45 protein-coding genes and 2 pseudogenes (1 of these 47 running past the window's edge) are annotated in these 57,671 nt (G+C 55.4%); 24 read left to right on the forward strand and 23 right to left on the reverse strand.

Annotated elements, in window-relative coordinates; translation table 11 throughout:
* A partial coding sequence (locus CLV44_RS10475; protein ID WP_146139994.1) for a helix-turn-helix domain-containing protein occupies positions 1-410 on the reverse strand: 410 nt, incomplete at its 3' end.
* A gap of 402 nt (positions 411-812) precedes the next feature.
* Between CLV44_RS10475 and CLV44_RS10480 the strand changes: the two genes are divergently transcribed.
* From CLV44_RS10480 to CLV44_RS10490, 3 genes are all read left to right on the forward strand, one after another.
* Positions 813-1,736 carry a helix-turn-helix transcriptional regulator gene (locus CLV44_RS10480; protein WP_170069321.1) on the forward strand — a complete coding sequence of 308 codons (924 nt, stop codon included), beginning with the start codon at positions 813-815 and terminating at the stop codon, positions 1,734-1,736.
* A gap of 110 nt (positions 1,737-1,846) precedes the next feature.
* Positions 1,847-3,508, forward strand: coding sequence for a ShlB/FhaC/HecB family hemolysin secretion/activation protein (locus tag CLV44_RS10485; RefSeq protein WP_106592072.1), 1,662 nt, complete (start codon positions 1,847-1,849; stop codon positions 3,506-3,508).
* Between the two features lie 62 nt (positions 3,509-3,570).
* The gene (locus CLV44_RS10490; protein WP_106592073.1) at positions 3,571-8,223 is read left to right on the forward strand and encodes a beta strand repeat-containing protein; all 4,653 of its coding nucleotides are present in this window, start codon (positions 3,571-3,573) and stop codon (positions 8,221-8,223) included.
* Between the two features lie 386 nt (positions 8,224-8,609).
* Here the strand turns inward: CLV44_RS10490 and CLV44_RS10495 are convergent, their stop codons facing one another.
* Positions 8,610-9,548, reverse strand: a complete 939-nt coding sequence (locus tag CLV44_RS10495; protein WP_106592074.1) for a LysR family transcriptional regulator — start codon at positions 9,546-9,548, stop codon at positions 8,610-8,612.
* Between the two features lie 158 nt (positions 9,549-9,706).
* Between CLV44_RS10495 and ydiJ the strand changes: the two genes are divergently transcribed.
* Positions 9,707-12,763, forward strand: a complete 3,057-nt coding sequence (gene ydiJ / locus CLV44_RS10500; protein ID WP_106592075.1) for a D-2-hydroxyglutarate dehydrogenase YdiJ — start codon at positions 9,707-9,709, stop codon at positions 12,761-12,763.
* Positions 12,764-12,867: 104 nt separating this feature from the next.
* Complete coding sequence (rraA, locus tag CLV44_RS10505) at positions 12,868-13,359, forward strand: ribonuclease E activity regulator RraA (protein WP_106592076.1); 492 nt, start codon at positions 12,868-12,870, stop codon at positions 13,357-13,359.
* Positions 13,360-13,641: 282 nt separating this feature from the next.
* Here rraA and CLV44_RS10510 read toward each other — a convergent pair whose 3' ends face one another.
* The gene (locus tag CLV44_RS10510; RefSeq protein ID WP_106592077.1) at positions 13,642-14,868 is read right to left on the reverse strand and encodes an EAL and HDOD domain-containing protein; all 1,227 of its coding nucleotides are present in this window, start codon (positions 14,866-14,868) and stop codon (positions 13,642-13,644) included.
* Between the two features lie 123 nt (positions 14,869-14,991).
* On the opposite strand from CLV44_RS10510, the gene ylqF reads away from it, so the two are divergent.
* Genes ylqF through CLV44_RS10525 form a run of 3 tightly spaced genes read left to right on the forward strand, consistent with a single transcriptional unit; the run spans position 14,992 to position 17,419 of the window.
* Positions 14,992-15,924 carry a ribosome biogenesis GTPase YlqF gene (gene ylqF, locus CLV44_RS10515; RefSeq protein ID WP_106592078.1) on the forward strand — a complete coding sequence of 311 codons (933 nt, stop codon included), beginning with the start codon at positions 14,992-14,994 and terminating at the stop codon, positions 15,922-15,924.
* Positions 15,911-16,207 (forward strand): hypothetical protein, encoded by a 297-nt coding sequence (locus CLV44_RS10520; RefSeq protein ID WP_106592079.1) that lies wholly within the window; start codon positions 15,911-15,913, stop codon positions 16,205-16,207. The genes ylqF and CLV44_RS10520 overlap by 14 nt, the downstream gene beginning before the upstream one ends.
* Before the next feature lie 36 nt (positions 16,208-16,243).
* Entirely contained in the window at positions 16,244-17,419 is a 1,176-nt protein-coding gene (locus CLV44_RS10525) for a BaiN/RdsA family NAD(P)/FAD-dependent oxidoreductase (RefSeq protein ID WP_106592080.1), read from the forward strand.
* A 63-nt stretch (positions 17,420-17,482) separates the two neighbouring features.
* On the opposite strand, the gene CLV44_RS10530 is transcribed toward CLV44_RS10525, so the two are convergent.
* Complete coding sequence (locus tag CLV44_RS10530) at positions 17,483-18,313, reverse strand: enoyl-CoA hydratase-related protein (protein ID WP_425436437.1); 831 nt, start codon at positions 18,311-18,313, stop codon at positions 17,483-17,485.
* A gap of 184 nt (positions 18,314-18,497) precedes the next feature.
* On the opposite strand from CLV44_RS10530, the gene CLV44_RS10535 reads away from it, so the two are divergent.
* A complete protein-coding gene (locus tag CLV44_RS10535) occupies positions 18,498-19,232 on the forward strand; it encodes an endonuclease (RefSeq protein ID WP_106592082.1) in 735 nt (244 codons plus the stop codon).
* A 9-nt stretch (positions 19,233-19,241) separates the two neighbouring features.
* On the opposite strand, the gene CLV44_RS10540 is transcribed toward CLV44_RS10535, so the two are convergent.
* The 6 genes from CLV44_RS10540 to purB all read right to left on the reverse strand — a co-directional run bounded on the left by CLV44_RS10540 (position 19,242) and on the right by purB (position 26,008).
* A complete protein-coding gene (locus CLV44_RS10540) occupies positions 19,242-19,484 on the reverse strand; it encodes a hypothetical protein (protein WP_106592083.1) in 243 nt (80 codons plus the stop codon).
* Positions 19,485-19,648: 164 nt separating this feature from the next.
* Entirely contained in the window at positions 19,649-21,241 is a 1,593-nt protein-coding gene (locus CLV44_RS10545; protein WP_106592084.1) for an isocitrate lyase, read from the reverse strand.
* Between the two features lie 511 nt (positions 21,242-21,752).
* Positions 21,753-22,904 carry a ribosomal protein uL16 3-hydroxylase gene (locus tag CLV44_RS10550; protein ID WP_106592085.1) on the reverse strand — a complete coding sequence of 384 codons (1,152 nt, stop codon included), beginning with the start codon at positions 22,902-22,904 and terminating at the stop codon, positions 21,753-21,755.
* Positions 22,904-23,671 carry an RNA methyltransferase gene (locus CLV44_RS10555; protein ID WP_106592086.1) on the reverse strand — a complete coding sequence of 256 codons (768 nt, stop codon included), beginning with the start codon at positions 23,669-23,671 and terminating at the stop codon, positions 22,904-22,906. The genes CLV44_RS10550 and CLV44_RS10555 overlap by 1 nt, the downstream gene beginning before the upstream one ends.
* A gap of 77 nt (positions 23,672-23,748) precedes the next feature.
* Positions 23,749-24,582 (reverse strand): alpha/beta fold hydrolase, encoded by an 834-nt coding sequence (locus tag CLV44_RS10560; protein WP_106592087.1) that lies wholly within the window; start codon positions 24,580-24,582, stop codon positions 23,749-23,751.
* 61 nt (positions 24,583-24,643) lie between these two features.
* Positions 24,644-26,008, reverse strand: coding sequence for an adenylosuccinate lyase (gene purB, locus CLV44_RS10565; RefSeq protein WP_106592088.1), 1,365 nt, complete (start codon positions 26,006-26,008; stop codon positions 24,644-24,646).
* A gap of 265 nt (positions 26,009-26,273) precedes the next feature.
* Here purB and CLV44_RS10570 point away from each other — a divergent pair, with 265 nt between their 5' ends.
* Entirely contained in the window at positions 26,274-27,623 is a 1,350-nt protein-coding gene (locus tag CLV44_RS10570) for a sulfite oxidase (protein ID WP_106592089.1), read from the forward strand.
* A 9-nt stretch (positions 27,624-27,632) separates the two neighbouring features.
* The gene (locus tag CLV44_RS10575) at positions 27,633-28,013 is read left to right on the forward strand and encodes a hypothetical protein (protein ID WP_106592090.1); all 381 of its coding nucleotides are present in this window, start codon (positions 27,633-27,635) and stop codon (positions 28,011-28,013) included.
* Between the two features lie 26 nt (positions 28,014-28,039).
* Here CLV44_RS10575 and CLV44_RS10580 read toward each other — a convergent pair whose 3' ends face one another.
* From CLV44_RS10580 to CLV44_RS10590, 3 genes are read right to left on the reverse strand one after another with little or no spacing between them, the layout of a single operon-like run.
* Complete coding sequence (locus CLV44_RS10580; protein WP_106592091.1) at positions 28,040-28,714, reverse strand: lysogenization protein HflD; 675 nt, start codon at positions 28,712-28,714, stop codon at positions 28,040-28,042.
* Positions 28,714-29,847, reverse strand: coding sequence for a tRNA 2-thiouridine(34) synthase MnmA (gene mnmA / locus CLV44_RS10585; protein ID WP_106592092.1), 1,134 nt, complete (start codon positions 29,845-29,847; stop codon positions 28,714-28,716). Before mnmA ends, CLV44_RS10580 begins: the two co-directional genes overlap by 1 nt.
* Positions 29,848-29,849: 2 nt before the next feature.
* A complete protein-coding gene (locus CLV44_RS10590; protein WP_106592093.1) occupies positions 29,850-30,296 on the reverse strand; it encodes an NUDIX hydrolase in 447 nt (148 codons plus the stop codon).
* A gap of 89 nt (positions 30,297-30,385) precedes the next feature.
* Here CLV44_RS10590 and moaE point away from each other — a divergent pair, with 89 nt between their 5' ends.
* The gene (gene moaE, locus CLV44_RS10595; RefSeq protein ID WP_106592094.1) at positions 30,386-30,850 is read left to right on the forward strand and encodes a molybdopterin synthase catalytic subunit MoaE; all 465 of its coding nucleotides are present in this window, start codon (positions 30,386-30,388) and stop codon (positions 30,848-30,850) included.
* On the opposite strand, the gene CLV44_RS10600 is transcribed toward moaE, so the two are convergent.
* On the reverse strand, positions 30,847-31,458 hold the full coding sequence (locus CLV44_RS10600) for a pseudouridine synthase (RefSeq protein ID WP_106592095.1): 612 nt from the start codon (positions 31,456-31,458) through the stop codon (positions 30,847-30,849). The genes moaE and CLV44_RS10600 overlap by 4 nt on opposite strands.
* 10 nt (positions 31,459-31,468) lie before the next feature.
* Entirely contained in the window at positions 31,469-31,678 is a 210-nt protein-coding gene (gene cspD, locus CLV44_RS10605; protein ID WP_106592096.1) for a cold shock domain-containing protein CspD, read from the reverse strand.
* A gap of 300 nt (positions 31,679-31,978) precedes the next feature.
* Here cspD and clpS point away from each other — a divergent pair, with 300 nt between their 5' ends.
* Positions 31,979-32,308 (forward strand): ATP-dependent Clp protease adapter ClpS, encoded by a 330-nt coding sequence (gene clpS, locus CLV44_RS10610; protein ID WP_106592097.1) that lies wholly within the window; start codon positions 31,979-31,981, stop codon positions 32,306-32,308.
* Between the two features lie 14 nt (positions 32,309-32,322).
* Positions 32,323-34,581: an ATP-dependent Clp protease ATP-binding subunit ClpA gene (clpA, locus tag CLV44_RS10615; protein WP_106592098.1), complete on the forward strand. Its 2,259-nt coding sequence runs from the start codon at positions 32,323-32,325 to the stop codon at positions 34,579-34,581.
* A 37-nt stretch (positions 34,582-34,618) separates the two neighbouring features.
* Here clpA and infA read toward each other — a convergent pair whose 3' ends face one another.
* The 4 genes from infA to trxB form a co-directional block, all read right to left on the reverse strand.
* The gene (gene infA, locus CLV44_RS10620; RefSeq protein WP_106592099.1) at positions 34,619-34,837 is read right to left on the reverse strand and encodes a translation initiation factor IF-1; all 219 of its coding nucleotides are present in this window, start codon (positions 34,835-34,837) and stop codon (positions 34,619-34,621) included.
* Between the two features lie 89 nt (positions 34,838-34,926).
* A complete protein-coding gene (locus tag CLV44_RS10625; RefSeq protein WP_106592100.1) occupies positions 34,927-35,643 on the reverse strand; it encodes an arginyltransferase in 717 nt (238 codons plus the stop codon).
* Positions 35,636-36,355 carry a leucyl/phenylalanyl-tRNA--protein transferase gene (gene aat, locus CLV44_RS10630; protein WP_106592101.1) on the reverse strand — a complete coding sequence of 240 codons (720 nt, stop codon included), beginning with the start codon at positions 36,353-36,355 and terminating at the stop codon, positions 35,636-35,638. Before aat ends, CLV44_RS10625 begins: the two co-directional genes overlap by 8 nt.
* On the reverse strand, positions 36,355-37,311 hold the full coding sequence (trxB, locus tag CLV44_RS10635) for a thioredoxin-disulfide reductase (RefSeq protein ID WP_106592102.1): 957 nt from the start codon (positions 37,309-37,311) through the stop codon (positions 36,355-36,357). The genes aat and trxB overlap by 1 nt, the downstream gene beginning before the upstream one ends.
* Before the next feature lie 313 nt (positions 37,312-37,624).
* On the opposite strand from trxB, the pseudogene CLV44_RS17720 reads away from it, so the two are divergent.
* The 7 genes and pseudogenes from CLV44_RS17720 to CLV44_RS10665 all read left to right on the forward strand — a co-directional run.
* Positions 37,625-38,026: pseudogene (locus CLV44_RS17720) on the forward strand (DNA translocase FtsK 4TM domain-containing protein); the annotation flags it as partial.
* A 546-nt stretch (positions 38,027-38,572) separates the two neighbouring features.
* A pseudogene (locus CLV44_RS17725) lies at positions 38,573-40,063 on the forward strand (DNA translocase FtsK); the annotation flags it as partial.
* Between the two features lie 4 nt (positions 40,064-40,067).
* Positions 40,068-40,700 (forward strand): outer membrane lipoprotein periplasmic chaperone LolA, encoded by a 633-nt coding sequence (gene lolA / locus CLV44_RS10645; protein WP_106592104.1) that lies wholly within the window; start codon positions 40,068-40,070, stop codon positions 40,698-40,700.
* Complete coding sequence (locus tag CLV44_RS10650) at positions 40,700-42,052, forward strand: replication-associated recombination protein A (RefSeq protein WP_106592105.1); 1,353 nt, start codon at positions 40,700-40,702, stop codon at positions 42,050-42,052. Before lolA ends, CLV44_RS10650 begins: the two co-directional genes overlap by 1 nt.
* Entirely contained in the window at positions 42,049-42,420 is a 372-nt protein-coding gene (gene crcB / locus CLV44_RS10655) for a fluoride efflux transporter CrcB (RefSeq protein ID WP_106592106.1), read from the forward strand. The genes CLV44_RS10650 and crcB overlap by 4 nt, the downstream gene beginning before the upstream one ends.
* 21 nt (positions 42,421-42,441) lie before the next feature.
* On the forward strand, positions 42,442-43,716 hold the full coding sequence (gene serS, locus CLV44_RS10660) for a serine--tRNA ligase (RefSeq protein ID WP_106592107.1): 1,275 nt from the start codon (positions 42,442-42,444) through the stop codon (positions 43,714-43,716).
* 143 nt (positions 43,717-43,859) lie between these two features.
* Positions 43,860-45,068, forward strand: a complete 1,209-nt coding sequence (locus CLV44_RS10665) for a UbiH/UbiF/VisC/COQ6 family ubiquinone biosynthesis hydroxylase (protein WP_106592108.1) — start codon at positions 43,860-43,862, stop codon at positions 45,066-45,068.
* Positions 45,069-45,119: 51 nt separating this feature from the next.
* Here CLV44_RS10665 and CLV44_RS10670 read toward each other — a convergent pair whose 3' ends face one another.
* Positions 45,120-45,614: a phasin family protein gene (locus tag CLV44_RS10670; RefSeq protein ID WP_106592109.1), complete on the reverse strand. Its 495-nt coding sequence runs from the start codon at positions 45,612-45,614 to the stop codon at positions 45,120-45,122.
* A gap of 142 nt (positions 45,615-45,756) precedes the next feature.
* Positions 45,757-46,140, reverse strand: a complete 384-nt coding sequence (locus tag CLV44_RS10675; protein ID WP_170069322.1) for a phasin family protein — start codon at positions 46,138-46,140, stop codon at positions 45,757-45,759.
* A gap of 333 nt (positions 46,141-46,473) precedes the next feature.
* Here CLV44_RS10675 and CLV44_RS10680 point away from each other — a divergent pair, with 333 nt between their 5' ends.
* Complete coding sequence (locus CLV44_RS10680; RefSeq protein ID WP_106592111.1) at positions 46,474-49,389, forward strand: insulinase family protein; 2,916 nt, start codon at positions 46,474-46,476, stop codon at positions 49,387-49,389.
* 66 nt (positions 49,390-49,455) lie between these two features.
* The gene (locus tag CLV44_RS10685) at positions 49,456-50,310 is read left to right on the forward strand and encodes a DMT family transporter (protein ID WP_106592151.1); all 855 of its coding nucleotides are present in this window, start codon (positions 49,456-49,458) and stop codon (positions 50,308-50,310) included.
* Between the two features lie 46 nt (positions 50,311-50,356).
* On the opposite strand, the gene CLV44_RS10690 is transcribed toward CLV44_RS10685, so the two are convergent.
* Positions 50,357-52,585: an NADP-dependent isocitrate dehydrogenase gene (locus CLV44_RS10690; protein WP_106592112.1), complete on the reverse strand. Its 2,229-nt coding sequence runs from the start codon at positions 52,583-52,585 to the stop codon at positions 50,357-50,359.
* A gap of 407 nt (positions 52,586-52,992) precedes the next feature.
* Here CLV44_RS10690 and CLV44_RS10695 point away from each other — a divergent pair, with 407 nt between their 5' ends.
* A complete protein-coding gene (locus CLV44_RS10695) occupies positions 52,993-54,375 on the forward strand; it encodes a sensor domain-containing diguanylate cyclase (RefSeq protein WP_211298126.1) in 1,383 nt (460 codons plus the stop codon).
* Here CLV44_RS10695 and metH read toward each other — a convergent pair.
* On the reverse strand, positions 54,372-57,671 hold the 3' portion of the coding sequence (gene metH / locus CLV44_RS10700) for a methionine synthase (RefSeq protein ID WP_281257822.1). Its footprint extends 411 nt past the window's final position; 3,300 of the gene's 3,711 nt are visible here — the last part of the coding sequence; its start codon lies beyond the right edge, outside the window; it ends in the stop codon at positions 54,372-54,374. The two genes, CLV44_RS10695 and metH, sit on opposite strands and share 4 nt — an antisense overlap.

Raw genomic sequence — 57,671 nt, forward strand, 5'->3', positions numbered from 1 at the left:
GATCCTCGGCGCTTTTTACCCTTGCGTGGCAGACGCTGCCGCCACTGGAGCCTTGCGATATGGCGATACAAGGTGGAGCAACTGATGGCGTTATCGGGCTCCTCCAAGGTTATACGTCCTGCCACCTGCTCTGGACTAAAGCCCATTGCCAATAGATTCTTCAGCTGCTCTTGGTGCCTTGCATTAAAGCGTTCAGCTTTGTTGGCAGCACGGCGCTTATCATATGCATGTATATCAGCTTCCGAGGCATCGTATGCCTCGCAGTCGGTTAACCGTTTCAATTCCCTTGAAATGGTCTTGTTCGAACGTTTCAGCTCTCGACCAATGGCGCGGGCAGAGAAATCCAATTCATATAAGGCCTGAATCTGGTATCGTTCGTTGAGAGTCAGCTGGCCGTAAAGGGTCCCCATGTGGCACCTGGTTGCTTGTGTGAGAGCTAGTCAGCCTACAGCCAGCCTGGCTCTCCTGTCTAAGTCCAAGTGTGTCGGTTATTCTGAGAATCTAGGGATCAACGATCAGGGCTCGAATATGAGGTGTAGTTCGTGCATTCTTATAGTGGTTGCTCTGTGCTGATTGTTTGGCGATAACCAGCATCTCGAACTTAATCGGTGTGTACCCAGTCGGCGAAGTGACAAGACAAAAACCCAGCGCGGGTAAGGGGTCTGTCACGTCGGGCGAGCCCTATAATTTGACACCGTTGTCAATTCACGGAACGCTCTAAGCGGTATCTTAGGAAGAGATCTGTACTCAACATGGCTTACATCACATTTTCCACCTCGAGCTATCCAGAAGCAGAGCGACTAGAGGCCTCTATGGATATTTATGCAGCTATGGCTAATATCGACGTATCTCTCCCCCACGGCAAAGTCCCTGAAATTGAAACCTGCATTCGTCTGCTACCCGGCATTTCCATTGCACTGATCAAGTCATCGCCACTCATTGTCAACCGTCGTATTCGGCAGATTCAGGATGGTAATGACGACTTCGCACTATTACTGAACCCGGCCGGGCGTGCAGCCTGGCGATCCGAGCTGGACGGCGTTGGCGAGGTAGAGTGTCACCCAGGTGCCGGCTGTTTCAGCTTCAACGACCGGCCCGGTTCCATCGAGTTTCACGGCAACCGCACCTACATGCTCAATATTTGTTTTTCGCGTGCTTTGCTTGGCCCGCTGGTAAACGATCTTGAGAACGCCAGCAAATCGCCACATCTGTCCAGAGAAACCTTCTCCTATTTGGCCCGGTGCGCGACTGATCTGGTTCGGGAACCAGGCCCAAAGGACCCAGACCTCATTGCCGAAACTAACCAGCTGCTTGATCTCACGGCGCTGTCGGTTGGCGCACCGCGCGACATTGCAATTACCGCCCGCCATCGCGGGCTCAAGCAGGCTCGTCTGCGGGCAGTCAAAGCCGACTTGCGAATCACTGCGTTGCACGGGGATATTTCCCTTGCCTGGCTGGCAAAACGGCACGGCGTTTCGCCCGGTTATATTCGTGCCATGTTCGAACAGGAAGGCCGGAGCCTTACCGACTACGTATTGGGTTTGCGTCTGGACCGGGTTCACCAGTGTCTGAGAAGCCCGGCCTATGCCCACAAAAAAGTGGCAGACATCGTCTATGGTGCCGGCTTCAATAACCCGTCCTGGTTCTACCGGGCCTTCAAGCGCCGCTTTGGTCTGACGCCGGGCGATGTGCGCGAGCTTTCCGGTGCTCTGCAGCCTCTCGGTGCGCCTCTCTGACGGCGATCCCGATTCATTGTTGTGGCGCTGAGTGGAAGCCGCCCCAATAGCCCATTGCTATCCTCCTCCCTTTTGAATAACGCATCGCGTAACAGGGTATAGGAAGCATCGTGAAAAAACTTACCGCCGTATCCAACATGCAGGTCCTGTGTCTGCTTTCATGCGTTATAGCGGCACCGCTGCAGGCCTCAGAAACCGCCAGTAGTGTCCTCCGCGACCTTGAAACTCGACCGCTTGGTCTGCCGCCGGAGCCGCCGACTGATACACCAGCTCTGACACCACTGCCAGTCACCGAACAGATTACCGATGGCCAGACCGTTGACATACTGGGTTTTCGTTTCATCGGTAACGCGGCATTCAGCGACGAGCAGTTGGCGGCAGTACTCATCGATCTGCCTGGCCAAGCCCTTACATTGGCTCAATTACAGCAGGCTGCCGACCGTATCACGACCTGGTACCGCCAGAACGAGTGGCTGCTCGCTCGCGCGATTCTTCCACCACAGGAAATTGATGATGGCTATCTGACGATTCAAATTGTTGAAGGAAACTACGACCGTATTCAACTGAACAATCAGAGTAAACTGCCCGACCGCGTGCTACAAAACGCTACCCGAGGTCTCAATACTGGTGATGGTGTGCGAACTGGCGCACTTGAAAATGCTCTAATGGGGCTTGATTCACTTCCTGGTAGCCAAATCAACTCGCGCCTATCTCGAGGTGATGCCGTCGGCACTAGTGCGTTGGACATCGACGTCAGTGACCTGGCTGCACTCACCGGCCAGCTGACACTCGATAACTATGGCAACACTTATAACGGTGAATACCGGCTAACCGGTGGCCTCGCTATTGCCAATCCATTCGGGATGGGTGACAGCCTTCAACTACAGGCACTGGTCTCTGACGGCGACCAGCAGTATCTGAATACCCAGTATGATCTGCCTGTAGGCCCGTGGAATACCCGCATAGGCGCAAGCCTGTCATGGCTGGAATACGAATTGGGCAAAGACTTCGACAGTCTGAATGCCAAGGGCAAGGCCGCCACCGGCAGTGTGTTTGTCAGTCAGGACTGGTGGCAGCAACGCAGCTGGGGTGTATCCAGCCGGATCGAATGGCGCTACCGCGACCTTGAAGATCAGCAGCTTGGCCTGGCCAGTGAGAAGACCCTGAGCAGCGCAACCCTCGATCTGGTTAACGGCTACTGGCGTGATGCTCTGTTCGGGGGCAGCGCCAATAGCTATCGCTTGAGCTGGACTCACGGCAAGCTGTCGATGGATAGTCCCTACGCCGTTGCTTCGGACTTCTATGGCACTGAAGGCCACTACAACAAGGCCAACCTGGCTTTACTGCGCCAGCAGCGGTTGACGCCGCGGCTCACCCTTAACATGAACCTGCGCGGACAGCTGGCCGATGGCAACCTGGATGCCGTCGAAAAAATGAGTCTCGGTGGCGCCTACGGTATCCGCGCCTTCCCGCAGGGCGAAGCATCGGGTGACGAAGGCTGGCTGGCCAGCGCCGAGCTGCGTTACGCGTTGAGTAGCCAGTGGCAGCTGGGTGCGTTCCTTGAGGCGGGTGGAATCACCTACAACAAGACCCCGCTGCCGATTGGTGACCGCCAGCGCAACCTCAAGGGCGCGGGAGTCTCGGCCTACTGGCAGCCGCACCGTCAATGGCAGTTCAGCGCCACCGCAGCAACCTCGCTAGATAACGAAGAAGCCGTCAGCGACAAGCCAGAAGATGTTTACCTCTGGGGGCAAGTGCAATGGATGTTTTAAGCCCCTTGCACCTCTGAATCTCAGCATTAGCCCTTTGCGTTTACCGTCAGTCAGGAACGTCTATGAACCGAACAGACCCCAACTTCACCCCCACCGCGCTGGCCATCGCCATCAGTCTGGTCACCGCCCAATTGCACGCCGCAGACCTGCCCACCGGTGGCAATATCGTCGGCGGCTCCGGCAGCATTAACCAAAACGGTAACAGCCTGAATGTCCAGCAGAACAGCGACAAGCTGATCACCAATTGGAACAGCTTTGATATTGGCGCGGGCAATACGGTGAACTTCCACCAGCCGGGCAAGAGCTCGGTGGCGTTGAACCGCGTTATCGGGGAAGACGCTTCGGCGATCTACGGCAACCTCAATGCCAACGGCAGGGTGTTTCTGGTCAACCCCAATGGCGTGTTATTTGGTCAGGGCGCGGCGGTCAACGTCGGTGCGCTGGTGGTCTCGACCTTGAGTATCAGTGATGAAGACTTTAACAACGGCAATTACCAGTTCAACGGTGACGGCAACAATGCCGCCGTGATCAACCGCGGTAGCATCAAGGCCGACAACGGCACCGTTGTCCTGCTCGGTGGGCAGGTCAGTAACCAGGGGATCATTCAGGCCAACCAAGGTACGGTGGCGCTGGCGGCGGGTGACCAGATCACGCTGGATTTTGCGGGCGATGGCCTGCTCAACGTCACCGTGGATGAAAGCACCCTTGATGCACTGGTCGAGAACCATCAACTGATCCGCGTCAACGGCGGCCAGGTAGTGATGACCGCCAACGCCACCGATGCCCTACTGCAAACCGTGGTCAACAACACCGGCATCGTCGAGGCGCAAACGCTGGACAACCAGAGCGGCACCATTGTGCTCAAGGGCGGTTTTAACGGCGGTACCGTCAATGTCGCCGGCACGCTGGATGCTTCTGCCCTCGAATCCGGCGACGGCGGCTTTATCGACACCTCCGGCGCCCACGTAAAGATTGCCGATGGCACACGGGTCACCACCAAAGCCAACAACGGCGCCACCGGTGAATGGCTGATCGACCCCACTGATTTTTACGTTACCAACAGCAATGACCCGAAAACCGACAGCGGCATTGGTGCTGCAACCCTTAGCGCCAACCTGGAAGACAGCAACATTTCCCTGGCGACCATTGACGGCGGAACCGACGCTGGCGATATTCACGTTGATGCTGCTGTGAACTGGAATGCCGATACCACCCTTAGCCTAAAGGCCCATAACGACATCCACATTAACCAAGACATCACCGCCACCGGCACTAACGCAGGACTAGTGCTGAACACGGGGGCGGGCAAAGATTATGCCATTGCCTCCGGCGCTTCGGTCACCCTATCGGGCAGTAACGCAGCGCTTAATATCAACGGTACCGATTATACCCTGATCCATGATATGGCGGCGTTGGACGCTATTGACACCACCGGGCTTGGCGGTGCCTATGCTCTGTCCAAAGACCTAGATGCTTCAGGCACCATCTACGACCACGCCCTGGTGGGAGTAGATGGTACCAACGCCTTCGCTGGGACCTTCGCGGGGCTAGGTCATACCATCAGCGACCTAACCATTGAGAACACCGCCGCGACCACCGAATACTGGGGCCTTTTCGGGTATAACAAAGGTACAATCAGGGACCTCGGGCTCCAAGGTGGAAGTGTAACAGTAACCAGCGCTAGTGGCGTGATCCAAGCGGGAAGCCTAGCGGGATACAGCTCTAATGGAACCATCTACAACGCCTACGCAACCGGAAACGTCCAAGCGACGAGCACCTCAAGAAACGCCTACGTGGGCGGACTCATCGGAACCAACCTTTACAGCACCATCTCCAATTCCTACGCAACCGGAGAGGCAACGGCCACCGGTATAAGCAGAACTTACGCGGGCGGACTCATCGGGGACAGCATTTCGGGCACCATTTCTGACGCCTACGCAACCGGAAACGTCCAAGCGACGAGCACCTCAAGCAGCACTTACGCGGGCGGACTCGTCGGGAGCAACTCCCACAGCGCCATCTCCAACACTTACGCAACCGGAAACGCCTCGGCGACATCCACCTCTAGCGACGTTTACGCGGGTGGACTCACCGGGAGCAACAACTCAGGAACAATCATTAACGCCTATGCAACCGGAGCTGTCTCAGCAAAAAGCACTAACGGGAACGCTTACGCAGGCGGCCTCGCGGGAGAAACCCTCTTCAGCCCCATCACCAGCGCCTATGCAAACGGAACGGTAATCGCCGAATCCAGCACCGGAGGGAACACTTACGCAGGCGGCCTAGCAGGCTACAACAATAGTGGTAACATCACCAAGGCCTACGCAACTGGAAACGCCTCGGCAAAGAACACCGAAGGGCGCGCTCATGCGGGCGGCCTCGTGGGTGTAAACAGCGGCACTATCAGCAACACCTATGCCGTTGGGATGGTTATAGCGGCGGGCAATAATCCTTACGCGGGTGGTCTGTTAGGCGAAAATAGCGGTCCCGGCACCTCTACTGCCTCGTACTGGAATACAGAGACCTCTGGGCTGACAGTTAGCGTTGGTAAAGGGACTCCGCCATCGGGCGTGTCAGGCCTGACCACCGAGCAGATGAAGAATGCGGCCAGTTTTGCGGACTGGGATATGGATGCACAAGGTGGTACTGGCACGGGCTGGCGTATCTACGAGGGCCATACCGCCCCACTGCTGCGTCACTTTTTGACCGCCCTTGAAGTCACCGGTGACAGCACCAGCACCTACAACGGCACCGAACAGACCGGCACGTGGAGCGCCACTGGCGAATACGACGCCAACCACATCTTTGGCCAAGTCAGCGGCGGCGGACGCAACGCGGGCAACTACGCCATCGACATGGGCGGCCTTTACTCTAATCAGCAAGGCTATGACCTGATCACCACCAACGGCACCCTGACCATCAACAAGGCCCAGGCTACCGTCACCGCCAACAGCGACACCACCATCTATAATGGCACCGAGCAGAGCGTCAGCGGCTTTACTGTCGACGGGCTGGTTAATGGCGAGGATGCCAGTGTGCTCAGTGGCGTCAGCACCAGCGGCGGCAAGGGCACCAATGCCGGTAGCTATGTGCTCACGGTTGGCGGCGGTAGCAGTGATAACTATGAACTGAGCTTTGTCGATGGCGCCCTGACCATCAACAAGGCCCAGGCCACGGTCACCGCCAACAGCGACACCACAACCTACAACGGCACCGAGCAGAGCGGCAGCGGCTTTACCGCCACAGGGCTAGTAAACGGCGAGACTGAAAGTGTGCTCACCGGTGTCACCACCAGCGGTGGTGGACGCAACGCCGGCAGCTATGTACTGACCGCCAGCGGCAGCGACGGCAACTACGCACTGACCTTTGTCGATGGCACGCTAACCATTAACAAAGCCCAAGCTACTGTAACGGCCAACAGCGACACCAGCACCTATAACGGCATCGAGCAGAGCGTCAGCGGCTTTACTGTCGACGGGCTGGTTAATGGTGAGGATGCCAGTGTGCTCAGCGGCGTTACCACCAGCGGCGGCAAGGGTACCAATGCCGGTAGCTATGTGCTTACGGTAGGCGGCGATAGCAGCGATAACTACGAACTCACCTTTGTTGATGGCACCCTGACCATCAACAAGGCCCAGGCTACCGTCACCGCCAACAGCGACACCACCATCTATAATGGCACCGAGCAGAGCGTCAGCGGCTTTACTGTCGACGGGCTGGTTAATGGCGAGGATGCCAGTGTGCTCAGTGGCGTCAGCACCAGCGGCGGCAAGGGCACCAATGCCGGTAGCTATGTGCTCACGGTTGGCGGCGGTAGCAGTGATAACTATGAACTGAGCTTTGTCGATGGCGCCCTGACCATCAACAAGGCCCAGGCCACGGTGACAGTCAACAGCGACACCACCACCTACAACGGCACCGAGCAGAGCGGCAGCGGTTTTACCGCCACAGGGCTAGTAAACGGCGAGACTGAAAGTGTGCTCACCGGTGTCACCACCAGCGGTGGCGGGCGCAACGCCGGTACCTATAAGCTGACCGCCAGCGGCAGCGACGGCAACTACGCACTGACCTTTGTCGATGGCACGCTAACCATTAACAAAGCCCAAGCTACTGTAACGGCCAACAGCGGCACCACCACCTATAACGGTACCGAACAGAGCGGCAGCGGCTTTACCGTCGATGGGCTGGTCAACGGTGAAGACAAAAGCGTGCTGACCGGGGTGACCACCAGCGGTGGTAAGGGCACCAACGCGGGCAGCTACGTATTGACCGCCAGTGGCTCCGATGGCAATTACGAGTTGACCTTCGTCGACGGCTCTCTGACCATCGAGCGCAAAACCATCACCGCGGATGTTCAGGCCCAGGACAAGCAGTTTGACGGTATGCTGACTGCGGTGTTGGAAGGTGTGCTGAACGGCACCATCAGTGGCGACGATGTGGCGCTGCAGCTCAGTGGCCTGTTCGCCAGCCTGACGCCGGGCGAGAACCGCGTGCTGGTCGATGCTTCACTGGCCGGCGCTGACGCAGGCAACTACGACCTGGTCGCCCCGGACTCGGTTACCGCCAGCCTGCTGGGCTTTGTTCAAACCGATGATTATCAGTCAGCTATCGTCAGCCAGCCATCGGAACAACGTAGGCTGAGTGCACCGACCTACGGTGGCTACGTGCTCAAGATTGATGATGACGCCCTGGGTCTTTCGAACTCTGGACAGTAACCTGCAAGGGTATCGGCCCAAGGACGGACCGATACCCGCTGTGTACCCTTTCGGTAAAAATTGTCCAAATTCCCGCCAACTTTAAGTTTCACAGTGCCACACAGGCAAGAACCCAAGTTCAGTCATTGAACACCCAATCTTCTGCGGTCTATCATAAAGCCTGTCGCAAGGGTCAATCGTAACACCGTGCCGATCATAATGGCTTTGGCAACGCAACAGCAACGAAAACAGAAACGGCTCGCTGCGCCAATATCTACCAATGGGCACGAATTTATCTCTGGAGTCTGCCAGGGGTGTCTTGATGAAATTCACGCTTTCTGACTAATCGGCTGCGTCAGCCTTGAGGCTGGGAATTCCCCGTGAAGGCGCTTATTTCTAGCATTTCCCTAAGGCATGGCATTGACCCATGTGGGCAATGCCATCTGCACCAGGTGATGGCGCACGGTATCGAGCAGCGCTGCCGCTGCAGGGCTTAAAGCGCGGCCTTTGCGGGTGATGATGCAGATCTCGCGCTCAATGACGGGGTGACTTAGCGGGAGGAAGCTCAGGCCCGCAAAGGAATGAATATCGGCGGCCAGTGCAGGCAGCAGTGAAACTCCCAGCCCCTGGCTAATCAGCGCGGCAAGACTGGCCGGGTTGGACACTTCAATCTGTACACGGTCCAGGGTGATCGGGATGCGACCGCTGTGGCTGAAGCGGGTTAACTGGGCGCGAATACCGGTATCGCTGGACAGCAGCAGCAGATCATCCTTGGGGAGTTGGTCCCAGCGCAATACGCTCAGGCCTGCGAGTTGATGATCACTGGGCAGGATCAGGCCATAACGATCACGCAGCAGCGGGGTGTAATCCAGCTCCGGTTGCTGGGAATGGTTGCCGGCAATGGCAAAGTCCACTTCGTTGTTGAGTACGCGATGCTCCAAACTACCGGCGCTTTCATCACGGATATCGACCTGAATGGACGGATATTGCGTACGAAACTGTGACAGTGCGCTTGGAATCAAGCGGGTCACGACGGAGGGAGAGCCTGCCAGGCTAACCTTGCCTTGCTGAAGCTCTGCCCGGGCCCGCAGATCATCCAGTGCCGCCGTAAAGTCGGACAGCAGGCGCTCGGCCACTGGCAAGAAACGTTCGCCCTCGGCGCTGAGGTCGACTCGGCGCGTGGTACGGTCAAACAGTGTAAGGCCTGCATCCTGTTCCAGTTGCTTGATCGTAGCTGTCAGCGCTGACTGAGTCAGGTGAAGGTGCTTTGCGGCACGGGTGAAACTGCCGTAGCGTGCGACTTCAATAAAGCTTTGCAGGTGGCGGATGCCAATAATGCTGCTCATGATTAATCTTTTTTTATGATTAATTGATAGAATTTAATCGTTTGAATGATAAATGCAGATTCTGCATCATTAGCATCCAAAATACACCTGTACTGCCATGTTTCCTTCACGTCAGCCCGTCCGGCCGCAGGCCCAGGTCAACCAGCATCGGAGAGACTATGATCCCTCGCATTGACACCATTGACGCCACCCAGAGTTTATATCTGGAGTTTATCGAAACCCTCAAGCAGCAGGGGTTCAAGGGTGATTTGAACCCGGATTATGCCAACCGAGTGGTGCTGGCGACGGATAACAGCATCTATCAGGTGTTGCCTCAGGGCGTGATCTACCCGAAAAATACCGATGATCTGGTGCTGATCGCAAAGCTGTCTGATGAGCCCCGCTTTCGTGATGTTGTGCTCAGCGCCCGTGGCGGCGGCACCGGTACCAATGGTCAGTCGCTGACGGATGGTCTGATCGTGGACGTGTCCAAGCACATGAACCGCATTCTGGAGATCAACCCGGACGAGCGCTGGGTGCGGGTGCAGGGCGGCGTGGTCAAGGACCAGCTTAATGCTGCACTCAAGCCCTATGGCCTGTTCTTCGCGCCAGAGTTGTCTACCAGTAATCGCGCCACCGTGGGTGGCATGATCAATACTGACGCCAGCGGTCAGGGCTCTGTGCTTTATGGCAAGACCCGCGATCACGTGCTGGCGCTGACCAGTGTTTGGCTGGACGGTACTCTGTGGCAGTCAGGCCCGATCGACGAGGCCGAGCTGGAAGAGGCCAAGCAGCGTACTGACCGTGTGGGTGAAGCGCACCGTTTGCTGGACAGTATCCAAAAGGACAAGCAGACCGAGATCGACGCCTGCTTCCCGAAACTGAACCGCTGTCTGACCGGCTACGATCTGGCTCATATCCGTGACGAGCAGGGCCGTTTTAACCTGAACTCCGTGCTGTGTGGTGCTGAGGGCTCGCTCGCCTTTATCGCTGAAGCCAAGCTCAATGTGCTGCCGATCCCCAAATACGCCGCACTGGTTAACATCAAGTACGATAGTTTTGAAACCTCGCTGCGTGATGCCAAGGCGCTGGTTGAGTGGCAGCCGACATCCATCGAAACCATCGATTCCAAAGTGTTGAATCTGGCGATGGGTGACATCGTTTGGGATACGGTGCGTGATTACTTCCCCGAGAAGGAAGGCGATCCGGCGATTCAGGGTATCAACCTGGTGGAATACACCGGTGATGACGAGGCTGAACTGCGCACCAAGGTCGACAAGCTGTGTCAGCATCTACAAGCCGTCAGTGGTGAGGCGGGTAAAAGCTTTGGCTATAGCGTGGTATACGGTAGTGCCGAGATCAACAAGGTCTGGGGCATGCGCAAGAAAGCCGTAGGTCTGTTGGGTAACGCCCAGGGCCAGAAACGCCCGATCCCGTTCGTGGAAGATACCGCGGTGCCGCCGGAGAATCTGGCCGACTTCATCATAGCCTTCCGCAAGGTGCTGGATGATAAAGGTCTGGCATATGGCATGTTCGGTCATGTGGATGCGGGTGTGCTGCACGTACGTCCAGCGATCGACATGAAAGATCCGAAGCAGGAAGGCTTGATCCGAGAGATCACCGATGAGGTAGTGCGTCTGACCCAGGAATACAAGGGCTTACTCTGGGGCGAACACGGCAAGGGGGTACGCTCAGAATACGCGCCGGAGTTTTTTGGGCCGCTGTATCCGGTGTTGCAGCAAATCAAGGGGGTGTTTGACCCGCGCAATCAGCTGAATCCGGGCAAGATTGCCACACCGATGATCGACGGTGCCGAGTTGCTGAAGATTGATGCCGTCCCGACCCGTGGTCAGCAGGACCGTCAAATCAGCGCGCCGGTACGTGAACAATACGATTCGGCCATGAACTGTAACGGCAACGGTGCCTGCTACAACTATGATCCGAATGATGCCATGTGTCCGAGCTGGAAAGGCTCGCGTGAGCGTATCCACTCGCCGAAAGGGCGTGCTTCGTTGATCCGTGAATGGCTGCGTCTTATGGCCAACCGTGGCGTTGATGTGAATGCCGAAGCCGAGCAGGTGCGTAATCGTGGTTTTATTCGTTCACTGCCGAGCCGTGTGCGCAATACGCTGAGCAAGCGCAAGGGCGATTACGACTTCTCCAATGAGGTGCATGAGGCGATGATGGGCTGTCTGGCTTGCAAATCCTGCGTTGGTCAGTGCCCGATCAAGGTCAATGTGCCGGATTTCCGTGCCCGTTTCCTGGAGGTCTACTACGGCCGTTATCTGCGACCGATGAAGGACTATCTGGTCGGTAGTCTGGAATACATGATTCCGACGCTGGCCAAATTCCCGGCACCTTACAACTGGGCGATGCGCAATACGCTGACTCGCAGCTTCATGCGCCGTATTGGCGGCATGGTCGATAGTCCGGTGATCTGCACCAATAGTCTCAAACAAGGTTTGGATCAACGCGGGATTGAGCTGGCTACGCCGGATGTGATCCGCGGACTGACCGCCGCTCAGCGTGAGCGCAGTGTCGTCATCGTACAGGATGCCTTTACCAGCTATTTTGAAACCCGCCTGGTGCTGGATCTGGTTGATCTGCTTGGTAAGCTTGGCTTCTACGTGCTGGTCGCGCCGTTCCTGCCCAACGGCAAGCCGCTGCATGTCCATGGTTTCATGGGTGCGTTTGATAAGGCTGCTAAGCGCAATGCGCAGATGCTGCGGGATATTGCCGAATTCGAGGTGCCGCTGATCGGTATCGATCCGTCGATGACGCTGACCTATCGTCAGGAATACAAGGATGTGATTGAGGGTGAGCTGCCACCGGTGCAGCTGATCCAGGAGTGGCTGAGCGGCCAGCTGGACAAGGTCGAGTTGCCGGAAGTGATGCCTTCGCATGTCTACCGCTTAATGGCGCATTGCACCGAGAAAACGTCGGCAGCACCGTCGATCCGTCAGTGGCAGATGATTTTCGAAGCACTGGGCCAGAAGCTGGAAGTGATCTCGACCGGCTGTTGTGGCATGTCCGGCACATTCGGGCATGAAAGCGATAATCTTGAGCGCTCCAAGGATATTTACGAGCTGAGCTGGCGCGGGATTGTCAATCAGCCGGAAAACAAGGGAGCACTGGTCGCAACCGGCTACTCCTGCCGTTCCCAGGTGAAACGCTTTGATGACCAGCAATTGCCGCATCCGGTGCAGGTGTTGCTGGATGCGATTCAGGTGCATTGACGGGGTGGCGGGCGGCGGATTCTACTGCATAAGTTGTAGTGCAAATGCAGCAGGGATCAGCGATCATGCCCGCCATTATCCAATCAATATTGAAGGAGCGCCTGATGGAAGATCTGCTACCCGATCTGTGTGATCATTTCGAAGAACTGGTTCAGGTGGTTGAGCCGATGTTCGGCAACTACGGCGGCCGTGAAGCGTTTGGTGGCGAAATTGTCACTATCAAGGCGTTTGAGGACAACTCGCTGGTGCGTGAGCAAGTTGCGCAGCCGGGTGAAGGCAAGGTGCTGGTCGTGGATGGGGGCGGTTCTTTGCGCCGCGCCATGCTCGGCGACATGCTGGCTGAAAAGGCGCAGAAAAACGGCTGGGAAGGGATTATCATCTACGGCTGCATCCGTGATGTGAATGCCATTGGTGATCTGGAGCTGGGTGTTCAGGCGCTGGGTGTTCATCCGATGAAAACCGAAAAGCTGGGAGCGGGCCAGCTGAATGTACCTGTTACCTTTGGTGGCGTGACGTTCCGTCCCGGTGAGTATGTGTACGCTGACAACAATGGCGTGCTGGCGGCCCCGCGCAAGCTGGAGCTGCCGCAAGCGTAGTCGTTCTTAGGGGGCTGCTGTCCTGGCAGCTCCTGCGCACATCCCCATGCATTCACTCTCACGTGCTCTAGTCAGCAGCTGGTACAAGGTGTTGATTGTATTGCTGTGCTGATAAAAGTGAAAATTAATGGTTGGTCGGCGCGACATCCGCTGAACCCTGACTATACTGATATCCAGCAGCGCACGGATCAGCTCTGGCAGGCTGATATAGGATATACAGTGCGGCGCGCAGTCGGGCTTCCCTTTCACCGGCTGCGCGTTTTTTCAGATTAGTGGTGTGCGTTAGTCATACATTGCCTGCATGGATTCTTTGGTCCACTTAAGGCTGTGACGATAGGCGGCTTCATACAAAGAGATATCGAAATGGCTGGGCAACATATCCCAGTCACCGGACTCATACGCCATAACCTGCTTCAGAATTTGTCCCATATCGCCGTTGCCGTGGGCCAGAGCATCCTTGATATCATCGCCCAGTGGCAGCTGTTCCAGTAATGTGGGCTGGTCAATATCCAGCATGGCGTGCAGGCCCGACATCATGCCGACCATGAAGAATCCAGAAGGGTTGGGCAAGTGCTGGCTCTGTGCGATCATCTCGCACATGTGGCCGCGGGTCAGCAGAATACGGGTCAGTTCTTCGGGCTTGTCATTGTTGGCCGACATGGCGATCAGCGTGGTCCATTTGCGCACCTGCTCCATCCCCAGCAGTACAACCGCTTCGGCAATGGACTCCACTTGGCGCACCAGCGAATAGGTGGCCGAGTTGACGATGCGCAGCAGTTTATAAGTCAGAATAGGGTCGCGGATGATCATGTCTTCCAGCGTTTCCGGTGTGGTCGACGGTTTCTGCAGCTCCTGGATCAACTGCATCAGGGCTATTTGATTGGCACTGACCTTGCGCCCCTTGATTGCCTTGGGCTTGCTCAGGAAGCTGCCTTGAAACAGCTTGTAACCACCTTCGATGCAGCCTTCCAGTGTATCAAAGCCGGAAATGTTGCCTGCCAGTAACGTGGTCTTGAAGGGCTTCAGTAGAGCGGCCTGTTCGCGAATGGCGTCCGCGTCCATATCGCTTACATCGATCCTGACAATCTTGGCCAATTTGAGTGCGGTGTTGTAGTCGGGGCTGTAGCGGAAGTCATGTAGTGCCAAACGGTAGCCGTCCTTGACCATGGCGTGCATGGCGCGCAGCAGATCCATATTGTCTGGCTGGGTCAGGCGGATACAGATTACAACATGTTTGGCGGGGAGGGTTGGCATGCTGCCGTCCAGAATCATGTTCTGGCTGACCCGGATGAAGGCGGGCACCCGTTTGATCTCACCCTGATCGGAAATGCTGGTATAGGCGTGCAATAGTAACTCTGAACTGGATTCAGCTTCGGGGTCAACCTCCAGCATGGCGTTCAGGTGTCCGTCATCGCTGCCGATCAATTCATAGGCTATAACACGCTGCTGATGGTCGAATATAGGTTGTCGAGCCAATAAGGTCTGGCTCGTTGCAGTTGTACTATCCATGAATCTCCCCGGGTCGAGCAAAGTATAAAGGGGGATTTTATCACCACTTTTAGTGTTGCCGGTATGGTTGAGCCCTTGGCAAGGGTATAATAGGTGCCCTTCGAGCAAAGTACTGGATAAAGCATGACCCGTATCAACTGGTTTCCTGGCCATATGCACAAGGCGCGCAAAGAAATTGCGCAGGTGATGGATGAGATCGATGTCGTGATCGAAGTCCTTGATGCCCGTCTGCCGATGTCGAGCGAGAACCCGTTGGTTGATCAGCTGCGCAGCGGTACGCCGGTGTTGAAACTGTTGAACAAGCAGGATCTGGCCGACCCCACGCGAACACAGGAATGGCTGGACTATCTGAATGCCCGCGAAGGTGTTCGGGCTGTTGCGCTGGACACCTCTCAGAAAGCGCTGATCAAGCGCATTCCTGAGATGTGCAAGCAGATGGTGCCGGCGCGCGCGCGTCAGGATCGCCCTGTGCGAGCGATGATCATGGGGATTCCCAACGTAGGCAAGTCTACGCTGATCAACGCGTTGCTGGGGCGCAAAATTGCCAAGGTTGGCAATGAGCCTGCAGTGACCAAGGCGCAGAAGCGCTACAGCGTCCACAACGGCATGGCGCTGTCGGATACGCCGGGCATTCTGTGGCCCAAGATCGAGGACGAGGACTCTGGCTACCGTCTGGCAGCAAGTGGTGCCATCAAGGACACGGCGATCGAGCATGAGCAGGTTGCGGCATACGCAGCGGGTTTCATGTTGAGTGACTATCCGTTGCGCCTGCAGGAGCGCTACAAGTTGAAGTCGTTGCCGGAAGGGCAGGATGCCTTGCTGGATGAGCTGGGCCGTAAGCGCGGATGTTTGCGCCCGGGAGGTGTCGTTGATCGACACAAGGCATCAGAAATTTTATTGACCGAGTTGCGAGCCGGCAAGCTTGGTCAGATCACCTTCGAAACCGTCGAAGAGTGGGAACGTAAACGTATTGAAGCCGAATTGGCAGCAGCAGAAGCAGCTGCGGCAGAAGCCGCTGCAGCCGAAGCTGAGGAGAAAGGTTATGAGTCGAGGTAAGAAGCAGCGCACATTGGGTTCGTTGATGACGGTTCTGGAGCGTGCGCCCAGGAAGCAGGAGCGGTTGGCCGATCCGACCAGCAAGGAAAGCCGTCGCAAGAAATCACAGGAGCTGCGCAAGAAGCCGAAAGCTGTGCATGCGCGTGTGCGTGCGACGCAGTCTGCCACTGAGCGTGATACCAATGCGGGTCGCAAGGGTACTCGTCATGGTGGTCCTTTGGCCAATAAAATCCGTCAGCTTAATGCTGTCCAGCGCGAGCGGGCACGTAACGCTGGTGAGTAATGCAGTACCGGGTGGCCCCGGTGGAGTCTTATACGCGTGAAGTACGATGTTGTTGTAATCGGTGGTGGTGCGTCGGGGCTTATGTGCGCCGCCACCGCCGCCTACCGGGGCCGCAAGGTTTTGCTGCTGGAACATACCAAGAAAATTGGTCGTAAAATTTTGATGTCAGGTGGTGGGCGCTGCAATTTCACCCACTTGCACAATACACCGGCCAATTTTTTGTCGGGTAATGCGCATTTCTGCAAATCCGCTCTGAGTCGTTTCAGTCCTGCGGACTTTGTCGATCTGGTGGATCGGCATGGCGTGGAGTATCACGAGAAAACCCCTGGGCAGTTGTTCTGTAACGAATCCAGTAAGGAGATGTTGCAGGTGCTGCTGACCGAGTGCGAGTGGGCCGGTGTTGAGTTGATGACGGAGACCAGTGTGTTTGACGTCACGCCTGTGGCCGGGGGATATCAGCTGAAAACGTCGCGTGGGCAATTCAATGTCGACTCGCTGGTTGTAGCAACCGGCGGATTGTCGATTCCCAATGGTGGGGCGACCGGTTTTGCCTATGATATTGCCGAGCAGTTCGGCATGGCAGTGACGGCGCGACAGGCGGCGTTGGTCCCGTTTACTCTGCAGCCGGATCTGTTGGAGCATATCAAGCCGCTTTCCGGTGTTTCGCAATGGGTTACCGTGACCTGTAACGGCATGCATTTTACCGAAAACTTGCTGCTTACTCATCGTGGCCTCAGTGGCCCGGCTATCTTGCAGATTTCTTCCTACTGGCATGCCGGTGATGCAATAGAGATCGATCTGTTGCCGCAGTTGGCGCTTGAGGACTGGCTGAAAGATCAGCGTACACAAAGGCCCAAGGCAGAGCTACGTACTTTGCTGGCCAAGCACATGACCAAACGTCTGGCGCAGGCACTGTGTGAGCTATGGGGTTTTGAAGGTGAAGTTGGCCAATACAGTAATGCCCGTGTGCAAGAGGTGGCGCAACAGTTCAAGTGCTGGCGGATGAAGCCTTCAGGTACTGAAGGCTATCGTACGGCTGAAGTCACTCTGGGCGGCATTGAAACCGATGAGGTTTCATCAAAAACCTTCGAGGCGAAGAAAGCGCCAGGCCTTTACTTTATTGGTGAATGTCTGGATGTAACCGGTCACTTGGGTGGGCATAACTTCCAGTGGGCCTGGGCGTCGGGTTTCTGTGCCGGGCAATTTGTTTGATATAAGTACTGTATTATAAATACCACCTATGTAGGCGGTATTTATAATATCCTCTCGAATGCGTCAGCGTCCCTGATAGCGTCCTTCCCGTTTTTCTACAAACGCCGTGATGGCTTCAGCATGATCGTCGGTATTATGCAGCATGCCTTGCCATGCAGCGCATAGCTCTAAAAAGTCAGGTAATTCATGGCGTTGTGCCTGCTTCATCAAGCGTTTACTCATTCTTAGTGCGTGTGGTGGTTTTGCCGCTATTTGGCTGGCAAGCATCATGACGCGCGGCATTAGCTGCTCTGCCGATACTTGCTCCATCATTAATCCTAGCTGCACCGCTTCCTCCGCATGTACCAACCGACCGGTCAGGGTGATTTCCGCCGCACGCTGGTAGCCGATCAGTCGCTGCAGGAACCAGGCGCCACCATCTCCAGGGATAATACCCAGGTTTACGAACGTTTCGCCAAAGGTGGCGCGTTCGGAGCCAATCCTGATGTCACACATGCAGGCCAAATCGCAACCGGCACCAATGGCAGGGCCGTTGATCGCTGCAATGATGGGAATCTCGGCCTTGTGCATGGCCAGCGGAATACGCTGAATGCCGTGACGGTATTTATGCTCCAGCTCAAGTGCTGTGCCGCCAAAGGGGCCGCTGCGGTGGTCGCCGTCGCGATACTGCATTTCCTTGATATTGCCACCGGCACAGAACGCCTTGCCGCTGCCGGTGATTACCAGTACGGATACTGCGCTGCAGGCATTGGCCCACTCGACCGTATCCACAATGTCGTCGATCAGTGCGGTACCGGTGAGGGCGTTACGCAGGTCGTCACGTGCCAGTGTCAGCACCGCTACGCGATCTTCAAGGTTCAGCCAGGCATCGCGCAGTGAGGGCATATTCGCCATGATCATTCGCTCCCTGTTCATTATTGTTATGGATTCAAGCTTTTCCCCAGGTTGTCCAGAATATCAGAAGCGATAGCGGAAGGGGGCTTGTTTCTACGCAAAAATGTCGGGATGATGCGGCCTCAGCAATGGATGCTCGTGTGTACAGGGATATGTATTCATCTCTTTGCATACGGTAGTCTCTATGCGCTTTATCTTTGGTTTACTCGCCGTTCTGTCGGCGAGCTCCGCAGTGGCGGAAACGCCCTCATCCTTTTACTCGGCAAAGAAAATTCTATCCCGTGAAGTGTATCTCGCTGATGATCGGGTTTCGTTTTACTGTGGGTGTCGGTTTGAAGAGCAGGCCATTCCGGATAAACCTGGACGTACTCGCTTGGCCCCTATCCCTGAAAGCTGTGGCGTGCAGCCGCGCAAGAATGCGAACCGTTCGGCGCGGATTGAATGGGAGCATGTAGTACCGGCCTGGGAGCTTGGTCATCAGCTGCAGTGTTGGCAGCAGGGTGGACGTAAGGGATGTCGCAAAGATCCCCAGTTCAAGCGTATGGAATCCGACATGTATAACCTGGTACCCGCTGTTGGCGAGCTGAATGGCGATCGCAGCAACTTTCGCTTTGGCATGATTGAGGGGGAGGCGCGCCGTTATGGCCGATGTGACTTTGAGGTGGATTTCAAGGCGCGAGTCGCTGAGCCCGAACCTTCTGTGCGAGGTGATATCGCACGCACCTACTTTTATATGGCTGACCGATACGGGATGAAACTCAGCCGCAAACAGCAGCAGTTATTTGAGGTGTGGGCGCGGCAGGATCCGGTAAGTGCGGATGAGCTGGCACGGGCTCGCCGTATCAGTGCGATCCAGGGTCATCAGAACCCCTTTATCGAGCCGGATGTTATGCAGGCTGCTGGGAGTTCTGCTCGCTAGTGGCTTCGTTCAGATACCAGTGAAGAATCCGCGCTCGGAGTTTTCCATTGCATGTGAGCTTTTACGGCCAATACCGACTTTTATAACGAGTTTGGGGGGCGTATCGGTGTTGGTGTTGGCGGTAATGTGGGTCACATTCTTAACCTGAAAGCGTTCGCCTGCGTGTTCAATATATTCCCCCTCCATGGGGCGCGTCAGCAGGTAAACCTCTTTGCGTGTGCCATCCTGGAAGGCGATGAGCGCTTTGATCATGGTGAATTCTTCCTTGAAATGTTGCTTGACGTGCTGATTTTATCTGGTTAATGGGCATTATACATAAAAAACCGCGCCATCTCGGGGAAGAATGGCGCGGCTCGTATGATCAGGTACAAAGTCCCTGATAGATGACCCACCCAAGGGGTGGGTCGATAACCAATTTAGAACTGGTTCATGGTGTTGTCTTTACCGGAAGCCTTCAGGGCAGCGTCGCCAGAGAAGTATTCTTTATGGTCGTCACCCATGTCGGAGCCAGCCATGTTCTGGTGCTTGACACATGCGATGCTCTGACGGATTTCCTTACGCTGTACGCCTTCAACGTAGCCCAGCATGCCTGCATCACCGAAGTACTCTTTGGCCAGGTTGTCAGTCGACAGGGCCGCAGTGTGGTAAGTCGGCAGGGTGATCAGGTGGTGGAAGATACCTGCTTCACGTGCTGCGTCAGCCTGGAAGGTGCGGATGCGCTCATCAGCATCTTTGGCCAGTTCAGTTTCGTCGTAGTCGACGCTCATCAGGTCAGCGCGGTCGTATGCAGATACGTCCTTGCCAGCTTCAGCCATGGCATCGAATACCTGCTGACGGAAGTTCAGCGTCCAGTTGAAGGACGGGCTGTTGTTGTAGACCAGCTTGGCATTCGGCACGGCTTCGCGGATGCGGTTAACCATGGCAGCGATCTGACCAACGTGCGGCTTCTCGGTTTCGATCCACAGCAGGTCGGCACCGTTCTGCAGGGAGGTGATGCAGTCCAGAACAACGCGATCTTCACCAGAGCCTTTCTTGAACTGGAACAGGCCAGATGCCAGGCGCTTCGGCTTCAGCAGCTTGCCGTTTGCCTTCACAACCACGTCACCGTTAGCGATGTCGTCGGCGCTTTCAACGTAGTCGCCATCCAGGAAGGCGTTGTACTGGTCGCCCAGGTCGCCCGGTTCGTTGGTTACAGCGATCTGCTTGGTCAGGCCGGCACCCAGAGAGTCAGTACGGGCAACGATGACACCGTCTTCAACACCCAGTTCCAGGAACGCGTAGCGAACGGCGCGGATTTTGGCCAGGAAGTCGGAGTGCGGAACGGTTACCTTGCCATCCTGGTGACCACACTGCTTCTCGTCAGATACCTGGTTTTCGATCTGGATCGCACAAGCACCGGCTTCGATCATTTTCTTGGCCAGCAGGTAAGTAGCTTCTTCGTTACCGAAACCGGCATCGATGTCAGCAATAATCGGCACAACATGAGTCTGGAAGTTGTCGATCTGACCCTGCAGCTCAGCTTCTTTCGCAGCATCTCCCGCTTCACGAGCAGTATCCAGCTGACGGAACAGGCCGCCCAGTTCACGTGCGTCGGCCTGACGCAAGAAGGTGTACAGCTCTTCAATCAGGGCCGGTACAGAGGTTTTCTCGTGCATGGACTGGTCAGGCAGCGGACCAAACTCGGAACGCAGAGCGGCAATCATCCAGCCAGACAGGTACAGGTAACGTTTTTTGGTGGTACCGAAGTGTTTCTTGATAGCGATCAGCTTCTGCTGACCGATGAAACCATGCCAGCAGCCCAGAGACTGGGTGTACTGGGCGCTGTCAGCGTCATACTCAGCCATATCCTGGCGCATGATCTGTGCGGTGTAACGCGCGATATCCAGACCGGTCTTGAAACGGTTCTGCAGACGCATGCGAGCGGCGTATTCAGGGTCGATACCCCAGGTTTCACCGTTGGTAGCACGCAGGCTGGAGAGTGCATCGATTTCAGTTTTGTAATCTGACATGGTCATTCCTTCACAGTGTTTGTGTTTAGGTAATGTCGGGGCTGGTGGCGTTAAGTCGCCAGCTCCTGATCTTGCGCCTAGTCCATTTAGGGGTGTACTCGGCGTTGTTGAGCAAATGATGGTCCTCCCTGAGCAGGGAGTCAAAGCGATTTTGTGCGGGGCAGCAAGCATGTAGTCAGACTACACTTGCATGTGTGACAAGACTGTAAAAACACTACAGGTGCTTTTGTGGCGGGTAATCGCTGAAAGCGAGTAACCACGCAGTTTTGAGGTGCTAAAACTTAAGGATTAGCCACTTTGGTATAAGAATGAAAAAGGCCTTTTTACACATCCTTTAGGTTATTAGAAGTATTATTTTAATACCTAAATGTTCTATAGTGAATTCACTACATGTATTCGAAAAATTCACTATTTCAAAGGGTTATGGCGTTTATCCCTACGACGAAAGTCGATTGAGTATTAAAAAAGCCACCCGTAAGAGGGTGGCTTGTTGTGTCGAAGGTCGTGCGGTTTACTGCATATCCAGATACAGGGCGCCTTGATTCAGCAGTGCCAGAATGAGCGTTACCGATTCGTCTTCAGCCGGTACGTTCAGTGCTGTTTTAGCGCATAGCTGACGTGCGAATTCGATTGCTGCAGGTGCGTAAAGATCGAAACTGCACCCATCGGCAAACAGGGTCAGTCTTTGGTCGCCATGAGTGTGAAAAGCGAAGCGTGAGCCTTCATTGGCGCACACTTGCGCATCCTGTTCGAGGGCCTCCTGCAACTCTTCATGACTGTAGGGTTCGTCATTGCCGGCAAGGTCGGGGTATTTGGGCTCGGTCATCGAGCGGCCGAACCAGTTCAGCAGTTGTTGGGGATCGTTCAGGTGCTGTTGCAGGATCTGCTGTACGCGTTCAATGGCACGGTTGTCGATTTCACCCGGATGGCTCGGCACGGTGAGGTCTGGATCTTCATAGCGCAGATCGCTGCTGAGGCCATCGCACAGGCTGCTGGTCAGGCCCTGCAGGATTTCACTGTGCGCGGGTGCGCGAAAACCGACTGACCAGGTCATGCAGCCATCACCTACGCCAATGCCGTTGTGGCCAACGCGGGGCGGAATGTACAACATGTCTCCGGGGTGCAGCTCAACGCTGTTTTCAGCCTGCCATTCGGGCAGGATCATAACCGGGGTGTTCTCGCGACGGGGCGAGTCTTCGCCATAAAGGCCGCCGAATTCCCAGCGGCGCACGCCTTCGGCCTGGAGCAGAAAGACATCATAATTGTCATAGTGTGGTCCGACACCGCCGCCATTGCTGGCGTAGCTGATCATCAGGTCATCACGACGCCACTGGGGAATAAAGTTGAACGCCTGCATCAGCGGCGCAACATCAGGTACCCAGTGGTCGACTGCTTGTACCAGTAGTGTCCATGGCTTCTGACCGAGGCTGGCGAAACGGGTCTCATCAAAGGGGCCGTGTTCCAGTGACCAGTCGCCGGTTGCGGGGTCTGCTTCGATCAGGCGGGATTCCACATCGTCTTCACATGCCAATCCGGCGAGTTCATCGGCGCTAATGCAGGGCTCGAAGTCGGGGAATGCGTTACGGATCAGCAGCGGTTTTTTCTGCCAGTAATCACGCAGAAACAATTCTGCACTCAGGTCGCCCCAATGTATTTCAGTCATCACGTTTTGTTCGCTCCGCCTTGTGGGCTTCGGTCGAGGGTGGGGTCATGCGCTTCACGTTCCAGGGCTTCTTCAACTGAGGTCAGAATGCCGCGTAACATGCCTAGTTCCGCTTTTTCCGGTCGGGTACGGTTAAAGTAGCGGCGCAGTTTATCCATTACGCGGCCTTCATGCTGGGGGATAATGAAGCCTGTGCGGTGCAGGGTCTTTTCCAGATGCTCGTGGAACAGTGTCATTTCATGTTGACGCGGATAGGGAGCAGGTTCGGGCAAGGCTTCTGTTTGCTTTGATGCGCGGCGCAGCTCATAGCAGACCAGCTGAATCGCCTGGGCAATGTTCAGTACCGGGTAGTCTTCGTTGGCATCAATGAACAGGTGGCGATGGCAGAGCATCATCTCTTCATTGGTCAGTCCCATGGTTTCGCGGCCGAACAGAATGGCAACCTGGCCGCTGCGTGCTTCATCGGTGATCATGCCGGCTGCCTGCTCTGCGTCCATCAATGGCTGGTCAAAGCTGCGCTGGCGTGCGCTGGTACCGATAACCAGCTGGCAGTCGGCAATGGCTTCCTCAACGGTACTGACAACTGTTGCCTGTTCGAGCAGGTCTTTGGCGCCAGCAGCGCGGGATTCGGCTTCCTCGTGTGGAAACTCGCGCGGGTCGACCAGACACAGCTGGTTCAGACCCATATTTTTCAGTGCCCGAGCAGCAGCGCCGATGTTGCCGGGGTGAAAGGTGTTGATCATGACAATGCGGATGTTATCGAGCATGGCAGCCTCGCAAATTGGAATGGCCGCATTATAGGGGTGTATGAGGTGCAGGAAAACGCTGGAGGACAAAAGGCAGGCTAAAGCGTGCGTATCCACTGACGCAGGTGATGTGCGAACTGCTCCTTGTGCCACAGGTGTGGCGAGTGGTCGGCCTGGGTGTAAATATGCAGTTCGGAGTGCGGCAGTTGGGCTTCAATCCATTCCGGCACGTCGCGACTGTAAAACTGACTGCTGTCACCGTAGATCAGCAGGGTGGGGCGATCAATGCGTGGGAGTAGGTCACGATAATCCTGTTGGCTCAGTGATGCCCAGCAACGGGTTAGAGCAGGACCGTTCAGGCTGCGCAGGTAGTCGCGCATCTGTTGAAAGCCACGGCTGTTCTGCGCGTAGTTCTCACGGCTGCGGGTATTGAAACCATTGGCGGCCAATTCCAGTACGCCTTCGGCAAAATCGTCTTCTAGCCGTTGGATGAATGCTTCATTCCGTTTATGGTCGAAGTCACCGTAAATACCCAGTGGCCAATCGGTGTCGGTTACCAGTTTTGGGGACTGATCAACAATACAGAGACCGGCGATGCGGCCCAGACCATAATTGCGGATGTACTCCCAGCTGATCAAGGCCCCCATTGAGTGTCCAACGAGGACGGCATTATGGATATCGTGATGCGCCAGTAATTGTTCAAGGTCGTCAGCCAGCTGGCTGATCTGCATGGATTCCAGAACAGGAGGTGTGTGCAGGCCGTGGCCACGGGCATCCCAGCAGAAACAGTGATGACGATCACTGAGTTCATTGGCGAATGGCAGCCATTCACGGGCACCGGAGGTCCAGCCGTGGAGAAAAATGATCGCCTGGCCGCGACCGAGGCTGACATAACGGATCGGGTGTTGATCGGTGCTGAGCAGGGTTTCCATACGCGTGACTCCAGCAGGTTGAGATGTAAAAACGGGGCCCTCAGGCCCCGTCGTGTGAGCTTTAGATACGCTTGGCCTGGTCGGCTGCATTACCGATATACAGCGACGGTGTCAGCACCTTGAGTTCGGCTTTGGCATTCTCAGGCATGTCCAGAGTATCGATGAAATCCTGAATGGTAGCCTGATTCATGGTCTTGCCACGGGTCAGGTCTTTCAGTTTTTCATATGGCTTTTCGATACCGTAGCGACGCATCACGGTCTGGATCGGCTCGGCCAGTACTTCCCAGGCGTTATCCAGATCTTCCGCCAGACGCGCTGCGTTGATCTCCAGCTTGCTGATGCCCTTGAGGCTCGCCTGATAGGCGATCAGGCTGTGGCCAAAACCAACACCTAGATTGCGCAGAACAGTAGAGTCGGTCAGGTCACGCTGCCAGCGTGAGATCGGCAGTTTGGTCGCCAGATGCTGCATGATGGCGTTGGCGATACCCAAGTTGCCTTCGGAGTTCTCGAAGTCGATCGGGTTAACCTTGTGCGGCATGGTGGAGGATCCCACTTCACCGGCGACTGTCTTCTGCTTGAAGAAGCCCAGTGAGATGTAACCCCAGATATCGCGGTCAAAGTCGATCAGAATGGTGTTGAAGCGGCACACGGCGTCAAACAGTTCGGCGATGTAGTCGTGCGGCTCGATCTGAGTGGTGTACGGGTTCCAGCTAAGGCCCAGGCTTTCAACGAAAGACTTGGCGTTGGCTTCCCAGTCGATATCGGCATAGGCAGACAGGTGAGCGTTGTAGTTGCCTACCGCGCCATTGATCTTGCCCAACAGTTCAACCTGATCGATCTGCTTCAGCTGACGCTGCAGGCGGTAGGCGACGTTGGCCATTTCCTTGCCCATGGTGCTTGGGGAAGCGGTCTGGCCATGGGTGCGGCACAGCATCGGCTGGTCGGCGTGTTCACGACCCAGTTCGGCGATGGCATCGCTGACCTGCTGCATCTGTGCGCGTACCACTTCAAGGCCGTGACGCAGCATCAATGCGTGGGACAGGTTGTTGATGTCTTCGGAGGTACAGGCAAAGTGAACGAATTCGTTGACCGCCATCAGCTCGGCGTTGTCAGCGATCTGCTCCTTGATGAAGTACTCAACCGCTTTCACGTCGTGGTTGGTAGTACGCTCGATCTCTTTGATGCGCTCGGCGTGCTCAACACTGAAGGTATCAACCAGTCCATCCAGCAGGGCATTGGCTTCTGCGCTCAGGGCCGGGACTTCCAGGATCTGCGGGTGGGCAGCCAGCTGCTGCAACCAGCGGATTTCGACCTGTACGCGGAAACGGATCAGTCCGAATTCGCTGAATACGGCACGCAGGTCAGCGGTTTTGCTGCCATAGCGTCCATCAACCGGGGATACGGCGGTAAGGGCAGAAAGCTCCATGTTACACAGTCTCACTTTTAGCTTGTGTCATTAAAGGGGCGATTATACGGAAAATGGCCGCGACTGGGTATGCCGTTACGCTGGTTCCACTGTTGGGTGCATGATCCGGGTGTGAAAAAACCTGCTACGCTCAGGTATAAGAGACTGCCCAGACCGATGTCTTTGTGTTGGTCGGCACGGTGATATCAATAACAACAGCCTGACAGACTGACCCTCTCGACACGGGTCGAGACTCTGCAGCCGCCGGGCCTTAGGAGTGTCCGCCATGAGCAAGAAAATACCCGACCCTACGGGAAAGAATGCCAATATCCGTGGTATCCACGAGCTTTATGATGAAGATCCAACTCAGGCTGATCGGCAGCTGTGGGATCGTGAAGTAGAGCCGACGTCGCGTCGTGGTTTTCTCAAACGATCCAGTCTGCTGGCGATGGCCTCGGCTCTGGGGGCAAGCGCCATCCCGTTTGGTGACAACATGCCGGGAGGGCTTATTCCTGCGGCCCTGGCTAATACCACCGAGCCCTTTGCGCTTGCGGGCAAGGACGGGTTGACGGTGCTGAATGACCGTCCGATCAATGCTGAAACGCCGGCCCACCTGCTGGATGATGCGGTGACGCCGGGCAGTCGGATGTTTGTACGCAATAATGGCTTGCCTCCGGAAATGGCATCGATCGATCCGGCCACCTGGACGCTGGAAATTGCGGGCGAATCCTGTGAAAACCCGATGAGTTTTACCCTTGCAGAACTGAAACAGAAATTTGAGCATCATACCTACCAGTTGCAGGTTGAGTGTGGCGGTAATGGCCGTTCCGAGTTTGTACCGTCAGCCAGTGGCAACCAATGGACGTTGGGCGCGGTTGCGTGTCCCCGTTTTACCGGGGTGCGCCTGCGCGATGTGCTTGAAGCCTGTGGCGTCAAATCTGATGCGGTTTACATAGGCTACTATGGTGCCGATCAGCATCTGAGCCGTGATCCGTCCAAGGAAGCCATTTCTCGTGGCGTACCGATCGCCAAGGCGATGGAGGATGAGTCGCTGATTGCCTGGGCAATGAATGATGAAGATATGCCACTACTCAATGGCCATCCGCTGCGTTTGGTATGCGGGGGCTGGCCTGGCTCGGTATCCGGCAAGTGGTTGAAGAAAATTGTTATACGCAACAAGGTGCATGATGGCGCAAAGATGTCGCCACCATCTTATGCCGTGCCCAAATATCCTGTAGCTCCAGGTACCGAGGTACCTAAATCAGATATGGTGATTATTGGCTCCATGCCGGTGAAATCACTCGTTACTGCTCCCGTATCCGGGGTGACTCATGCGGCAGGGCAGGTGCTTGAAGTGCGTGGCCATGCATGGGCTGGAGATTTGTCTGTTGCAGAAGTGTATGTTTCGATCGATTTCGGTGCGAGCTGGCAGAAAGCAGCGTTACAAGCCCCTGCCAATCGCTTGGCCTGGCAGCACTGGTCCATCGGTGTTGAGTTCCCCGAGAAGGGCTATTACGAGGTATGGGCGCGAGCCGTGGACAGCGAGGGCCGTTCACAACCGATGGTGGTGCCGGGCTGGAACCCGCGCGGTTATCTGAATAATGCCTGCCACCGCATCGCGGTTCAGGTGGCATGAGGAGGTATCATGAAAACATTACCTCTGGCGGCTTTGGTGCTGGCTCTGCTGATGCCTCTGCTGATGCCTCTGCCGGCGATAGCGGCGGAAAAAGATCCTGACACGGGGCTGATTCTGGCAGACGGTTGGGAAGTGGTGCGTAGCAATTGCACGGCGTGCCATTCTGCAGGACTGGTGACGCAGAATAGCGGCTCGCGTAATTATTGGCTCGGTTTGATCCGTTGGATGCAGGCAACCCAGAATCTGTGGCAGTTTGATGCAGCTACAGAAAAGACAATTCTGGATTACCTGTCGACGCATTATGGCGTCAAGGAAGGAGCACGACGGCAGCCATTGCCCCGAGAACTTATGCCGGTCAATCCCTACAAGATGGATGTCGATCGTTCTTGATGCTGGCTTTGGGGCTGCCCGAGTGGTCAGCCCCGCATGATGCGATGCAGTGAAGGCTTGAGACGCGAGCGGAAGAACAGCATGTGCCAGCGTTTGCCACCGACCTGGCGCCACAGCAAGGTGGCACGAATGCCCGCCAGTAGCAGTGCGCGGATACGAGCTGCATTTTCGGTGTTCTGCAGGTGGCGCGGGTCCCCGCCAATTTGGATACGGAAACTGAATTGGCTGATTGTTTCCTGGTAGAGGTTATCCAGTGCTGCAACAACGTTCGTGTGGGTATAGGCGACAGGGGCGAGTGGCGCGTTAGAATTTTCATCGTGTTCGCTGAAATAGTGCGCCTTGCGGGCAATCGCATCAATGCCCGCGCCGACTTTGGCCATGACGTCAGGATTTTTGTTCAGCTGGCGCTCAAGCATGATCATGCCAAGTACGTACTGCACAATCTGCTTGTTTCTGGCGTCCTCTTTTTTCTCGACCATGTCCTGCAGGTGGCGTAGTCCCAGGCTCAGGCCATAGGGAATATCCTTAACACCGCCATACACATCTTCGGTTATCTTCGGATTGGTCGCGAACAGGCTGGCTATGCAGGTTTCGTAATTGTTCTGTGGCACCATGCCGCGCTGAGCGATCTGGTCAACAAGGCTGGCAGCCTGAAACATGCCAGCCAGTGCAATGGTCTGTTCATCGTGTTGGCGTGACATCAGGATTCCTTGGCTGAGCCGGCAATTGAGGGGCGTGAAGTGAACTCGATAACACCTCCGCCAAGGCAAAGGTCATCCAGATACAGTACAACTGACTGGCCGGGCGTCACCGCACGTTGAGGCTCGTCAAATACAACCCGGTAGCCGCCTTCGGGTGCCGCTTCGACGGTGCAGGGCTGATCGGCCTGGCGGTAGCGGACCTTGGCTTTGCAGTGTAGCGGCAGCTGGGGAGCTTTACCGCTGATCCAGAAAATATCACCGGCATGAAGCCAGTCAGAGTAGAGCAGAGGGTGTTTGCCCTGAACGGCGATCAGCACGTTGCGGTCCAGATCTTTGGCGGCCGCGAACCATGGCTCTTCCGGATAGTTTTTGAGGCCGCCGATTTTGAGCCCCTGGCGCTGGCCAATGGTGTAGTACATCAGGCCTTGATGATCGCCGATTACATCACCATCAGGCGTCTCGATCTTGCCGGGCTGGGCGGGTAAATACTGCTTCAGGAAGTCACTGAAGCGGCGCTCGCCGATAAAACAGATGCCGGTGCTGTCTTTTTTGTCATGGGTGACCAGTCCGTGCTCCTCGGCCAGGCGACGTACCTCGGGCTTTTCCAGCTCGCCGACAGGGAACAGAGTTTGCTGCAGTTCGCCAGTGCCAACCTGATGCAGGAAATAGCTTTGGTCCTTGTTCGGGTCCAGCCCTTTCAACAGCACCGCGTGGCCATCGCGCTCGCCACGACGGACGTAATGACCGGTAGCAATCATGTCGGCACCGAGTACCTGAGCGTATTCAAGAAACGCCTTGAACTTGATTTCTCGGTTGCACAGGATATCGGGGTTGGGCGTGCGGCCGGCCTTGTACTCTTCAAGGAAGTGCTCGAACACATTATCCCAGTACTCGGCAGCGAAGTTGGCACTGTGCAGGTGAATGCCCAGTTTGTCGCAGACTGCCTGTGCGTCCGCCATGTCATCCTTGGCCGTGCAGTACTCGGTGCCGTCATCCTCGTCCCAGTTCTTCATGAACAGGCCTTCGACCTGATAACCCTGTTGTAGCAACAGCAGGGCGGATACGGAAGAGTCCACGCCGCCGGACATGCCGACGATGACTTTGGTCTGGGCGTTGGGTTTGGGTGCTGTCATGTTCAAGCGGTTTCCTGAATAAAGTCCAGCGGGTAGCGTGTCCCGCTCAAATAGTCATCAATACAACGGCTGACCAGTTCGCTGCGTAGCTCCGGCTGTCGTGCAGCAATCTCGTCCCGTGTCAGCCAGAGAGGGCCGATAATGCCTTCGTCCAATACTGCGTCGGGAACGGATGCCAGTGCGCGTGCGATGAAGCAAAAGCGGTGGTATGTCACGCCATTGGCGGGGGCTGTGTATGTATACAAACCCAATAGTGCTTCGGGCTCTACCAGCCAACCGGTTTCTTCCAGCGTTTCACGTTTGGCGGCGTCAATGAAGCTCTCGCCCTGTTCCAGGTGCCCTGCCGGCTGATTGATAACGTGGCGACCACTGGAAATCTCTTCCACCAGCAGGAAACGGCCATCCTGTTCCACGATGCATGCGACCGTCGCATGGGGTGTCCAGCGCATTACAACTCCATCATACTCTGCTTTACTTTGGGTCAATGATAACAGTTTGATTCAGTCGTTGTCTGTCTGTAAGCGGAGGAGAAAATGTGATGGTGCATGATGTGGTCAAGGTGCATGAGGAAGACTTCGACCCCGGTCAGCTGCATGCCTGGTTGAAAGCAGGGGAGGGGGATGCCGGAGCAATCATCACGTTTACCGGTATTGTGCGTGATCTGGTGAGCGGCAATCTCGAGGGGCTCTATCTGGAACACTATCCTGGCATGACCGAGCAGGCGCTGGCGGCCATTGTGGTACAGGCGCGCAGGCGCTGGTCGTTAGGACGTGTTGTCGTCTGTCATCGGGTAGGATGGCTGCAACCCAATGACAATATCGTATTTGTGGGTGTTTCCAGTGCGCACCGGGCAGAAGGGTTTGAAGCGGCCATGTTTCTAATGGATTACCTCAAGCGTGATGCACCCTTCTGGAAGAAAGAGCGTACGGCTGACGGTGAACAGTGGGTGAAGCAAAAATGTACGGATCTTGCGGCGGCGCGACGCTGGTCCGAGAGTGGCTAGCGGCGCGGTCGGCGAGTGGGTGTTTGGCGTTTGTTGCGCGGTATGGTGGTGCGGGGGGCGGGAAGATTGATATGCTCTTCACGCCATTTACCCGGTGCCAGCGTATCCAGTGACCAGGGACCAATTGCCCAGCGAATCAAGCGCAATGTCGGGAAGCCAACTTCGGCGGTCATGCGCCTGACCTGACGGTTACGGCCTTCAGTGATGGTTAACTTCAACCAGCTGGTGGGTTGTTCTTTGCGGTAGCGCACCGGAGGTGTGCGTGACCATAGCCAGTCGGGTTCAGGTACGCGTTCTGCCTGTGCGGGTCGAGTCGCGCCGTCATTGAGTGTGACCCCGTTGCGCAAACGCGCCAACGCTTCATCCGTGATAGAACCGTCGACTTGGGCAAAGTAGGTTTTTGCCATTTTGAAGGCCGGGTTGGCCAGCTGGTGCTGCAAGCGGCCGTCATCCGTTAGAATCAGCAGACCCTCGGAGTCATAATCCAGCCGACCGGCGGCGTAGACTCCGGGAGCCTTGATGAACTCGGCAAGTGTCGAGCGATCCTCATGATCAGTAAATTGGGTCAATACCCGGAACGGCTTGTTGAGTAAAAGGATCTTCGACATCTGGCGCGTTTTAGCACTCCGCCGGTTGAATGTTGATTGCGTGCAAGCCTTTTGGGCCTTGCTGAATTTCAAATTTAACGGCCTGACCGGCTTTCAGGCTCTTGTATCCGTCCATGGTAATCGCTGAGAAGTGGGCAAACAGCTCATCTTCATGCGCTTCCGAGAGGATAAAACCATAGCCTTTGGCGTTGTTGAACCACTTTACTGTCCCTACCTGCATCACTACATTCTCCTGTGACATTCGGGGCATTGCCCTTGAGGTCATTATCCGGTCGCCCGTGGCGGCGCGGAGTTCCTTATTGCTTCGGTTTGCTTCAGGGACAGCAGGCAGGGCGGCAGGCCAAGTCGGCGATGAACGGCGTAGACTTATGGGCAGGCTGCCTTTAACCTCTCCTTGTATAGAGGCCGAGTATAGCATCTGCTGTCTGTGACACTAGAGAGAGTAGGGCTTTTCCGGTGGGATATTAGACTAATATCGAAGGTAGAGATGTTGTTACAACAGGTGCAAGAGATCCGGTTAATGAGTAATGACCATAATGCCGATGATGATCATCATGATAGCGGCCTGGTAACGGCCGAGGCCAAACCGAAGCTGAAACGTCCGCCCATGTATCGTGTGGTGCTGATGAATGATGATTATACGCCGATGGATTTCGTCATTGAGGTGTTGATGATTTTTTTCGGAATGGACCAGGAAAAAGCGACACAGGTGATGTTGGCAGTCCATACTCAAGGTAAGGGCGTATGTGGTGTATATACTCGAGACGTTGCCGAAACCAAGGCTGCGCAGGTGAATCAATATGCCAGAGAGAACAAGCACCCATTGCTGTGTGAAGTGGAAACGGTCTGACGGAGGCGAATGCCATGCTGAATCGAGAGCTTGAAGATACCTTGAGCGTTGCATTCCGGTCTGCCCGGGATAAGCGACATGAATTCATGACGGTCGAGCACCTGCTGTTGGCATTGCTCGACAACCGTCAGGCGGCGGAGGTGTTGAGTGCCTGCGGTGCGGATCTGGATCGCCTGCGTCAGCAGTTGACGCTGTTTATCGACGAAACCACTCCATTGCTGCCTGAAAATATTCCAAACATGGAAACCCAGCCGACGTTGGGTTTTCAGCGCGTGTTGCAGCGTGCGGTCTTCCATGTGCAATCCTCGGGCAAGACGGAAGTTAACGGCGCCAATGTGCTGGTGGCGATCTTCAGTGAGCAGGAAAGTCACTCGGTTTTCGTTCTGCAGCAGCAAAATGTTGAGCGAGTCGATGTGGTGAATTTCATTTCCCACGGTATTTCGCGGGTTAATGAAAACGAAGCTGATGATCACGAAGCCGGTGTTGAGGGCGAGGAAAGTACCGACAAGAGCAAAAGCGCCTTGGCTCAGTATGCAGTCAACCTGAACCAGCAGGCTGCATTGGGGCGGATCGATCCGCTGGTGGGGCGTGACTCGGAAGTGGAGCGGGTAGTGCAGATTCTGTCCCGTCGCCGCAAGAATAACCCGCTGTTGGTGGGCGAGGCCGGTGTCGGTAAAACGGCGATCGCCGAAGGCCTGGCCAAACTGATCATCGAAAGTAAGGTGCCAGACATCATCGCCGATAGTGTGGTTTACGCGCTGGACCTGGGAGCATTGCTGGCGGGTACCAAATACCGCGGTGATTTCGAGAAGAGGTTGAAGGCGCTGCTCAACGAGATCAAGGAGCAGCCTCGCTCCATCCTGTTTATCGATGAAATTCATACCATCATCGGCGCAGGTGCAGCGTCGGGCGGCTCCATGGATGCCTCCAACCTGCTCAAGCCATTGCTGAGTTCTGGCGAGATTCGCTGTATCGGTTCCACAACTTTTCAGGAATTTCGTGGCATCTTTGAGAAAGACCGTGCACTCGCTCGTCGTTTTCAGAAGATTGATGTGCTTGAGCCCAATGTTGAGGATACCTACCGCATTCTGCGTGGGCTCAAGTCGCGGTTTGAAGAGCATCATGATATCGAATATACGGATGCGGCCCTGCGTGCCGCAGCCGAGCTTGCCGATCGTTACATCAATGACAAGCACATGCCGGACAAGGCAATTGATGTAATTGACGAGGCGGGTGCCTATCAGCGCCTGATGACGCCAGAGAATCGCAAGCGTGTAATCGATGTGATTGAGGTGGAAACCGTGGTGGCGAAAATTGCCCGCATTCCGCCGAAGAGTGTCTCTTCGTCCGACAAGGATCAGCTGCGCAAGCTGGAATCCAATCTGAAAATGGTGGTGTTGGGGCAGGATACAGCGATCGACTCGCTGGCTTCTGCTATCAAACTGTCACGCGCGGGCCTGAAGGAGCCTAATAAGCCCGTAGGCAGCTTTTTGTTCACTGGTCCTACCGGTGTGGGTAAAACCGAAGTCACCCAGCAGCTGGCGCGTATCATGGGTATTGAGCTGGTGCGGTTTGATATGTCCGAGTACATGGAACGGCATACCGTATCACGGTTGATCGGTGCGCCTCCTGGATATGTTGGCTTTGATCAGGGCGGTCTGTTGACCGAGGCGGTCACCAAGTCGCCGCATTGCGTCTTACTGCTGGATGAGATCGAAAAAGCGCATCCTGAAGTGTTTAATCTGCTGTTGCAGGTGATGGATAACGGCACGCTGACGGACAATAACGGGCGCAAGGCGGACTTCCGCAATGTAATCCTGGTCATGACTACCAACGCAGGGGCTGAAGCCCTGAGCCGTCCTTCTATCGGCTTTACTTCCCAGGATCACAGCACGGATGCCATGGAGGCCTTGAAAAAGCTGTTTACGCCGGAGTTCCGTAACCGTCTGGATGCCGTAATTCAGTTCAAGGCGCTGACGCTGGAAATCGTTAAGGGTGTCGTCGATAAATTCCTGACCGAACTTCAGGCTCAGCTGGATGAGAAGCGGGTAGTGCTGAATGTCGATGATGAAGCGCGTTTGTGGCTGGCTGAGCATGGCTATGACGAGAAGATGGGCGCACGTCCAATGCAACGTCTTATCCAGGAAAAGCTGAAGAAACCGTTGGCCGAAATGATTCTGTTCGGTGAGTTGGCAGAATCAGGTGGTGAAGTGGATATCAGTGTTGGAGCAGATGGGGAGATTTGTGTAGAGGTAGCAGCAGTGGCAGCCTGAAGGCTGCCATCCACCGCACGCAACCGCGCCTGGAGTATTAGCGGGCGCGGTAGACGATGCGACCCTTGCTCAGGTCGTAGGGGGTCAATTCAACCTTGACCTTGTCGCCAGTCAGGATGCGGATGTAGTTCTTACGCATCTTGCCGGAAATATGAGCTGTAACAACATGACCGTTTTCAAGTTCAACACGGAACATGGTGTTCGGAAGGGTATCGACAACAGTCCCTTCCATTTCAAATGAATCTTCTTTAGCCATTCATTACCTACCTTTTAGGCTGTATTGCCTGTTTGCAAAGCGCAATATTCTGCCTGAAGTTGCGCGGGAATTCAAAATCTATCCTTGGATTATGCCAAAGGCACAAATTGCCACTCTCCGTTGTGCAGCATTTCCAAGGGGCGATAAGCGGTTTTATAGCGCATTTTACGGCATTCTTTCACCCAATATCCCAAATAAAGATAGGGCAGGCCTGCGCGTTGTGCCTGGCGAATTTGCCAGAGTATTGCATATACCCCAAGACTGCGTTTATCTGCCTCTGGGCTATAAAACGTATATAAAGCCGACAGTCCCTGGTCCAGACGGTCAGATACGGCAACAGCCAGCAATTCGCCATCAGCTGTGCGAAACTCGCTGAAGTAACTGTCGACACCGCCTTCAACCAGGAAGTTGATAAACTGCTCCTGGCTTGGGGGATGCATATCGCCATCGGCATGGCGCTGGCATATATAGCGCTCATAAAGCGCATAATATTCATCGCTCATGACACAGGGGAGTGATGTGACAATCAAATCAGCGTTGCGTTTTTCGATGCGTTGCTGTGTTTTCGACGGCTGAAACTGGTCGACCGGGATGCGTACCGAAATACAGGCCTGACAGGCCTCGCAATGGGGCCTGTAGACATGGCTGCCGCTGCGGCGGAAGCCCAGATCGGACAGTTGGCTGTAGATGCTACGATCCATAACCGCGCGAGGGTCAACAAAGAGGGTTCGTGCCTGTTTCCCAGGCAGGTAGCTGCAATCATGTTCTGGCGTGGCATAGAATTTCAGCGTGCGCAGATTACTCATGTCGCTCCCTCAGAATGTCATCACGGCCGATCGAGAACTCCCATGCGTGAGTAAGTGTTTGGTCACGCAAGTGATGCAGCTCTGTCTTGAACAATGAACGCGGTATTTCGGTCGCGCCCAAGCTGGCCAGGTGATCATTATAAACTTGGCAGTCAATCAGTCCGTAACCCCAGGCTTGCAGTTGTGTCGTCAGCCAGGCGAAAGCAATTTTTGAACAGTCGCGTTGTGTTGAAAACATCGACTCACCAAAAAAGACCCGTCCTATACTCAACCCGTATAGACCGCCAACCAGCTGTTGGTCAATCCAGACTTCGACCGAGTGGGCGATGCCGTGTTGGTGCAGGTTAAAATAAGCTTTGAATATGTCGTCGCTGATCCAGGTGCCATCCTGTTTGCGCCGGGGAGCTGCACAAGCGGCTACGACGCGATCAAAAGCTTGATCGAACGTGACGGTATAGTCCTGTTTGCGCAGGCGCTTACGCATGCTGCGTGACAGGTATAGTTCATCCGGGAAAATGACACAGCGCGGATCAGGGCTCCACCACAGAATCGGCTCGCCGGGGTTATACCAGGGGAATATGCCGCTGCGGTATGCGTTGAGTAGCCGCGCCTTGCTCAAGTCCCCTCCCGCTGCGAGCAGGCCGTCCGGTTCGACCAGTGCCTGCTCAAGCGGGGGGAAATCAAGGCTGTCATCAGCCAGCCAGGGAATCATCAGCTGTCGAGGTCATCCAGGTATTTTTCAGCGTCCAGTGCGGCCATGCAGCCAAAACCGGCCGATGTAATTGCCTGGCGGTAATTGTGATCGCAGACATCACCGGCGGCAAACACGCCCTCGATGCTGGTCTGGGTGGCGTTGCCGTCCAGTCCGGAACGGATTTTCAGATAGCCGTCTTCCATGTCCAGCTGACCGGTAAACAGGTCGGTGTTGGGTTTATGGCCGATCGCCACGAACACGCCCTGCAGTTCCAGTTCCTGAGTGCTGTCGTCAAGAGTGCTGCGTGCGCGCAAGCCGGTTACACCGGAATTGTCGCCCAACACTTCATCCAGCTGGTGATTCCACAGGATGTTGATGTTGCCGTTCGCTGCACGCTCCATGATCTTGTCCTGGAGGATTTTTTCCGAACGCAGGCTGTCCCGACGGTGAATCAAGGTGACTTCAGCCGCGATGTTGGACAGGTACAGCGCCTCTTCAACGGCCGTGTTGCCACCACCGATAACAGCGACTTTCTGGCCACGGTAGAAGAAACCATCACAGGTTGCGCAGGCGCTGACGCCTTTGCCCATGAACGCTTCTTCAGATTCCAGTCCCAGGTACTGAGCTGACGCGCCGGTTGCAATGATCAGTGCGTCACAGGTGTACTCACCCATATCGCCCTTCAGACGGAAAGGACGGTTCTGCAGGTCGGTTTCGTTGATGTGATCGAAAATTACCTGGGTGTTGAAACGCTCGGCGTGGGCTTGCATGCGCTGCATCAGTTCCGGACCCTGGACGCCGTCTACATCACCGGGCCAGTTGTCGACATCGGTAGTGGTGGTCAGCTGGCCACCAGCCTGCATGCCGGTGATGATGATCGGGTTGAGGTTGGCACGTGCAGCGTATACGGCGGCAGTGTAACCGGCAGGACCGGATCCCAGAATAATCAGGCGATGATGCTGTACTTCGCTCATGAGTGTTCAGTTTCCACATTAAGATGATCGTAAGCTGGTTCAAGTATAATGAACCGTCGGCAAATTGGTGCTGACTCTAAACCCGAAGCGACGGATTGTCTATTATCACCCCGGTGAGCAGTCAATATTCGGCGTCTTGATGCGGATTATGGTATTTTTGCCGAAGCCTGATGATCAGTAGAGTGTAAGGATAACCGGATTGAGTGATAAGCAACCCCAAAGCCCACCCCCACTGGCGGAACAGTTACTCAGTATAGCCCGAGAAAGTGGCCTGATTTTGTTGATCGGTGCCAACCTGTTTCTGTTGTTGGCATTGATTGGCTATGACCCGAGAGATCCCGGCTGGTCCCATCTCGGTTACCAGCCCCGCGTGGAAAATTTTACCGGTGCCGCAGGCGCTTGGCTGGCCGACGGTGTCATTGCCTCGATTGGTATTGGCGCCTATCTTTTGCCTGTGCTGCTGTTAATGCCTGCCTGGCGTTTTCTGAGACGCCCCAAACACGGCTTGCTCGATAGTCTTCCATTTCTGATGTTGCGTACCACCGGTGCATTCGTGTTTCTGCTGAGTCTGTGCGCATTGGCATCAATTCACCTGTCCAATGAGGGTCTGCATTATCCGTTTACGGTCGGCGGGTTGCTGGGTGAGGCGCTGTCGGATTGGAGTGTCAGTTGGTTCAGTGTTACCGGCAGTTCGGTTCTTTTATGGACATCGCTATTGCTCGGGTTGACGCTGTTTATTGAAATTTCATGGCGCGATGCACTGGAGCGTTTGGGCGGCAGCTTGTTGGCACTGGTTGAACAGGTGCGTGAGCGTTTGTCATCAGGTGTATTTTCGCGGACCGAAGTGGAAACCGAACCTCGCTGGCAGGATGAAGCGGAAACGTTGGTCGAACATAAAAGCCGCCCGGCAAGCCAGCTAAAGCAAGCTGATACCCCGTCCGCTGTCACTCCTGCATCACCGGCGCCGACAAAAACGACGCGGGTAGAGCCATCGCTGGAAGCCCTGCAGCCGCGAGTAGCGCCTGCAGCAGTATCAGCCAAGCCTGCTGCGCCAGCAAAGGCTCCCCGTAATGCTGAGCAAGCAGTAGCCAAGCCTGAAGTGGCGACATCGCCATCGGTAGCATCGTCCACTGCGCCAGTGGTGGCCGAAGAGGTTCTGGCCAAGAAGAACCTTAAAATCGTGCCGTTGTCCGAGACACATCAGCCGTTGGCTGAAGAGAGCGAGCCGGCACCGACACAGAAGCGCAAGGAGCTTCCGCGCTTGCCGTCACTGGATCTGCTGGACCCCCCTGCGGAACAGCATCAGGACGGTTACAGCGAAGATGATCTGGAACAGATGTCCCGCCTGCTGGAAACCAAGCTTAAAGACTTTGGTGTCGTTGCTGAGGTAGTTGAGGTTAATCCTGGACCGGTTATTACCCGGTTTGAACTTCAGCCTGCGCCGGGCGTTAAAGCCAGCAAGATCTCTAATCTATCGCGTGACTTGGCGCGTTCCATGGCGGTGTCCAGTGTGCGTGTGGTTGAGGTTATTCCGGGCAAGTCCGTTGTGGGTGTTGAAATCCCCAATGAAGTACGCCAAACCGTACAGCTGAGTGAAGTGCTGAATGCCAAGCCGTATTTGGAAGCGTCTTCACGCCTGACGCTGGCATTGGGTAATGATATTGCCGGTAACCCGGTTGTCGCCAACCTGGCAAAAATGCCCCACTTGCTGGTGGCGGGTACAACCGGCTCCGGCAAGTCCGTTGGCGTCAATGCCATGCTGCTGAGCCTTCTGCTCAAGGCCACTCCGGAAGAGGTGCGTTTGATTCTGGTCGACCCCAAAATGCTGGAACTGTCGATCTATGAAGGTGTTCCGCATCTGCTGACGCCGGTCATCACTGACATGAAGGAAGCGGCGGGTGGATTGCGCTGGTGCGTGGCGGAGATGGAACGGCGCTATAAGTTGATGGCGAAAATGGGCGTGCGTAACCTGGCGGGATTCAATGACAAGGTACTTAGTGCCCAAGAAGCCGGACAACCCCTCACTGATCCGCTGTGGAATCCGCAAAGCTATGGCTTGCCGGATGATGAGCCTGCACCGGCGCTGGAGACATTACCGTATATCGTTGTAGTGATCGATGAATTTGCCGACATGATGATGATGGTCGGCAAGAAGGTCGAAGAGCTGATTGCCCGTATCGCGCAGAAGGCCCGTGCCGCCGGTATACACTTGATTCTGGCGACGCAGCGCCCCTCTGTGGACGTTATTACCGGTTTGATCAAGGCCAATATTCCGACTCGTATCGCATTCCAGGTATCGTCCAAGATTGACTCACGTACCATTCTTGATCAGGGCGGTGCTGAAAGTCTTCTGGGCTACGGGGATATGCTCTACGTACCCGCAGGAACCAGTATCCCTAACCGTGTACATGGCGCGTTTGTCAGCGATGACGAAGTCCACCGAGTGGTTGAGCAGTGGAAGCTGCTGGGTACGCCGAACTATATCGACGTCAATCTGTCGGATGGGGGTGGGGAATCGGGTGCTGGTGGCGGCAATCTGTTCGATGACGAGCAGGACCCGCTGTACGATGAAGCGGTGGCCTTTGTGACCGATTCGCGCAAGGCATCCATCTCCAGCGTTCAGCGCAGGCTCAAGATCGGCTATAACCGCGCCGCTCGCATGATTGAATCCATGGAGGCCGCCGGTGTTGTGTCAGAAGCCGGCAGCAATGGCCAGCGTGAAGTGCTGGCACCACCACCACCGAGGGACTAGAACAATGTTGAAGCGTTTTCTGGCAGCGGCCTTATTCGTACTGTCTGCAGGTGCTGTGCAGGCTGATGCGGTGGATGACTTGAGTCGTCTGCTGTCGGGGCATGAATCAGCCAAGGCAAGTTTCACCCAATTTGCCCTTAATGGCGATGGTGCGCGGGCTGAGGACTCCAGTGGCTACTTCATGGTGGCCCGCCCGAACCAGTTCCGTTGGATCACCGAAGCACCCTTCGTGCAGGAGATCGTCAGTGATGGCGATTACATCTGGATCCACGACCCCGACCTGGAGCAGGTCACCCGAAAAGCGGCGAATGGGCAGAGCAACAGTGCTCCCGCAATGATCCTCAATGGGCAGATTGAAGCGTTGAGTAAACGTTTTACCATTGAGCGCATCGACTCTAATGACAGCGGTACGTCGCTGTATGAGCTGCGGCCAATTGACAGTGAAAACAGCACCTTTACACGCATCCGGCTGTTGTTTGAGCAGCAGCAGATCAGTGAGCTGTCGATGGAAGACAGTCTGGGGCAGCGCAGTATGCTGGTATTGCATGACCTTGAGTACGACCCGCAACTGGCGGACGACGTGTTTACCTTCGAGCCGCCAGCCGGTGCCGATGTGATTCTGGACCCGGGTCAGTAATGCAGGATCTGTTTGCCGAGCAGGTGCAGGGGTATCAGCCACTGGCTGCCCGGATGCGGCCTCGTACACTGCAGGGATACATTGGTCAGAGCCACCTGCTTGCGCCCGGTAAGCCCCTGCGTCAGGCGCTGGAGCAGGGTGCAATCCACTCCATGATTCTGTGGGGGCCTCCGGGGGTGGGCAAGACCACGCTGGCGCAGCTGGTTGCGCATCAGGTGGATGCCCACTTCATGACCGTTTCGGCCGTGCTGGCCGGGGTTAAAGAGATCCGCCAGGCCGTTGATGAGGCACGACAGGTAAAAGCCCAGAGCGGGCGCAAGGCAATTCTGTTTGTTGACGAGGTTCACCGGTTCAACAAGTCCCAGCAGGATGCTTTTCTGCCGTATGTCGAAGACGGCACGGTAATTTTCATCGGGGCGACTACCGAGAATCCTTCTTTCGAGCTGAACAACGCACTGCTGTCGCGTGCACGGGTCTACCTGCTGCGTTCTCTGAGCCAGCCTGAATTGCTGCAGGTCATTGATCAGGCATTGAACGATTCTGAGCAGGGGTTGGGTAGTCTGCAGCTGCAACTGGAGCCTGAGATGCGCGAGCAGCTGGTGTTGGCTGCCGATGGTGACGCTCGCACCGCACTCAACTTGCTTGAAATTGCTGCTGACTTGGCACAGCCACGAACTGACGGCGGCCATGAGGTCACAGTCGATGCGCTGACCGAAGTCCTGCAAGCCGGAGGGCGTCGGTTCGATAAGGGCGGTGATCATTTTTACGATATGTTATCGGCGTTTCACAAGTCGGTACGCGGCTCATCACCCGACGGTGCCCTGTATTGGTACTGCCGGATGCTGGATGGCGGGGCTGATCCGCTGACGATCGCGCGTCGACTGGTGGCCATTGCCTCCGAGGACATCGGTAATGCCGACCCGCGCGCGATGCAGGTGGTTTTATCGGCGTGGGATGCATTTGAACGTGTAGGACCGGCTGAAGGCGAGCGGGCGATTGCGCAGGCCGCGATTTACTGTGCCAGCGCCCCCAAAAGCAATGCGGTATACCGGGCCTTCAAGCAATGTCAGGCTGATGTTCGTCAAGAGGGTTCGCTCCCGGTACCAGAGCATCTGCGCAATGCGCCAACCAGTCTGATGAAGGATCTGGGGTATGGTGCCGAATACCGGTATGCGCATGACGAGCCTGATGCGTATGCGGCGGGTGAAAATTATCTGCCCGAAGCGATTGCGGATCGCAGCTGGTATGCACCTGAGCCACGGGGTTTGGAAATAAAGATTCGGGAAAAGCTGCAGCGCTTGCGGCAGCAGGATGCGCAGAGCCCGAAGCAGCGATATGGGAAACGGCGATGATGCACATGCTGGCCGTGGCGCTCGGCGGAGCCTTGGGAGCCATGGGGCGTTACTGGGTGAGCGGCTTGCTCAATAATGCTGAACACCGGTTGCCTTTCGGTACACTAAGCGTAAATGTGGCAGGATCTTTCTTGATGGGCGTCTGTTTTGTCTTGATTCTGGAACGGGCAAAATTGTCGCCGGAATTGAGGCCACTGTTGATGGTGGGCTTTCTCGGAGCCTTTACTACCTTTTCCACCTTTTCGCTGGAAACCGTGGCTATGATCGGTGAGGGGCATGTCATGTCGGCGCTGATTTATATATTATTGAGTGTTTCATTGTGCATTGCGGCACTAGGTGCCGGATTGTGGTTGACCCGTTTGTTCTGACAACAAGGTAAGTTTGATCTCATGCTGGATCCCAAATATGTACGCGCCAACCCGGATGAGGTGGCCAATCTTCTGAAGAAAAAGGGCTATGCGTTTCCGGTCGAGCAGTTTGTAGAATTGGATAATCAGCGCAAGGTTATCCAAACCGAAACCGAGACTCTGCAGAACGAGCGCAACACCCGGTCGAAAGGGATCGGCAAAGCCAAGGCCGCTGGTGAAGATATTCAGCCGCTGCTGGCGGAAGTGCAGAACCTGGGTGACCAGCTGGATGCTGCCAAGGAGCGTCTGCAGGCCGTACAGGCTCAGCTGGATGACCTGTTGCTGGGCGTACCCAACATTCCGCATGAATCTGTGCCTGAAGGTGCTGATGAAGATGATAATGTTGAGGTGCGTACCTGGGGAACACCGGCCGAGTTCGATTTCGAGCCGCTGGACCATGTAGCGCTGGGCGAGAAAAACGGCGAACTGGACTTTGAAACGGCGGCCAAACTGACCGGTTCCCGTTTTGCGGTCATGAAAGGCAAGGTTGCTCGCCTGCACCGTGCACTGACCCAGTTCATGCTTGATACCCATATTGCCGAGCATGGCTATGAAGAAATCTACGTACCTTACATGGTCAATGCAGATTCGCTTCAGGGTACTGGCCAGCTGCCCAAGTTTGAGGAAGACCTGTTCCGCATTCCTTTCGGTGATCGTGATTACTACCTGATTCCGACGGCTGAAGTTCCGGTTACCAATACGGTGCGTGACGAAATCGTGGAAGCGGCGGCCATGCCATTGCAGTACACCTGCCATACGCCTTGCTTCCGTTCTGAAGCTGGCGCATCAGGGCGTGATACGCGCGGCATGATCCGTCAGCACCAGTTTGACAAGGTCGAGCTGGTTCAGGTGGTCGAGCCGAGCAAGTCCTGGGATGCGTTGGAAGCGTTGACCGGCCATGCGGAAGCGATCCTGCAGAAACTGAACCTGCCGTACCGAGTGGTTGCGCTTTGCGGAGGTGATTTGGGTTTCAGTGCAGCTAAAACCTATGACATCGAAGTTTGGTTGCCGGGTCAGGGTAAATACCGTGAGATCTCATCCTGTTCCAATATGGCGGATTTCCAGGCGCGTCGCATGAAGGCCCGCTGGCGCAACCCGGAAACCGGCAAGCCTGAGTTGGTGCATACTTTGAACGGCTCCGCTTTGGCGGTTGGCCGTACCTTGGTTGCGGTACTGGAAAACTACCAGACGGCAGAGGGGGTTGTACGTGTGCCTGAAGCACTGCAGCCCTACATGGGTGGCGTGACCGAACTGTAACGCACCTATTACCTGCCTTGTCTCTGAGCCCCGCTTGTGCGGGGCTTTTTCGTTTCAGGGCTGACCTCGGGCAAGCGACCATTACGGCCATCGGGTATACTGGCCCAATCATGGGTAGATCACGTGTATTAAGGAGCGCAGCAATGCAAACGCGTTACGATGTTCTGATCGTCGGTGGCGGTATGGTGGGGTCGGCCCTGGCGTGCGCACTGGGCGAGAGTGGGCTCTCAGTTGCGGTATTGGAACGCAGCCTGCCAGTCGAATTTGCCCCTGAGCAAGCACATGACCTGCGCGTATCGGCACTGAGTATCGCCTCCGAGCGTTTTCTGCATAACATCGGAGCCTGGGAAGGGATTGCGTCCAGGCGAAGCTGTCCCTACAAGCGGATGAAGGTGTGGGAGCATGATGCGCAGAAAGCAGCGACCGAATTTGATGCCGGCACGATTGGTTACTCGCACTTGGGCCATATTGTCGAAAACCGTATTGTGCAGATCGCGTTGCTGGAGCGGGTGCGTCAATTGAAGAATGTTGATCTGATCTCGCCTGCGCTGACACATCGTATCGATTACTCACCCGGAGCGACTCTGGTCGAGCTGGAAAACGGCGATCAAATCGTGGGGCGTTTGGTTGTAGCAGCCGATGGTGGAGATTCCATGGTGCGCCAGGCTGCGGGCATCGGCGTTACAACCTGGGATTACCAGCAACATGCGCTGGTTGCCGGTGTCAGTACAGCCTATGGCCAGGAAGACATTACCTGGCAGCAGTTTACCCCGACCGGGCCGTTGGCGTTTTTACCGCTGAGTGGCCATAACGCCTCAGTGGTTTGGTACAACACACCGAATGAAGTAAAACGACTGCGTGCATTGTCGGATGAAGACTTTCTGGCGCAGCTCCATCAGCGCTTTCCCGCCGAACTGGGCCAGCTGACGGGGTTGCAAGGGCGCAGTAGCTTCCCGCTGCGGCGTCAGCATGCACAGCAATACGCAATTGAAGGGCTCGTGTTGGTGGGCGATGCCGCGCACATGATTAATCCGCTGGCTGGGCAGGGGGTCAATATAGGGCTGTTGGATGCCGCTGCGCTGGCGGAGGTTTTGCTGGCCGCCCACATGGCCGGCGAGGCGATTGATTCAATGGCAGTGCTGAGCCGGTATGAGCAGCATCGTCGCCGTCATAACTTGATGATGATGCAGGTTATGGATGGTTTCTACCATGTGTTCAGCAATGATATTGGCCCATTGAAGTTACTGCGTAATGTAGGGCTCGGGCTTGCAGGGCGTGTATCACCCGCACGCAGGCTGGTGATGGAATATGCGATGGGTATTCGGGGCAATGTACCGGAGCTGGCGCGCTGAAACAAAAAATGACCGCCGGAGCGGTCATTTCAGGTAACTGTGCGGTACCACTTATGCGGAAGTGGATGCCGCTTGTGCAGAATGGGTCTTGCGTGCAGCAGGCTTGGCAGCAGGCTGCTTTTCGGTTTCTGCTTCAGCAGCGGCTTTCGGCATGAAGGCATTGATATCAAAGCCTTTCAGGTCGAAGGCGGGCACGGTGAATGCGCTCATGTCTACAGACGGCATGGCATTCATGGCATCCAGGCTCTGTTCGAAGATAGAGGTGACCTCCTCACGTACTTCGTTCAGGGCAGCCAGTTCCTGCTCGGCAACTTCGCTCCACTGAGCTTCCTGCTCTTTGAGGAAGTTCATCTGCAGTGTAAACGCGTCCTTGGGATCTTTCACCTCGGTCAGAGCCTTAACCTGTGCAATGCTGGCATTGACAGAGTTGGTGAAAAATTCGGACTGCAACGCAAAAATCCTTTCAGCCGCTTTCCGGTTCAATTCAGCCAACTCGGTAACCGGCTTCATCTTGCTCTGCATCTCTTTCAGCATATTGTCGTACATAAATTATCTACCTTCTTATAAATGCAATCGCATGCAATTAACACTTCCTGTGATGACTGCAATGCAGTTATCGAGTGGTGATAACTGCCATCCCCGGAAAGCGGGTCACTGCTGACATATATAGTCAGCAGCGCGAATAGTATTATTTGGTGTTCTTGGTCATGTCCATCGGCTTCATGAACTTCTGCAGGTCAGCCATGAACGGCATGTCCTTTACATCGCCCAGATCAGCAACACTTTTTTCAACCAGACCGGTCATCTGCTCTTTGGCTTCAACCAGAGCGGCAACTTCTTTCTCGGCAATGTCGGTCAGCTTGGCTTCGACCTCTTTCAGGTATTTAACCTGAAGTTCAACAGCTGCTTTCGGCTCGCGGGCTTCAGACAGAACTTTCATCTGGTTCAGGCTGGCATTAACGAAATCAGACACGTAGGCAGACTGCAGGGCAATCAGCTTTTCGGTGGTCTTTTTGTTGATCTCGGCCATATCCATAACCGGCTTCATGGAATCTTTCATTTTATCGTACATGTTGGTCACCTCTATAAATAACGTTTGCAGTAAATGTACTGCCTGGTTGCTTTGCTGCATTGCAACATAGTGCTAACTCTATTGTTTAACATTTATACTGTCAAGCGGTTTTTGTGCAGTGCACAATAGTTTTTCAAGTCTTTTAGCACCGAGATCATCATGTCCATTCGGCCGATGTTCAGATGCCATGAATGTCGTTGTCCAATGCTGTGTATCTGTATGTGCTGTTGCAACAAAGGCGAGTTTGCGACTTGGCTGCACTGCAATGATGATCCGGAATCGTTACAATGCGATAAAACAGCTATCTACAGTTATTAATAGGTAAGGCCTCTCATGCAAGCAGACCATAGTCACTCCGCATTTCGCTTCCTGCAGAGCAGGGTGGTTGACGCCCTGAACATCGAAGTGGCCGAATATGAACATACGGCAACAGGCGCACGTCATTACCACATTGCGTCAGACCATGATGAAAACGTATTTCTGGTTGCATTTCGCACGGTTCCCCAGGATTCGCGTGGTGTCGCTCACATCCTGGAACATACGGCGTTGTGTGGCAGTGAACGCTACCCCGTGCGCGATCCCTTCTTCATGATGACGCGTCGTTCACTGAACACGTTCATGAATGCGTTCACCAGTAGTGACTGGACGGCGTACCCGTTTGCCAGTCAGAACAACAAGGATTTCTACAATCTGCTGGATGTTTATCTGGATGCGGCGTTCTTTTCCCGTCTGGATCCGCTGGATTTCGCCCAGGAGGGCCACCGTATCGAGTTTGCCGAGGCGAGCGATACGGAATCACCGCTGGTATACAAAGGGGTGGTGTACAACGAAATGAAGGGGGCGATGAGCTCGCCGGTGTCGACCTTATGGCAGACGCTGAGCCGTCACCTGTTCCCGACCACAACCTACCACCACAATAGTGGTGGGGAGCCGGCCTGCATTCCGGACCTGACCTATGATGACCTGCTGTCGTTCTACCGCAGTCATTACCACCCCAGCAATGCCGTCTTCATGACCTTCGGTAACCTGCCGGTGGCTGAATTGCAGCAGCGTTTTGAAGACAACGCGCTATCGCGCTTTGAGCGCCGTAATGAAGTGATCGCGGTTAATGATGAGAAGCGTTACTTCGCTCCGCTTCGCATTGAAGAGGCTTACTCGCTGGCGCAGGAAGATCTGTCGCAGTCGACGCATCATGTGCTGGGTTGGTTGTTGCCGCGCTCAATCGATCTGGATGACCTGATGCAAGCGCATCTGCTCAGTCGAGTGCTATTGGACAATTCCAGCTCGCCGCTGCGTGCCGTACTGGAGTCCAGTGACCTGGGCAGTGCGCCGTCACCACTGTGCGGTCTTGAAGATTCCAACCGTGAAATGAGCTTCATGTGCGGTCTTGAAGGCAGTGAGCCGGAGCATGCGGCCGCGTTCGAAGCGCTGGTGCTGGATACGTTGGCCACGATTGCTGAAGAAGGCATCGCAATGGATATGGTCGAAGCCCAGTTGCATCAGCTTGAGCTGAGCCAGCGCGAGATTACCGGTGACGGCTACCCCTTTGGTCTGCAATTGATCCTGGCCTCCATGCCGGCGGCCATTCACCGTGGTGATCCGATTGGTGTGCTGGATGTTGATCCGGCACTGGAGAAGCTGCGTGAACAGATCAAGGACCCTGATTTTATCCCCGGCCTGATTCGTCGCTGGTTGCTGGATAACCCGCATCGGGTCCGTTTGACCTTGCGTCCTGACGCTGAGCTGGCCGACCGTCGTGATGCGGCGGAAGCGGCTCATCTTGAGCAGATTAAAGCCGGACTGGATGCTGTGCAGGCACAGGCGCTGATCGAGCAGGCCGATGCGCTTGAAGCACGTCAGCAGCAAGTCGATGATGACAGCATTTTGCCCTGTGTCACGCTGGAAGATGTGCCTGCCGAGTTGCACCTGCCGACGGCGGATGAGTTGGCCAAGGGTGAGCTGGATACAACCTGGTTCAGTGCCGGTACCAATGGCTTGGTGTATCAGCAGGTCATTGTTGATCTGCCGGATTTGAATGAGTCTGAGCAGGCACTACTGCCACTTTACACCTACTGCTTGACCGAGTTGGGTTGCGGGGATCGTGACTATCGTGTCAATCAGGCGTACCAAAGTCAGGTGACCGGTGGCCTGCATGCGTATACAAGCTTGCGTGGCAGCGTTGATGACGAACAGCGGGTAGCGGCTTATCTGGTGATGTCGGGCAAAGCACTGAGCGTAAACAGTGACAAGCTTACGCAGCTGATGGCCGAAACACTTGAGCGCGCGCGTTTTGACGAGCAGTCACGCATCGGCGAGATTGTTGCTCAGCAGCGCACGCGCCGTGAGCAGAGCATTACCGGTTCGGGTCATGCTCTGGCGATGATGGCGGCCAGTGCCGGTTTTGCCCCGGTGGCTCAGTTCAGTCACCGCACTCGCGGCTTGGAAGGTGTGCGCCAGGTCAAGGCGCTCGATAAGCGTATCCAGGCACCCGAAGCACTGGTGGCATTGGCCGATGAGCTGGCGGTACTGCATGCCCGTATCGCGCAGGCACCACGTCGCTTCCTGTTGGTGGCTGAAGAGGAGCATCAGCAGGCTATTTTGCAACAGCTGGCGCAGTCTTGGGCACCACAAGCTGACACTGTGTTTGTGCCGTTGCAGTTGCCGACTACACGGAAGCCCGTTCATCAGTTGTGGTTGACCAACACCCAGGTCAACTTCTGTGCTTGCGCGTTCCCGACTGTACCCACCGGACATGTCGATGCAGCAGCACTGACCGTACTCGGCGACTTCCTGCGCAATGGCTATTTGCATCGTGCCATCCGCGAAAAGGGTGGGGCCTATGGTGCCGGAGCAGGGCAGGATAACGGTGATGCGGTATTCCGTTTCTTCTCATACCGTGATCCTCGTGTTGAAGGGACGCTGGACGATTTCCGTCAGGCCGTTGATTGGTTGAGTGAGTGCACCGATCAGCAGCAGCGCTTGCAGGAAGCGATCCTGGGTGTCGTCAGCTCAATGGATAAGCCGGGGTCTCCTGCGGGCGAAGCCAAGTCGACCTATCATAGTGAACTGTTTGGTCGTTCTCCGGAGGTTCGACAGGCTTTCCGCCAGCAGATCCTGGCAGTGACCATGGATGATCTCAAGCGTGTCGCTGCGGAGTACTTGAAGCCTGAGCGTGCCAGTGTAGCGGTCGTCACCAGTCCAAAAACAGCGGAGACATTGCCGACAGATTTCGAGCGTATCGAAATCTAAGTGCATCGCTGATCCTGATGGCCACCCGCCTTCTGCCGGTGGCCTTTTTTGTTGTTGGAGTCTGCGTTGACTGCGAATCCTTTGCTGCAAGGCGCACTGCTGATTATATTGTCGGAGTGTGCGCTGGTGGGCAGCGGCATTATTATTCGCCAGCTGAGCGATACTCTGCCTACAGAGGTGCTGGTGTTTCTGCGCAACAGTCTGGGGTTGTTATGGCTGCTGCCCTGGATTTTGCGTCGAGGGCGGCGTGAATTGCCAACACAACGCATCCATCTGCATCTGTTGCGGGCGTTGGTGGGCGTGACCGCCATGTCCTGTCTGTATTATTCATGGGCACATCTCTCATTGGCGCAAGCGGCGTTGTTGAAGCAGACCTCTCCGTTCTTTGTGCCGTTGATTGCCTTCATATGGCTGCGAGAACGTATCAACCGTGCTGTTCAGGGGGCAATTCTGGTGGGCTTTCTGGGCGTGATGTTGATCCTGCAGCCTGCATCGGGTGCTTTGGAAACTGCTGCGTTGCTGGCATTGATGGGGGCTGCTTTGGGCGCGACGGCAAAAGTGTGTATCCGTGCCATGCGTTCAACGGAGTCTCCACAACAGATCGTATTCTACTTTGCGCTCTTTGGTGCGTTGTTGGCGGCTATTCCGGCCTGGCAAAATTGGGTTATGCCTCAAGGCGGTGAATGGGTCTGGTTGTTCGGGTTGGCGGCGGCTTCAACGCTGGCGCAGCTTTTGCTCAGTCGTGCCTATGGTTTGGCTGGCGCGGGTACGCTGGGGCCTTTCACCTATGCGTCCATTCCTTTTGCAGCCATTGCGGGCTGGTTATTGTGGGATGAAACCTTGGGGTTGTTGACGCTGGCAGGGATGGGGCTGGTGTGTGTTGGGGGGCTGCTGGCCTTAAGAGGGCGAGGGACACGATAAAAAAACCCGGGCAAGCCCGGGTTTTTTGTTACTCACTCAGTCTGGCTTACTTTTTGAAGCTGGCCAGGATCTGATTGAAGGTTGCGCTCGGGCACATGACCTTGAATACTTCGTCGAGGTTGACGTGGTAGTAGCCATCCAGGTCAGCCGGCTGTCCCTGTACAGCGTTCAGCTCGTCAACGATCTGCTGTTCGTTCTGAGTCAGAGCTTCAGCCAGCGGCTTGAACTCGGCTGCCAGGTCTGCATCGTCGGTCTGCGCAGCAACTTCCTGAGCCCAGTACATGGCCAGGTAGAAGTGGCTGCCACGGTTATCCAACTCGCCCGCTTTGCGTGACGGTGACTTGCCGTTTTCAAGCAGACGCTCGGTTGCTTTATCCAGTGCGGTTGCCAGTACCTTCGCACGGACATTGCCTTTCTTGATGCCCAGCTCTTCCAGAGACACGCCCAGTGCCAGGAACTCACCCAGTGAATCCCAACGCAGGTGGTTTTCCTGCATGACCTGCTGAACGTGTTTCGGTGCAGAACCGCCTGCGCCTGTTTCGTACATGCCGCCACCGGCCAGCATCGGTACGATAGACAGCATTTTTGCAGACGTGCCCAGCTCCATGATCGGGAACAGGTCGGTCAGGTAGTCACGCAGAACGTTACCGGTCACAGAGATAGTGTCCAGACCGCGAATCAGACGTTCCATGGAAACACGGATCGCTTCGTTGTAGGACATGATGGAGATGTCGAGACCTTCTGTGTCGTGCTCTTTCAGGTACTCTTTGACTTTCTTGGTCAGCTCCAGATCGTGCGCACGTTCCTGGTCCAGCCAGAAGATGGCCGGAGTATCGGACTGACGGGCACGGGTAACGGCCAGCTTGACCCAGTCGCGGATCGCCGCGTCTTTGGTCTGGCAGGCACGCCAGATATCGCCTTTTTCGACGTCGTGCTGCATCAGTACGTTGCCAGCTGCGTCGATAACACGCATGGTGCCGTCAACCTGGATCTCGAACGTCTTGTCGTGGGAACCGTACTCTTCTGCTTTCATGGCCATCAGGCCGACGTTCGGTACAGTACCCATGGTGGTCGGGTCGAAAGCGCCGTTGGTTTTACAGAAGTTGATCATTTCCTGGTAGATGCGCGCATAGGTAGACTCAGGCATAACAGCCTTGGTGTCTTTCTGCTTGCCATCGCGGCCCCACATCTGACCGGAGTTGCGGATCATGGCCGGCATGGACGCATCAACGATTACGTCACTCGGGATGTGCAGGTTGGTGATACCTTTAACGGAGTCAACCATCGCCATTTCCGGGCGGTGTTCGTAGCAAGCATGGATCGCTTCTTCGATTTCGTCCTGAGTCGACTGCGGCAGAGACTTGATCTTCTCGTAAACGCTGCTCATGCCGTTGTTGGGGTTAACACCGATTTCGTCGAACAGTTCACCGTATTTGTCGAATACTTCACGGTAGAAGACGCGTACCGCGTGACCGAATACGATCGGGTGAGAAACCTTCATCATGGTTGCTTTTACGTGCAGGGACCACATGATGCCGGCTTCTTTACAATCCTGCAGCGTTTCTTCGAAGAACGCGTCCATTGCCTTGGCGCTCATGAACATGCCGTCGAGGACTTCACCTTTTTCCAGGTGCAGTTCTTTCTTCACTTCCGGCTGGCCGCCCTTGGGGGTGAACTCGATGCGCACGTCAGTTGCATCAGCCATGGTGACGGACTGTTCGCTGGAGAAGAAGTCGCCGCCGCGCATGTAATCGGCGTGGGAGCGGGAAGACTTGCTCCACTTGCCCATGGAGTGCGGGAATTTGCGAGCGAAAGCTTTGACGGCAGCCGGTGCGCGGCGGTCAGAGTTGCCCTGGCGCAGTACCGGGTTTACCGCGCTGCCGAGGATGCCGGCGTAACGCGCCTTGGCTTCTTTTTCGGCATCAGTCTGTGCGTTTTCAATATAATCGGGGATGTCGTAACCCTGTCCCTGCAGCTCCTGAACGGCAGCACGCAACTGCGGTACAGACGCACTGATGTTCGGCAGTTTGATGATGTTGGCTTCAGGATCTTTGGCCAGTTCGCCAAGGAATGCGAGACCGTCTTCAACGCGCTGTTCTTCAGTCAGGCGTTCGGGGAAGGCCGCGAGAATACGGGCAGCCAGAGAAATATCGCTCAGATCAACTTCGATATCGGCAGATGATGCGAAGGTGCGAATAATCGGCAGCAGTGATGCGGTCGCGAGTGCAGGAGCTTCATCGGTAAGGGTATAGATGATTTTTGATTTTGTAGACATGGTTTTCCCCGATATGATTTATGGCTGGATTGCCAAGGGCTCGTTCGGGTGATGGATAATCACCCTGCGCAGTCCAGAAGAGCCTGGCGCTTGTAAATCGGCTACAAATTATAAAGCCTGAAGGGGGGATTTCATACCCGAGGAGTATCGACTTAGGGATAACGGACTGAAATTCGGTGCTTATTCGATGCAATGCAGTGTTGTAGTACAATGCCTCACATTTACTGTGTCATGTTGATTATAGTGGTGCATTAGTGTTCTCGTTTTAGCCAATCGTTTAAGGAAAAGTGATGCAAAACGATCTGCAGTCATGTCCCTACTGTGGAAACTCAGGGCTCCATGTTCAAGGGGGCAATGATCATGTTCACTTCATATGCTGCCCGAGCTGCGGTGGCCGTGGTCCGAATATGCCGATTTCGACAGAGCCATCGATGTTGCCGCACCTGCAAAGCGATAGTCTGATGCACACGGTAATCAATGAAGCCCCCGACATTATCCTGTTGAAAGATTGGAATGGACGTTTTTTGCTGTGTAATAGTGCGTTGGCGCGCCTGTATGGCAGTACACCTGAACAGATGGTCGGCAAGTCGGATGCAGACTTCAATCCTGACCAGGATCAGGTACGTTTCTATCAGGAAAATATTCAGGCGGTGATGCGCAGTGGAGTAGTACAGATTATTGAAGAAACCTCTACTGATGTGGCAACCGGAGAGCCGCGTTATTTCCAGTCGATCAAAAAACCACTAAAACGACCCGATGGCAGCGACTGTATTTTGGTTATCGCGCACGACGTCACCGAGCTGAAACACGCATACGCTCTGCTCGAACAAAAGGAAAAGCGCTACGACTACGCGATGGAGGCTGCGGGTGAAGGTATCTGGGATTGGGATATTCTGAATGACCGAGTTTTGCATAACTACAAATGGTGCGAGCTGTTGGGGTTGGACGACGCACTGACGGAGCATCCCATGTCGGCCCTGGGCGTATTGATTCACCCGCAAGATCGGAATGGCATGATGGCAACGGTACAGCAGGCGTTGGACGGTGATGGTACATATGCTCATGAACATCGCATGCTCCGAACCAGCGGAGAAGTGGTGTGGGTATATGACCGTGGCCGTGTGGTTGAATATGACGAGGCCGTGCAGCCACGGCGTATGGTCGGTAGCATTAGCGATATCACGGCACGCAAGATGGCCGAGCGTCGTCTGGAAGAAGCCAGTCAGCAGGTGACGCAGGCCAATGAGCAGCTGGAGAAGTTGGTGGCCGAGCGTACCGCGGAGTTGGCTAAGGCCAATCGAGAGCTGCAGATATTGGCTAGGCGAGATGCCCTGACCGGTGTTGGTAACCGATTGCAGCTGGAGGAATGGCTGTTCGGGTTGAGCCGTGATCGTTCTGCTGTTGTCATTATGCTGGACATTGATCATTTCAAACGCATTAACGACCGCTACGGGCACAAGATGGGTGATCGGGTGCTGAAGACCGTGGCGCAGTGTCTGACTGAGCATGTACGCCGCGACGATCTGGTTGCGCGAATGGGTGGAGAAGAGTTCCTGCTGGTGCTGACAGGAGTTGATATGAATCAGGCACTGGCAGTTGTTGAAAAACTACGCGCCCATATTGAAACTCTTGATATGTTGCCGGAAGCCGATCAACACATTACAGCCAGTTTTGGCGTGGCAACCCTGTCTGATAATGATTTTGACCATGCGATGGCACGTGCGGATGAGGCGTTGTATGAAGCCAAGCACCGGGGACGCAACCGGGTAGTCGCGTCCCCTTTGGGTTAGCCTTGCTCCGGCTCGTAGCCCAGGTTGGGTGCCAGCCAGCGTTCGGCCTCGTCCATGCTCATGCCTTTGCGTTTGGCATAACTTTCTACCTGATCTTCACTGATCTTGGCTACTCCGAAATAGCGCGACTCGGGATGACTGAAGTACCAGCCACTGACCGCTGCGGTTGGCAGCATGGCAAAGCTGTCGGTCAACGTCATACCGATATTATGTTCGACATCCAGTAGCTCCCACAATAAAGCTTTCTCGGTGTGATCTGGGCACGCCGGATAACCGGGGGCGGGACGAATACCCTGGTATTGCTCGCGGATAAGCGCTTCGTTATCGAGCGTTTCGTTGCTGGCATAGCCCCAGAATTCGGTCCGCACTCGCTGGTGCAAGCGTTCGGCAAAGGCTTCGGCCAAACGGTCAGCCAGTGCCTTGATCATGATGCTGTTGTAGTCGTCATGATCGTCTTCGTACTGTTTGACCCACTTGTCGATACCGATGCCAGCCGTCACGGCAAAGGCACCAATGTAATCCTGCACGCCGGAATCCTTCGGTGCAACATAGTCACTGAGGCAGTGGTTGTAACGGCCTTCGATCTTCTGTGTCTGCTGGCGCAGGTGGTGAACTTTCATTCGCACCTGATCGCGGCTGTCATCGGTATATACTTCGATGTCATCAAAGCCTGTGCTGTTGGCCGGGAAGAGGCCGAATACACCGCGTGCACGCAGCTTCTTGTTGTCGATAATATCGCGCAGCATCAATTTGGCATCTTCAAACAGCTTGCGCGCTTCTTCGCCCACGACTTCATCGTCCAGAATGCGCGGGAAGCGGCCAGCCAACTCCCAGGACTGGAAGAAAGGTGTCCAATCAATGCACTGGCTTAAATCTTCCAGGTCGTAGTCCTCGAATACATGCAGGCCCGGTTGCAGAGGCTGAGGTGCGGTATAGCCGTCCCATTCAATCGGATGACGGTTAGCGCGTGCAGCTTCCAGGGTAACGCGGCGCTGATCATGCTGGCGTGCCGCATGACGTTCACGTACTGACTGATATTCTTCCTTTATCTCTTTGATAAAGCTTTCTTTTTTGCTTGCCGAAAGCAGGGCTGATGCAACACCAACCGAACGTGAAGCGTTGGTTACATGCACCACTTGGTTGTTCTTGTAGTTGGGTTCGATTTTGACCGCCGTATGCGCTTTGGAGGTAGTGGCACCACCAATCATCAATGGCAGATCAAACCCCTGACGCTGCATTTCCTTGGCGACATGGACCATTTCATCCAGTGACGGGGTGATGAGTCCGGAAAGGCCAATGATGTCGGCATTGGTTTCCCGCGCGGTTTGCAGAATTTTTTCGGCGGAGACCATCACGCCAAGGTCAACGATTTCAAAGTTGTTGCATTGGAGTACCACGCCGACGATGTTCTTGCCGATATCGTGTACGTCACCTTTTACCGTGGCCATGACAACTTTGCCGGCCGAGCTGCTCTCGTTATCGGCTTTTTCCTCTTCGATGAACGGCATCAGGTAGGCCACGGCCTTTTTCATCACGCGAGCGGATTTGACCACCTGCGGCAGAAACATTTTGCCGGCTCCGAACAGGTCACCCACGATGCCCATGCCGTCCATCAGCGGGCCTTCAATCACCTGCAGCGGGCGATCGAAATTATGACGGCATTCCTCCACATCATCTTCAACATAATCGGCGATGCCTTTGACCAGTGCGTGGGACAGGCGTTTGTTGACTTCCCAGCTGCGCCACTCCAGATCCTGTTTGACCGATGATTCGGACGCGCCGCCACGGTATTTTTCCGCCAGTTCGAGCATGCGCTCGGTGCCGTCTTCGCGACGGTTGAGGACGATGTCTTCAACATGCTCACGCAGGTCTTCCGGCAGATCGTCGTAGATCGCCAGCTGGCCAGCGTTGACGATGCCCATGTCCATGCCGCGCTGGATGGCGTGGTACAGGAATACGCAATGAATCGCTTCACGTACCTTGTCATTGCCACGGAAGGAGAAGGACACGTTGGAGACACCGCCGGAAATCTTTGCGTAAGGCAGATGCTGCTTGATCCATCCGGTCGCATTGATGAAATCGTTGGCGTAGTTATTGTGCTCTTCAATACCGGTCGCAATGGCAAAGATGTTGGGGTCGAAGATGATGTCTTCAGGCGGGAAGCCGACCTTGTCGACCAGCACTCGATAGGAGCGTTCACAGATCTCGATCTTGCGTTCATAGGTATCGGCCTGGCCGGTCTCATCAAATGCCATCACCACAACAGCGGCACCGTAGTGACGAATCTTGCGTGCCTGAGCGATGAAGTTCTCTTCGCCTTCCTTCAGGCTGATGGAGTTGACGACTCCCTTGCCCTGAATGCGCTTGAGGCCTTCTTCCATGACATGCCACTTGGACGAGTCGAGCATGATCGGGACACGGGAGATGTCAGGCTCGGAAGCGATCAGATTGAGGAAGCGGTTCATGGCCGCTTCTGAATCCAGCATCCCTTCATCCATGTTGATATCGATGATCTGGGCACCGTTTTCAACCTGCTGGCGCGCAACGTCAAGCGCGGTCTCGTAATCACCTTCCTTGATCAGACGGCGAAACTTGGCCGACCCGGTGACGTTGGTACGTTCGCCCACGTTGACAAACAGAGTGTCTGCGCCAATGTTCATCGGCTCAAGGCCGGATAAGCGGCACTCGACAGCGATGTCTGGAATGGTGCGCGGTGCCTGGTCGAGCAGGGCTTCGCGGATGACACGAATGTGTTCAGGTGTACTGCCACAGCAGCCGCCGACAATATTGACGAAGCCGGACTGTGCCCACTCGCGAATCTCTTCGGCCATCTGCTCGGGGGTTTCGTCATAGCCGCCGAACGCATTCGGCAGTCCCGCATTGGGGTGTACGGAAACATAGGTATCGGCTACGCGGGACAGCTCGCCAACATACTGGCGCAGCTCTTTTGGTCCCAGGGCACAGTTCAGACCAATACTGATTGGGCGCGCATGGCGTACGGAGTTCCAAAACGCCTCGGTTGTTTGGCCTGACAACGTACGGCCGGAGGCATCGGTAATGGTGCCCGAAATCATCACCGGCAGGCGGATCTGATGCTGCTCGAAGTAGTATTCGATCGCATAGATGGCCGCCTTGGCGTTAAGCGTATCGAAGATGGTTTCGATCAACAGGATATCGGTACCGCCTTCAATCAAGGCATCGATGGATTCCGTGTATGCTTCAACCAGCTCATCAAAGGTAACGTTGCGGAAGCCGGGGTCGTTTACATCCGGGGAGATGGTTGCGGTGCGGTTGGT

Origin of the sequence: Marinobacterium halophilum (assembly GCF_003014615.1) — a bacterium.
GTDB classification, from domain to species: Bacteria; Pseudomonadota; Gammaproteobacteria; order Pseudomonadales; family Balneatricaceae; genus Marinobacterium; species Marinobacterium halophilum.

Bases quoted from the DNA above. Each gene is read 5' to 3' on its own strand.
- moaE (WP_106592094.1), top strand. From the start codon at position 30,386: ATGGTGCATGATGTGGTCAAGGTGCATGAGGAAGACTTCGACCCCGGT.
- infA (WP_106592099.1), bottom strand. From the start codon at position 34,837: ATGGCTAAAGAAGATTCATTTGAAATGGAAGGGACTGTTGTCGATACC.
- ylqF (WP_106592078.1), top strand. From the start codon at position 14,992: ATGACCCGTATCAACTGGTTTCCTGGCCATATGCACAAGGCGCGCAAA.
- CLV44_RS10590 (WP_106592093.1), bottom strand. From the start codon at position 30,296: ATGCGCTGGACACCCCATGCGACGGTCGCATGCATCGTGGAACAGGAT.
- CLV44_RS10625 (WP_106592100.1), bottom strand. From the start codon at position 35,643: ATGAGTAATCTGCGCACGCTGAAATTCTATGCCACGCCAGAACATGAT.
- trxB (WP_106592102.1), bottom strand. From the start codon at position 37,311: ATGAGCGAAGTACAGCATCATCGCCTGATTATTCTGGGATCCGGTCCT.
- clpS (WP_106592097.1), top strand. From the start codon at position 31,979: ATGAGTAATGACCATAATGCCGATGATGATCATCATGATAGCGGCCTG.
- CLV44_RS10535 (WP_106592082.1), top strand. From the start codon at position 18,498: ATGCGCTTTATCTTTGGTTTACTCGCCGTTCTGTCGGCGAGCTCCGCA.
- crcB (WP_106592106.1), top strand. From the start codon at position 42,049: ATGATGCACATGCTGGCCGTGGCGCTCGGCGGAGCCTTGGGAGCCATG.
- CLV44_RS10670 (WP_106592109.1), bottom strand. From the start codon at position 45,614: ATGTACGACAATATGCTGAAAGAGATGCAGAGCAAGATGAAGCCGGTT.
- CLV44_RS10490 (WP_106592073.1), top strand. From the start codon at position 3,571: ATGAACCGAACAGACCCCAACTTCACCCCCACCGCGCTGGCCATCGCC.
- rraA (WP_106592076.1), top strand. From the start codon at position 12,868: ATGGAAGATCTGCTACCCGATCTGTGTGATCATTTCGAAGAACTGGTT.
- cspD (WP_106592096.1), bottom strand. From the start codon at position 31,678: ATGCAGGTAGGGACAGTAAAGTGGTTCAACAACGCCAAAGGCTATGGT.
- CLV44_RS10650 (WP_106592105.1), top strand. From the start codon at position 40,700: ATGCAGGATCTGTTTGCCGAGCAGGTGCAGGGGTATCAGCCACTGGCT.
- CLV44_RS10560 (WP_106592087.1), bottom strand. From the start codon at position 24,582: ATGGAAACCCTGCTCAGCACCGATCAACACCCGATCCGTTATGTCAGC.
- CLV44_RS10550 (WP_106592085.1), bottom strand. From the start codon at position 22,904: ATGACTGAAATACATTGGGGCGACCTGAGTGCAGAATTGTTTCTGCGT.
- CLV44_RS10580 (WP_106592091.1), bottom strand. From the start codon at position 28,714: ATGTCACGCCAACACGATGAACAGACCATTGCACTGGCTGGCATGTTT.
- CLV44_RS10510 (WP_106592077.1), bottom strand. From the start codon at position 14,868: ATGGATAGTACAACTGCAACGAGCCAGACCTTATTGGCTCGACAACCT.
- CLV44_RS10520 (WP_106592079.1), top strand. From the start codon at position 15,911: ATGAGTCGAGGTAAGAAGCAGCGCACATTGGGTTCGTTGATGACGGTT.
- clpA (WP_106592098.1), top strand. From the start codon at position 32,323: ATGCTGAATCGAGAGCTTGAAGATACCTTGAGCGTTGCATTCCGGTCT.
- purB (WP_106592088.1), bottom strand. From the start codon at position 26,008: ATGGAGCTTTCTGCCCTTACCGCCGTATCCCCGGTTGATGGACGCTAT.
- CLV44_RS10690 (WP_106592112.1), bottom strand. From the start codon at position 52,585: ATGTCTACAAAATCAAAAATCATCTATACCCTTACCGATGAAGCTCCT.
- CLV44_RS10540 (WP_106592083.1), bottom strand. From the start codon at position 19,484: ATGATCAAAGCGCTCATCGCCTTCCAGGATGGCACACGCAAAGAGGTT.
- CLV44_RS10680 (WP_106592111.1), top strand. From the start codon at position 46,474: ATGCAAGCAGACCATAGTCACTCCGCATTTCGCTTCCTGCAGAGCAGG.
- CLV44_RS10545 (WP_106592084.1), bottom strand. From the start codon at position 21,241: ATGTCAGATTACAAAACTGAAATCGATGCACTCTCCAGCCTGCGTGCT.
- mnmA (WP_106592092.1), bottom strand. From the start codon at position 29,847: ATGACAGCACCCAAACCCAACGCCCAGACCAAAGTCATCGTCGGCATG.
- CLV44_RS10495 (WP_106592074.1), bottom strand. From the start codon at position 9,548: ATGAGCAGCATTATTGGCATCCGCCACCTGCAAAGCTTTATTGAAGTC.
- CLV44_RS10695 (WP_211298126.1), top strand. From the start codon at position 52,993: ATGCCGATTTCGACAGAGCCATCGATGTTGCCGCACCTGCAAAGCGAT.
- CLV44_RS10530 (WP_425436437.1), bottom strand. From the start codon at position 18,313: ATGGCGAATATGCCCTCACTGCGCGATGCCTGGCTGAACCTTGAAGAT.
- CLV44_RS10600 (WP_106592095.1), bottom strand. From the start codon at position 31,458: ATGTCGAAGATCCTTTTACTCAACAAGCCGTTCCGGGTATTGACCCAA.
- CLV44_RS10480 (WP_170069321.1), top strand. From the start codon at position 813: ATGGATATTTATGCAGCTATGGCTAATATCGACGTATCTCTCCCCCAC.
- aat (WP_106592101.1), bottom strand. From the start codon at position 36,355: ATGATTCCCTGGCTGGCTGATGACAGCCTTGATTTCCCCCCGCTTGAG.
- serS (WP_106592107.1), top strand. From the start codon at position 42,442: ATGCTGGATCCCAAATATGTACGCGCCAACCCGGATGAGGTGGCCAAT.
- CLV44_RS10675 (WP_170069322.1), bottom strand. From the start codon at position 46,140: ATGTACGATAAAATGAAAGATTCCATGAAGCCGGTTATGGATATGGCC.
- CLV44_RS10570 (WP_106592089.1), top strand. From the start codon at position 26,274: ATGAGCAAGAAAATACCCGACCCTACGGGAAAGAATGCCAATATCCGT.
- CLV44_RS10555 (WP_106592086.1), bottom strand. From the start codon at position 23,671: ATGCTCGATAACATCCGCATTGTCATGATCAACACCTTTCACCCCGGC.
- CLV44_RS10575 (WP_106592090.1), top strand. From the start codon at position 27,633: ATGAAAACATTACCTCTGGCGGCTTTGGTGCTGGCTCTGCTGATGCCT.
- ydiJ (WP_106592075.1), top strand. From the start codon at position 9,707: ATGATCCCTCGCATTGACACCATTGACGCCACCCAGAGTTTATATCTG.
- CLV44_RS10665 (WP_106592108.1), top strand. From the start codon at position 43,860: ATGCAAACGCGTTACGATGTTCTGATCGTCGGTGGCGGTATGGTGGGG.
- lolA (WP_106592104.1), top strand. From the start codon at position 40,068: ATGTTGAAGCGTTTTCTGGCAGCGGCCTTATTCGTACTGTCTGCAGGT.